At 44.7% G+C, this 57,671-nt stretch carries 42 protein-coding genes, 1 tRNA gene and 1 pseudogene (1 of these 44 running past the window's edge); 17 read left to right on the top strand and 27 right to left on the bottom strand.

The genetic code is table 11. The annotated features are described in order from the left end of the window. Positions 1 to 181: 181 nt before the first annotated feature. The 7 genes from CEX98_RS16125 to CEX98_RS16155 all read right to left on the bottom strand — a co-directional run bounded on the left by CEX98_RS16125 (position 182) and on the right by CEX98_RS16155 (position 13,736). Positions 182 to 2,236 (bottom strand): S9 family peptidase, encoded by a 2,055-nt coding sequence (locus CEX98_RS16125; protein ID WP_099643056.1) that lies wholly within the window; start codon positions 2,234 to 2,236, stop codon positions 182 to 184. Positions 2,237 to 2,427: 191 nt separating this feature from the next. Next, complete coding sequence (locus CEX98_RS16130) at positions 2,428 to 5,583, bottom strand: efflux RND transporter permease subunit (RefSeq protein ID WP_099643057.1); 3,156 nt, start codon at positions 5,581 to 5,583, stop codon at positions 2,428 to 2,430. 15 nt (positions 5,584 to 5,598) lie between these two features. Continuing rightward, on the bottom strand, positions 5,599 to 6,765 hold the full coding sequence (locus CEX98_RS16135; RefSeq protein ID WP_099643058.1) for an efflux RND transporter periplasmic adaptor subunit: 1,167 nt from the start codon (positions 6,763 to 6,765) through the stop codon (positions 5,599 to 5,601). Positions 6,766 to 6,994: 229 nt separating this feature from the next. Continuing rightward, positions 6,995 to 9,385: an ABC transporter permease gene (locus CEX98_RS16140; RefSeq protein ID WP_242441734.1), complete on the bottom strand. Its 2,391-nt coding sequence runs from the start codon at positions 9,383 to 9,385 to the stop codon at positions 6,995 to 6,997. Continuing rightward, positions 9,382 to 11,769 (bottom strand): ABC transporter permease, encoded by a 2,388-nt coding sequence (locus CEX98_RS16145; protein WP_099643060.1) that lies wholly within the window; start codon positions 11,767 to 11,769, stop codon positions 9,382 to 9,384. The genes CEX98_RS16140 and CEX98_RS16145 overlap by 4 nt, the downstream gene beginning before the upstream one ends. Before the next feature lie 7 nt (positions 11,770 to 11,776). Next, a complete protein-coding gene (locus CEX98_RS16150) occupies positions 11,777 to 12,484 on the bottom strand; it encodes an ABC transporter ATP-binding protein (RefSeq protein ID WP_099643061.1) in 708 nt (235 codons plus the stop codon). 10 nt (positions 12,485 to 12,494) lie between these two features. Further along, the gene (locus CEX98_RS16155; RefSeq protein ID WP_099643062.1) at positions 12,495 to 13,736 is read right to left on the bottom strand and encodes an efflux RND transporter periplasmic adaptor subunit; all 1,242 of its coding nucleotides are present in this window, start codon (positions 13,734 to 13,736) and stop codon (positions 12,495 to 12,497) included. A gap of 409 nt (positions 13,737 to 14,145) precedes the next feature. Between CEX98_RS16155 and CEX98_RS16160 the strand changes: the two genes are divergently transcribed. Beyond that, positions 14,146 to 16,650 carry a zinc-dependent metalloprotease gene (locus CEX98_RS16160; protein WP_099643063.1) on the top strand — a complete coding sequence of 835 codons (2,505 nt, stop codon included), beginning with the start codon at positions 14,146 to 14,148 and terminating at the stop codon, positions 16,648 to 16,650. A gap of 109 nt (positions 16,651 to 16,759) precedes the next feature. Here the strand turns inward: CEX98_RS16160 and CEX98_RS16165 are convergent, their stop codons facing one another. Continuing rightward, complete coding sequence (locus CEX98_RS16165) at positions 16,760 to 17,374, bottom strand: PQ-loop repeat-containing protein (protein ID WP_099643064.1); 615 nt, start codon at positions 17,372 to 17,374, stop codon at positions 16,760 to 16,762. A gap of 212 nt (positions 17,375 to 17,586) precedes the next feature. On the opposite strand from CEX98_RS16165, the gene CEX98_RS16170 reads away from it, so the two are divergent. Both CEX98_RS16170 and CEX98_RS16175 read left to right on the top strand, forming a co-directional pair. Continuing rightward, positions 17,587 to 18,762 (top strand): tetratricopeptide repeat protein, encoded by a 1,176-nt coding sequence (locus CEX98_RS16170; protein ID WP_099643065.1) that lies wholly within the window; start codon positions 17,587 to 17,589, stop codon positions 18,760 to 18,762. 212 nt (positions 18,763 to 18,974) lie between these two features. Then, positions 18,975 to 20,777 (top strand): PKD domain-containing protein, encoded by a 1,803-nt coding sequence (locus CEX98_RS16175; RefSeq protein ID WP_099643066.1) that lies wholly within the window; start codon positions 18,975 to 18,977, stop codon positions 20,775 to 20,777. Between the two features lie 115 nt (positions 20,778 to 20,892). Here the strand turns inward: CEX98_RS16175 and CEX98_RS16180 are convergent, their stop codons facing one another. From CEX98_RS16180 to CEX98_RS16205, 6 genes are all read right to left on the bottom strand, one after another. Continuing rightward, positions 20,893 to 23,703 (bottom strand): TolB family protein, encoded by a 2,811-nt coding sequence (locus CEX98_RS16180; protein WP_099643067.1) that lies wholly within the window; start codon positions 23,701 to 23,703, stop codon positions 20,893 to 20,895. 96 nt (positions 23,704 to 23,799) lie between these two features. Further along, complete coding sequence (locus tag CEX98_RS16185; protein WP_099643068.1) at positions 23,800 to 24,033, bottom strand: hypothetical protein; 234 nt, start codon at positions 24,031 to 24,033, stop codon at positions 23,800 to 23,802. A gap of 167 nt (positions 24,034 to 24,200) precedes the next feature. Then, positions 24,201 to 25,472, bottom strand: a complete 1,272-nt coding sequence (locus tag CEX98_RS16190) for a sensor histidine kinase (RefSeq protein ID WP_099643069.1) — start codon at positions 25,470 to 25,472, stop codon at positions 24,201 to 24,203. Then, the gene (locus CEX98_RS16195; RefSeq protein ID WP_099643070.1) at positions 25,450 to 26,799 is read right to left on the bottom strand and encodes a sigma-54-dependent transcriptional regulator; all 1,350 of its coding nucleotides are present in this window, start codon (positions 26,797 to 26,799) and stop codon (positions 25,450 to 25,452) included. Before CEX98_RS16195 ends, CEX98_RS16190 begins: the two co-directional genes overlap by 23 nt. 67 nt (positions 26,800 to 26,866) lie before the next feature. Beyond that, positions 26,867 to 27,718 carry a D-hexose-6-phosphate mutarotase gene (locus tag CEX98_RS16200; RefSeq protein ID WP_099643071.1) on the bottom strand — a complete coding sequence of 284 codons (852 nt, stop codon included), beginning with the start codon at positions 27,716 to 27,718 and terminating at the stop codon, positions 26,867 to 26,869. A gap of 345 nt (positions 27,719 to 28,063) precedes the next feature. Continuing rightward, complete coding sequence (locus CEX98_RS16205) at positions 28,064 to 30,022, bottom strand: methyl-accepting chemotaxis protein (protein ID WP_099643072.1); 1,959 nt, start codon at positions 30,020 to 30,022, stop codon at positions 28,064 to 28,066. 380 nt (positions 30,023 to 30,402) lie between these two features. Here CEX98_RS16205 and CEX98_RS16210 point away from each other — a divergent pair, with 380 nt between their 5' ends. After that, on the top strand, positions 30,403 to 31,698 hold the full coding sequence (locus CEX98_RS16210; RefSeq protein WP_099643073.1) for a porin: 1,296 nt from the start codon (positions 30,403 to 30,405) through the stop codon (positions 31,696 to 31,698). A gap of 89 nt (positions 31,699 to 31,787) precedes the next feature. On the opposite strand, the gene asnB is transcribed toward CEX98_RS16210, so the two are convergent. The 5 genes from asnB to CEX98_RS16235 all read right to left on the bottom strand — a co-directional run bounded on the left by asnB (position 31,788) and on the right by CEX98_RS16235 (position 38,231). After that, the gene (asnB, locus tag CEX98_RS16215) at positions 31,788 to 33,803 is read right to left on the bottom strand and encodes an asparagine synthase (glutamine-hydrolyzing) (protein WP_099643074.1); all 2,016 of its coding nucleotides are present in this window, start codon (positions 33,801 to 33,803) and stop codon (positions 31,788 to 31,790) included. Between the two features lie 9 nt (positions 33,804 to 33,812). Further along, on the bottom strand, positions 33,813 to 34,883 hold the full coding sequence (locus tag CEX98_RS16220; RefSeq protein ID WP_099643075.1) for an aspartate/ornithine carbamoyltransferase family protein: 1,071 nt from the start codon (positions 34,881 to 34,883) through the stop codon (positions 33,813 to 33,815). A 109-nt stretch (positions 34,884 to 34,992) separates the two neighbouring features. Beyond that, the gene (locus CEX98_RS16225) at positions 34,993 to 36,414 is read right to left on the bottom strand and encodes a sodium:solute symporter family protein (RefSeq protein ID WP_099643076.1); all 1,422 of its coding nucleotides are present in this window, start codon (positions 36,412 to 36,414) and stop codon (positions 34,993 to 34,995) included. Further along, a complete protein-coding gene (locus CEX98_RS16230; RefSeq protein ID WP_099643077.1) occupies positions 36,411 to 36,842 on the bottom strand; it encodes a hypothetical protein in 432 nt (143 codons plus the stop codon). Before CEX98_RS16230 ends, CEX98_RS16225 begins: the two co-directional genes overlap by 4 nt. 147 nt (positions 36,843 to 36,989) lie before the next feature. Next, on the bottom strand, positions 36,990 to 38,231 hold the full coding sequence (locus CEX98_RS16235; protein WP_099643078.1) for a Zn-dependent hydrolase: 1,242 nt from the start codon (positions 38,229 to 38,231) through the stop codon (positions 36,990 to 36,992). A 278-nt stretch (positions 38,232 to 38,509) separates the two neighbouring features. Between CEX98_RS16235 and CEX98_RS16240 the strand changes: the two genes are divergently transcribed. The 4 genes and pseudogenes from CEX98_RS16240 (at position 38,510) to CEX98_RS16250 (ending at position 41,244) form a co-directional block, all read left to right on the top strand. Continuing rightward, positions 38,510 to 38,917 (top strand): YbaN family protein, encoded by a 408-nt coding sequence (locus CEX98_RS16240; protein WP_099643079.1) that lies wholly within the window; start codon positions 38,510 to 38,512, stop codon positions 38,915 to 38,917. 307 nt (positions 38,918 to 39,224) lie between these two features. Next, positions 39,225 to 40,246: pseudogene (locus tag CEX98_RS23560) on the top strand (S8 family peptidase); the annotation flags it as partial. An 87-nt stretch (positions 40,247 to 40,333) separates the two neighbouring features. Next, positions 40,334 to 40,813, top strand: a complete 480-nt coding sequence (locus tag CEX98_RS23565) for a proprotein convertase P-domain-containing protein (protein ID WP_242441737.1) — start codon at positions 40,334 to 40,336, stop codon at positions 40,811 to 40,813. 11 nt (positions 40,814 to 40,824) lie between these two features. Beyond that, positions 40,825 to 41,244, top strand: a complete 420-nt coding sequence (locus CEX98_RS16250) for a hypothetical protein (protein WP_099643080.1) — start codon at positions 40,825 to 40,827, stop codon at positions 41,242 to 41,244. Between the two features lie 65 nt (positions 41,245 to 41,309). On the opposite strand, the gene CEX98_RS16255 is transcribed toward CEX98_RS16250, so the two are convergent. Then, on the bottom strand, positions 41,310 to 42,764 hold the full coding sequence (locus CEX98_RS16255; RefSeq protein WP_099643081.1) for a hypothetical protein: 1,455 nt from the start codon (positions 42,762 to 42,764) through the stop codon (positions 41,310 to 41,312). A 196-nt stretch (positions 42,765 to 42,960) separates the two neighbouring features. Here CEX98_RS16255 and CEX98_RS16260 point away from each other — a divergent pair, with 196 nt between their 5' ends. Beyond that, positions 42,961 to 43,653 (top strand): hypothetical protein, encoded by a 693-nt coding sequence (locus CEX98_RS16260; protein WP_099643082.1) that lies wholly within the window; start codon positions 42,961 to 42,963, stop codon positions 43,651 to 43,653. A 73-nt stretch (positions 43,654 to 43,726) separates the two neighbouring features. On the opposite strand, the gene CEX98_RS16265 is transcribed toward CEX98_RS16260, so the two are convergent. From CEX98_RS16265 to CEX98_RS16275, 3 genes are all read right to left on the bottom strand, one after another. Continuing rightward, positions 43,727 to 44,602 carry a retropepsin-like aspartic protease gene (locus CEX98_RS16265; protein ID WP_099643083.1) on the bottom strand — a complete coding sequence of 292 codons (876 nt, stop codon included), beginning with the start codon at positions 44,600 to 44,602 and terminating at the stop codon, positions 43,727 to 43,729. Positions 44,603 to 44,668: 66 nt separating this feature from the next. Next, complete coding sequence (locus tag CEX98_RS16270) at positions 44,669 to 46,048, bottom strand: sensor histidine kinase (protein ID WP_099643084.1); 1,380 nt, start codon at positions 46,046 to 46,048, stop codon at positions 44,669 to 44,671. Further along, positions 46,045 to 46,740 (bottom strand): response regulator transcription factor, encoded by a 696-nt coding sequence (locus tag CEX98_RS16275; protein ID WP_099643085.1) that lies wholly within the window; start codon positions 46,738 to 46,740, stop codon positions 46,045 to 46,047. The genes CEX98_RS16270 and CEX98_RS16275 overlap by 4 nt, the downstream gene beginning before the upstream one ends. A 533-nt stretch (positions 46,741 to 47,273) precedes the next feature. Here CEX98_RS16275 and CEX98_RS16280 point away from each other — a divergent pair. Then, the gene (locus CEX98_RS16280) at positions 47,274 to 47,918 is read left to right on the top strand and encodes an NUDIX hydrolase (protein ID WP_242441735.1); all 645 of its coding nucleotides are present in this window, start codon (positions 47,274 to 47,276) and stop codon (positions 47,916 to 47,918) included. A gap of 20 nt (positions 47,919 to 47,938) precedes the next feature. Here the strand turns inward: CEX98_RS16280 and CEX98_RS16285 are convergent, their stop codons facing one another. After that, the gene (locus CEX98_RS16285) at positions 47,939 to 48,796 is read right to left on the bottom strand and encodes a LysR family transcriptional regulator (RefSeq protein ID WP_099643087.1); all 858 of its coding nucleotides are present in this window, start codon (positions 48,794 to 48,796) and stop codon (positions 47,939 to 47,941) included. A gap of 89 nt (positions 48,797 to 48,885) precedes the next feature. On the opposite strand from CEX98_RS16285, the gene CEX98_RS16290 reads away from it, so the two are divergent. Together CEX98_RS16290 and CEX98_RS16295 are read left to right on the top strand one after the other, a co-directional pair. Next, the gene (locus tag CEX98_RS16290) at positions 48,886 to 49,116 is read left to right on the top strand and encodes a DUF2798 domain-containing protein (protein ID WP_099643088.1); all 231 of its coding nucleotides are present in this window, start codon (positions 48,886 to 48,888) and stop codon (positions 49,114 to 49,116) included. Then, positions 49,097 to 49,396 carry a putative quinol monooxygenase gene (locus CEX98_RS16295; protein ID WP_099643089.1) on the top strand — a complete coding sequence of 100 codons (300 nt, stop codon included), beginning with the start codon at positions 49,097 to 49,099 and terminating at the stop codon, positions 49,394 to 49,396. The genes CEX98_RS16290 and CEX98_RS16295 overlap by 20 nt, the downstream gene beginning before the upstream one ends. 56 nt (positions 49,397 to 49,452) lie before the next feature. Here CEX98_RS16295 and rtcR read toward each other — a convergent pair whose 3' ends face one another. After that, entirely contained in the window at positions 49,453 to 51,048 is a 1,596-nt protein-coding gene (gene rtcR, locus CEX98_RS16300; RefSeq protein WP_172439788.1) for an RNA repair transcriptional activator RtcR, read from the bottom strand. A gap of 255 nt (positions 51,049 to 51,303) precedes the next feature. Here rtcR and CEX98_RS16305 point away from each other — a divergent pair. The 5 genes from CEX98_RS16305 to CEX98_RS16330 all read left to right on the top strand — a co-directional run bounded on the left by CEX98_RS16305 (position 51,304) and on the right by CEX98_RS16330 (position 55,890). Further along, positions 51,304 to 51,374, top strand: a tRNA-Arg gene (locus CEX98_RS16305). Positions 51,375 to 51,617: 243 nt separating this feature from the next. Then, on the top strand, positions 51,618 to 52,772 hold the full coding sequence (locus CEX98_RS16315; protein ID WP_099643091.1) for a slipin family protein: 1,155 nt from the start codon (positions 51,618 to 51,620) through the stop codon (positions 52,770 to 52,772). A gap of 38 nt (positions 52,773 to 52,810) precedes the next feature. Beyond that, positions 52,811 to 54,037 carry an RtcB family protein gene (locus CEX98_RS16320; RefSeq protein WP_099643092.1) on the top strand — a complete coding sequence of 409 codons (1,227 nt, stop codon included), beginning with the start codon at positions 52,811 to 52,813 and terminating at the stop codon, positions 54,035 to 54,037. 9 nt (positions 54,038 to 54,046) lie between these two features. Beyond that, positions 54,047 to 55,084 (top strand): RNA 3'-terminal phosphate cyclase, encoded by a 1,038-nt coding sequence (gene rtcA, locus CEX98_RS16325; protein WP_099643093.1) that lies wholly within the window; start codon positions 54,047 to 54,049, stop codon positions 55,082 to 55,084. Continuing rightward, positions 55,084 to 55,890 carry a nucleotidyltransferase domain-containing protein gene (locus tag CEX98_RS16330; protein WP_197707204.1) on the top strand — a complete coding sequence of 269 codons (807 nt, stop codon included), beginning with the start codon at positions 55,084 to 55,086 and terminating at the stop codon, positions 55,888 to 55,890. The genes rtcA and CEX98_RS16330 overlap by 1 nt, the downstream gene beginning before the upstream one ends. Positions 55,891 to 56,106: 216 nt before the next feature. On the opposite strand, the gene prfH is transcribed toward CEX98_RS16330, so the two are convergent. Beyond that, positions 56,107 to 56,751, bottom strand: a complete 645-nt coding sequence (prfH, locus tag CEX98_RS16340) for a peptide chain release factor H (protein ID WP_099643095.1) — start codon at positions 56,749 to 56,751, stop codon at positions 56,107 to 56,109. Beyond that, positions 56,748 to 57,671: the 3' portion of an RNA ligase RtcB family protein gene (locus CEX98_RS16345; RefSeq protein WP_099643096.1), read on the bottom strand. It continues 249 nt past the right edge of the window; only the last 924 of its 1,173 coding nucleotides appear in the window; the start codon falls outside the window, past its right edge — the gene reads right to left on this strand; the stop codon is at positions 56,748 to 56,750. The genes prfH and CEX98_RS16345 overlap by 4 nt, the downstream gene beginning before the upstream one ends.

A 57,671-nucleotide genomic window follows, 5' to 3' on the forward strand; every position in this document is an offset into this window, starting at 1 on the left:
GGAGCGAGTGTACCTCGCGCTCTCTTCACGGCTCGCCGCGTAAAACGGCTGCTACCAGGGTATTCACTCTATGGGAGCGAGTTTACCTCACGACCTCTTCACGGCTCGCCGCGTAAAGCGGCTGCTACCAGAGTATTCACTCTGTGGGAGCGAGTTTACCTCGCGATCTTATAAAAGCGCCTTACTTTGCATCCAATAAGCTGATAAAGAATGCCATTTCTAGTGCCCTTTCGTGCAAGCTTTTAAAGCGACCAGATGCACCGCCATGTCCTGCTTCCATATCTGTCTTAAAAATCAACAAATTATCATCCGTTTTATATTCACGCAACTTGGCCACCCACTTCATAGGCTCCCAATACTGTACCTGAGAATCATGAAGGCCCGTTGTAACCAGAATATTTGGATATGCTTTAGCCTCGATATTGTCGTATGGAGAGTAGGCCAAAATAGTGTGATAATCAGCTTCATTATTCGGATTACCCCATTCATCATATTCATTCGTCGTCAGCGGAATAGACTCATCTAACATGGTAGTAAGCACATCTAAAAATGGCACATGACATCCTAAGCCTAGATAGCATTCAGGCGCTTGGTTTGCGATAGCTCCCATTAACAGACCACCAGCACTCCCTCCTGATGCAAATATTTTATCCTTGTGACCATAGCTGCGCTCGACCAAGGCCTTAGTTACATCAATAAAGTCGTTGAAGGTATTTTGTTTATGGGCTTTTTTACCTTGTTCATACCATTCACGACCAAGCATTTCAGAGCCTCTAATATGCGCAATTGCATACACAAAACCTCTGTCTAACAAACTCAATATTTGGCTTGAGAAGTTAGGATCAATCGTAATACCGTAGGAACCATAGCCATACTGTAGCAGTGGATTGCTCCCATCCTGATTAAACATATCTTTGCGATATACCAGCGAGACAGGCACGTTAACACCATCACGCGCGGTAATGTGCAGACGCTCTGAATGGTAATATTCAGGTTTGAAATCACCTAATACTTGCTGTTGTTTTTTAAGTACTTTCTTCCCTGTCACTAAATCACAATCGTACACCGAACTTGGCGTCGTCATACTAGAATAATGAATACGAATGTGGCTTGAACTTGGCTCAGGGTTATTACCGATAGTGGCAAAATAACACGCATCATCAAAGCCTAAGTGGTAACTTTGCCCCAGATAATCGTGAACAACAAAGCGGATCTGCCCCTGCTCCCGCTCGGTAACTACAAAATGACTGTCAAATAACTCTAAACCTTCTAACAGCACATGCTCACGGTGGGCCACTAATTCTTCCCAAAGCGCCACATTACCAACGGTATCAGAGGTTGCACGCATCAAGCGGAAGTTTTTGGCGTCTTTGTTACTAAGAATGTAATAATGATCCCCCATTTTCTCTAGGCCGTATTCATGACCTATCTCTCTTGGGATCAGTGTTTTAAATTCGCCAGTCGGGTCATTCGCATCCAGTATTAGCTGATCGCTGGTTTCTGTCGCAGCAAGATAAATAAAAATCGCACTTTCATCACGACTTTTCCCCAGTCCCATGTAAAACTGACGATCTTGCTCTTCAAACACCAAAATATCATCGCTTTGGGGCGTGCCCAACACATGGCGATAAACCTGAAACCCCAGCAGGGTTTGCTCATCTTTCTTAACGTAAAAGACCGTTTTATTGTCATTAGCCCACACTACTTGTCCTTCCGTATTGTGTAATACGTCTTGCAACAGTGTGTTTGTTTTCAGATCGAGAAATTTAATGGTGTAAATACGGCGACCATCTGTGTCTTCGCTATACGCCAGTAATTGCTCGTGAGGACTTACGGTAATATCACCGATATCGTAAAACTCATTACCTTGCGCTAACTGGTTAACGTCCAGCAGTAAAGTTTTATCCGACAAGTCTTCTTGTGACGCGCGATAGTGTTTGGCGTATTCGTCATCGCCATTTACTTCGCTGACATACCAGTAGTTGCCATCTTTAGCTGGTACGGAGCTGTCATCTTTTACAATGCGGCCTTTCATCTCCTCAAATAACTGAGTTTGCAGTGCTTTGTGGGGTGCCATTTGCGCTTCACAATACTCATTCTCAGCTTCCAAGTGTGCCAATACCTCTTGGCTTTTACGCTCATCATCACGCATCCAGTAGTAATTATCGATACGCTCATGATTATGGTGCAGCAAAGATTTCGGCTGCTTTTTGGCTAGCGGTTGTGTTTTATCCATCACCTAGTTGTCATCCTAAATTCGTTATTTTTTGCCAGTGTATCACAGCAAATTTAGGAGTTAACAATCATCTAAAGTGTCTGAGTATGTGGGGAGCTTAAGATAGACCAAAATGCTTGATACAGTAACTCCAAAACAAAAAAGCCGAGCATTACTGCTCGGCTTTTTGTTTGCATAACGATAGTGCGTATTTATTGCACTTCCGCTTCCTTTAACGGCTCGTCATCAGACTTTGGTTTGCGTCTGATTTTAGCTTTAAGGCGTGAACCTGCGGCCTGTATATCCGTTAAAATAATATATAGCGCAGGTACAAGTACGAGCGTAATCAATGTTGCGAACAACACGGCAAATCCAAGTGAGACAGCCATTGGGATCACAAATCGTGCTTGTAAGCTGGTTTCAAAGATGATTGGCATTACACCAGCAAATGTCGTAATGGAGGTCAGCGTGATAGCCCTGAAACGCGCACAACCCGCTTCAATTACAGCATCTTTAATGCGAACGCCCTGGGCACGGGCTTGGTTAATGTAATCTGTCATTACCAAGGAATCATTGATCACAACCCCGGCTGCAGCAACTAGACCAAACATCGACATGGTACTCATATCTAAACCAAATATTAAATGGCCCCAAAGCGCACCAACTAAGCTAAACGGGATCACCGACATCACAATCAGTGGTTGCGCATAACTCTTCAGTGGTACCGCTAATAAGATATAAACCATCAGCATACCCGCAGCAAAGAATAAGATCTGTTCGCTGGTTTGCGCTTGACGTTCTTCCACCGTACCACCGAGCTTAGTTTTCACGCCAGGGAATTGCTTTAACAGCTCAGGTAAGATGTTTTCTTCGATGTTCTTTACCACCTCATCTGGTTCGATAAGCTCTTCATCGATACTGCCGTATACGTATACCGTCCTAAACCCGTCTTCACGACGAATATAGTTAATACCTGGCTTTTCGGTAAACTCAACCACATCACCTAGCATTACCTCTTTGCCTTTTGGTGTCGTAATAATCGTACGCTTCAGTGAAGCTAAGGCTTTACGATCAAGCTCAGGGTAGCGCACCATCACTTTAATCTCTTCACCATCACGGATCACCCGCTGGGCTTCGCCGCCGTAGAAGCTATTTCCAACTTGGATCGCCACATCAGCGAGCTGTAAACCAAGCTCATAAGCGACTGGCTTTAACGCAATTTGCATTTCTTTGCTGGCAGGGTCAATACTCGAACTAATATCAAATAACCCTGGTTGCTGCTGTAACATCGAGATCAATTGTCTACCCGCGGCGTTAAGCGTATCAATATCAGAGCCGAGGAGACGATAACCAAACTCACCTTCACCACCGCTTTGATCACCCACACTGTCATATACAATAATGGACTTCACCGCCGTGATTTCAGGCATCGCTTCACGCCAGCGACGTGCAAGTTCAAATGCCGTAAATGGCCTTAGCTCTTCATCTACCAGAGTCGATAGCACTGACCCCTTGGTACGGCTTTGGTTCCAAGAATACACATCTTTAATCATGCCCTGACCGAACTCTTGGGTGATCTCTTTATCGATATTACGTACCATCAACTCAATAGACTGCATTGCAGCAATCGTCTGCTCATCCGATACGTTATCATTCATTGTGATTTCAATCTTCGGATAGTCTTCAGGCACTTTCGGGAACGGAATAAAGCGTACAAGATTCGACGTCACTAAGCTAAAGCTAAACACCAACATAGCAATAAAGCTCAGCAGTACAGTCCAACGCCAGTCCACACAACGCTGAATAAACCGCTTATATGGGCCATTTACAAAGGCAAAGAACTTTTTGTTAAACGCAGCTCTGCGACTATTTGGGCGCATTGGTTTGATTTTAGTATGGGCGATATGCGCCGGTAAAATCCACTTAGATTCAATTAAGCTGAATATCAAACATAGGATAATTACCCCAGAAATAGATTTAAAAAACGCGCTTTCGGGGCCTGAAGAAAACATCATAGGCGCAAATACCGCGATGGTGGTCAATACACCAAACGTGGCAGGCGTGGCTACGCGCTTGGCACCAATCACAACGTTTTTAACACTATGACCATTACGCTCTATTTCGGAATAGGCGGATTCCCCGATGACAATGGCATCATCCACCACAATCCCCAATACCATAATAAAGGCAAACAAAGAGACGATATTGATGCTGATCCCAAGAGGAGGCATAAACAAGAAAGCCCCAAGGAAACAAACGGGTAAGCCTATCATTACCCACAACGCTAACTTGAAGCGCAGGAAGATAGTCAACATGATTGCAACCAATAACGCCCCTTGTAGCATATTGCTCTTCATCATTTCCAATCGAGCATTGAGATAGTAAGTCATATCAACAATCGGCTCTAACCTTAGGCCAGAAGGTAAGGTTTGGTTCTTTTCTTCAATATACTTGTGCACCGCTTGCGCGATTGGGATCATGTTTTGTTCTTTGGTTGCTTTTACCGACAAGAAGACCGCATTTTCACCATTCAGACGGAAGTAATATTCACCTTCGGTTAAACCATCTTTAATCTCTGCGATGTCCTGCAGATAAACCTTAGCGCCGTTATCCCCTACTTTGACAGGAATGTTCCTAAACTCATTACCACGATACATTTGGTTTTCAACACGCACCGCAATAATGCCAGATTCAGTTCTAATTTGACCGGCAGAAATATTGGTCGAATAGCGCCTAATCGCACTGCTCACGTCACTAATCGTTAGGTTGTAGCGACGCAGTGCATCTGGGTCAACTTCAATACCAATTTCATAATCAGGAGTCGAACGGTCTACCAACGAAATCGTCGAAATCTCTAGCAGTTCATCTTCTATCTCTTTCGCAATGGGCTTTAGCGCACTTAACGGCAGGTTACCTGCAAGAGCAATATTAACCACATCCTGACGAAACTCTACGAGCTGTACTTGCGGCGGCTCCATAGATGCTGGAAACGTTGCAATACTATTGACTCTAGAACGGATTTTATCCTCAACTTCAGTCAAGTCTTCGTCTTTGTAGATCTCCAGTTGCGCACTACCACTGCCACGGGCTGCTCGGTACACTCCTTTTTTAATCTCTGTAACGTCTTTTAATGCTTCTTCAATCTTGATCAAAATCCCTTCCTCAATTTCCTGAGGAGAGGCGCCCGGATATACAGCCGAAACCGTCACATAGTTGATTTCGATGTTTGGAAACATTTGCCTTTGAATGGTCATATAACTGATAAGACCCATTATCAGTATAAATACCATCAATAAGTTTGCCGCTACCGTGTTATTCGCAAAATAGGCGATAATGCCGCGCTGCGGTGCTTTTTCTATATCACTCATGGTCGCTCCTTGCTGTTACAGCTTTTCCGGCTGACTACTTGGCTTTGATGACGAGTCCGTGCCTGCAACTTTCACTTCCATGCCCTTCTGTGGGTATTCAGGTGGTGTCATGACCACTTTATCGCGACTAGTAATTCCCTCACCAACCAAGAAAAACTCACCTTCTTCGCGGATCACTTGTACCTTGCGAGGCTCTAGTTGATTATCTTGGTTTAGTAACCAAACTGATTGGTTGTTGACGATATCTTGTGGCAAACGATAAATCTGCTTTAAGGTTTTGCCAGCGAAACTGACTTGAACGTAAGTGCCATACTTCACCGCAGGCTGACGCGTTGTTAGTCCATAAGGGTCTTCAATACGTACCACCAAGTTGTTCATACGTGTTTGCTGGTCAACAATACCTAAGTCGCGGTCGATTACCGCTTCGCGGCTAAATGCATTTACTCCGCGCTGATACACGGTTGCAGCAAGCCCTGAAACACGCTCAGGCAGAAATACCGAATCAAACCCGGCAATCGGAATAATCACTTCTGCAGTTTCAATGTTGTTTAACACCCCCACTGAACTGCCCATAGAAACAAACTGGCCAAGGCCCACGTCTTTTTTCACAACCAATGCATTATACGGTGCGATCACTTCACAATTTTCAAGATCTCTTTTTGCACGTTGCAGTGCTGCTTTGGCTGACTTGACAGACGCCTTTGCACTCATCACTTGTGGTTTACGTAAAAATAGGTCGGTATGCTTTTTATTTGGAAATCTTCTCGCTTCATCAGCAGCCACTTCCGCTTGTGCTTGCTCTTCGATAAGCTGTGCTTCCGCTCTGGCGAGCTCGGCTTCCGCTTGTAGTAATGCAGCTTCATAGTTATCTTGTTCGATACGCAGTAGCACTTCACCTTTTTGCACTACCCCACCCTCAATAAAGTTAGGGTGCCAATATTCCACCTCTCCAGAGACCTGAATAGAAAGCTGGGTGCTCTCAAGGGGTTTTACTTCGCCATAACTTTGGATCACTACCTGGTGATCTTGGGCGGCTAATGTTTCAACTTCAACAACAGGACGAGAATCAATTTCTTGTTTCTCAGGCTCACTTTTAGCAACTGCATTAACGACATTAAAGCCGACAACACCCACTATAAGCACGGTAAAGGGTAGAATCCATTTTAAAGTTTTAGCTTGCATGATAGTACCTATTGATAATTTCCTGACCGTATAGTAACAAGTTTAGCGCGTTCTCGGATGTGACATTTGTAAGAATCTGTTACACCTTAAACACACCATAGTGACCCGCAACTCAAGACTGGCATATTATTTAGTTATTTCAAACAATTAAAGTAAGCTTAAGTCACAATAAAACTGTCGATTTCAGTCTCACTTTCGCAAGCCCAATAACAACTTTTTAGGGTTTTTGTCACAAACTAGCGCTAGTGCTAAGTTTGATTTGCTTTGAAACATGATGAAGTTCAAGTACAAAAACAATACTGCCGATCAGTACGCTAGCAATCAGCATGTAGATCCCTAACTGTATCGTTAGAATGCCGAAGATACTGCCAACCAACAAAGATAGGGCATAAGAGAAAAGGATCACAGTGAGCAACAGATAAGCACGTGCTTTACACCGCTCTAGCAAAATATCCCTTATCTTCGCGCCAACCAGACGTTTAATGTTAAAAACAGGCGCACTGAGGATCGCTAGGTAACCGAGTAAACCGTACGTGCCAGCAACAACCTGTAATAGCATCATTAATGCTATCGCTAACCCAGCAAAAAAGCTTAGCATGGCGGTTTTATTAAGCTGCTGCATGCGCAGGTTTAAATCTACCAACCTAAGTATAGACTGACTTGGATTTTCTCGTTTATAAAGCTGCGTTAGGGTACTCAAACGTAGCGGTGAATCTGTTTTTGCACGAACGATGATATTTCCACTGATAAAGTTAAAGGGCAAATACGCTAGTGCTTGTGTTTGTAGGCCGTGACTAAAGGTATTTTCCACGATACCAACTAACTCGACCGGTCGCTGACGCCTATCATAAAGCGTAATGCCAATATCGTTGCCGTCCACTGCCAACATGTCAGCTAACTTCTCATTGATGATCACCTTTTTCCCTGCACCTGTAGCGGTCATATCAGCTTGTTCAAACCCACGCCCTGCGGTAAAGCGCTGCTTCGTCGTCGCAAAATAATCAGGGCCACTCAATTGCAAGTAAGCAGTTACTGCATCACTGCCATCATCACCGCGACTTAATGGCTCCAAAAATACAAATTCATGAGGCATTACCCCAGCAAGCGCAGCACTGTCGATATCTGGGTGCTTCTTAAGCGCTGCGAGATTAATCATTGCCTGGTTATATCTCGCTTGGTTCGCTTCACTGGTGCGGGCATAGTTACTTTGCTGAAGCTCTATAAAATAAAGGTTATCGGAATTAAAGCCGTTAGGGGTCAGTAACTGACTCGCAAAATAACTCAGCAACCAAAACGCAAAACTCATCGTGACAATCCCAACGCTCATTTGGGTAAAGAGCAGCGATTGACTAATCCAATGAGGTAATTGTTTGGTTTGCCCTTTACCAGACCCACTGAGTTGACTACGAATATCGGAAAATGAGACTTGAGATATCGCCAATGACACAAATGTCCATGCGCATAGCTGACTAAACGCAATCACACTTACTATGCTCCACCACGGTACGGATAACCAAGTCACATGTGCTAAGCTTGCTTGTGTCCACACACGGAAAAGTGTTAACCCTCCCTGAGCAATCAATGCAGCCACACAGGATGACAACAAAAATACCACAGCAATGTAACGCCACTGCGTGTGCTTTAATCGACTCCGTTTGGCACCTAATGCAATAGCTAGCGCAAATTGCGCTTGTTTTGACTTAAAATCTAATAAATACAATGAAAATACATTAACTAGGGTGATCAGTAGTAGCGCTACCCCAGCGAAGACAAGCCAATGAGTCGTTGTTTTCAGTTGACCTTTTAGCTTGTCTACTAGCGGTTGAACGGCAAATTTTAATTCTACCCGACTAGACAAAGCTTGCTGTACTTGGGCCTGCTCAAATGCCGCTTGAAAATATGTCTGCTGTAAAGCTAACTGAGCAGTTACGTTATCCTTTCTTCTTAGCCCAACGAGAAATAAATCGCCTCGAATGGCTAAGTGATCCATATCGGTAATCCCGTTGCCCATAACCAAAGAGAAAGGAAGAAAGATGTCGCTCTTTTGGTTGGATTGAAATAGCTGCGGCTCTTTATCGTCGCAGGCAACCACCCCGACCACGGTAAAATACTGTTCGTCTAGTTGTATTTTTTGATCAACTATCTTGTTATTTGATAGATGTTGCCGCGCAAAACACTCACTAACCACGACTTCATTAACGCTTTCACCCAGCGTATCCGTTTGTGTAAACCATCTCCCCTGCTTGAGTGAAATATCAAACAACGAGAAAAACTCTCTATGTACATAAGTGGTCGATACCTTGGGCTCAACCAATGCTCCTCGCAACAGGCTCTGGTTATAAAATACCGCAGAGGCCTTTTCAAACAGCTGCTGGTCTTGCGATAACTGCCATGCAATAGGTGTAGACATCGCTTGGTCCATGATAACTTGGTGCTCTTCGTCTAGCATCGCGGTGTGTAGCCACACTAATCTCTCACTGTGAGGATAGGGCAAAGGTTGATATGCATGCCATGACAAGGCAATACCCATCATCAGCGCAGCAAAAGACAAACTCAGTAACGTTATCAAAACGAGATTGAGCCTAACCCTATTGATCAATTCTTGCCAGAACCTCATCATGATTCCTTTATCGTTGCAGAACGGTTGAGCAGTACACTCAGTGGCGTACGAAAAAGTCGCTGCAGGGATATCAGCAGACACGCGCTAGACACCACAATAATTCCACTTGCGGCTACTAAAAAATCAATCATATTAAAAGGCTGCTGAAAGTACGGAGACAGTAATACCGCTCCTGCTAAAGCAAGGGTTAGTGCAATCGCCACATGTTGGGCATGTGCAAAGAGTGCCTCTGCTCTTAAGTCTCGGAACTTAGCCCCTACCACAATTTTTGTCGCGTAGTGAGCAGCTCTAAGGGACTGTCCATATCGATAAATTCCAACTAGCCCAACAACGACCAAGAGTAACGCTAATAACAAGATAAACAATGCACCGTAGGTTACTAAGGTATCGGTCAATAAATACTGTGCTCGCTGAGTAGCCAATGACTTAAAGCTAAATATTTTTAAAGCTGGGTGTACTTGCGCAAGTAAGGCTGAAAAATGCGCTTTTTCGACTGGATGTGTAGTCTGCAGTAGTATGCTGTTTCGCCCTTGTACCGCGCGGTAAACATGCGGTAGCGATGGCTTGCCTGGCTCTACAAGATCGGCAACAACACCTATAATCTCAAATGCGGCGCTGTCATCAGTAATATTAAAACTCAGGCGCTTGCCAAGTGCTTGTTCCACTCCACCAAGCTGCTCAGCAAAGGTTTGATTAATGATTAAATGTTGTTCATCTTTCCGTACAGCTTCGCTATCGAAAAACTGACCTTGCAATAGCTCAAGCGAGAAAAACTCAAGATAACGACTATCAATGACTCGGCCAACGGGGTGCACTCGCTCAAGTGTTTCAACTTCTTGAAGCGACCAAGTACCTGTGTTTAGCTCTATCGGGGAACGACTGCGGCTGACCGCGATGACCTCTGCGGAATCTGCCAACGCCTCACTGGCTTGCAGCATTACTTGACGGTATTGTGAAGCTGGCATATTGTCAGGTGCGTACAACACCATTTCATATTTATTCTCTAAATCAACAGCATAGCTTTTTTGTAGGTGACTAAACGCAGCAATTCCCACTTTTAAACAGAAGAAAATCAATAGTATTGAGATGCTGAGCTGGCTGATAGCCATAAGCCGTTGGACTCGCTCACTGACCACTACCGCAGTACCTTTACCGCTTTGTTTTAGTGTGTCTGTTAGCCGGTGATAACGAATAGCTGACATCCCTCCAAAGAGCAATAACCCACTCACAATCAAGGCAATCACACATAAAACCAGTACGCTTTGCCAAGTCAGTGCTATCAATTGCGCCTGTGGAAGTAAGCCAACCAACACCTGTTGCAACCACTGACAGAGAAAGTAACTACCACAGATAGCAATAACCACAGAGACTAAGCATAACCGTAACAACGGCAACCATTGTGCCAGCGCGATGTCTTTTACTTTTGCCCCTACAACGGCTTGAATTGCCAATGTCCGTTGAATTTGGCTGAGCCTTGCAAGATGCAAGTTACTAATATTCAGAAGCGCAATACCGAGTAAACCAAGCGATGCCACAAAGATACCAAACAGTAAAATGGGCGACTTGCCAAGCATAATGGTTTTCAATGGCACCGCTCGGATCCCGATATGCCAATCAGCAAAATATTCACTCTCACTGACCTTACTTTGCCATAAAGTGTTCATTTCGTTCGAGAGAGAGCGTGAAACCTGTTCATGCGTAACCCCAGGTGCTAACTTTGCTACTAATAGATTTAACGGGTATCGATTCCACCAATAGGGTTTTGCTTCCTCGGAGGTTAAGTTATATTGCCACGGTAACCATACACCAGTCTGATGCGATAGCTTTTTTAAGTTAGGCTCGTCAAACCCCTGCGCTGCGACCCCTACTATGGTGAAGCTGCGAGCATCGAGCTTTAGTGTTTTGTTAAGAATATTAGGATCACCATCAAAGTGAGTCTGCCAAGCCTCATAACTTAATACGGCAACGGGGTTGCTCTGCTGAGTAGGCTCTGTGAGCGTCCTACCCATCGCCAGCGGCATATCGAAAACGCTAAACCACTCTGGCGATACATAAGCCGTTTCTACCCTAGGTGCTTGAGTGTGTGAAGTCAGCAATTGCTCCGCATAATGCACCAGTGCAAACTGGTCGATTGATTCTGGGTGGTGCTCGTATAAATGCATCAATGACGGATAGTTAAATGCTTCACTACTCTCATTACCATTTTCGTCGAACATGGGGTATTCCAGCTTAACGATACGTTCTGAGTCTTGATAAGGAAGTGGCGAAAAATACAAGCTGTGTAACATCCCCATTGCAACAAGCATGACAATAAAAACACAACTCAAGGTACTCACCACACCAATGTGATAAATACTAAGCGGGTTTGAGTTAACTCGTTTCATGCTTCCCTCACTTTGCTTGCTGCAAAATAGGCCGATTACTAGCCACCGTACCAAGCAATTCGCCATCAAATAACTTAACCTGCTTTGGTGCCATATCGGCATAACGAGGGTCATGGGTCACCATGCATATGGTAGTCCCTTGCTGATGTAGCTCAGCGATAAGCTGCATGACTTGATCGCCACTTTTCGAGTCTAGGTTACCGGTCGGTTCATCAACTAACAAAATACTGGGTTCAGTCACTAATGCACGGGCAATAGCGACACGTTGCTGCTGTCCACCAGAAAGCTGATCTGGTTTGTGCTGCGCTCGATGTGATAAGCCTACTTTTTTAAGGCAAGAGTCGACCCGCTGCTTTACCTCAGATTTACTAAGTTTTTTTGCTCGATATTTCAGCGGTAGCGCCACATTATCAAACACTGATATTTCGTCGATAAGATTAAAAGACTGAAAAACAAAGCCAATATGTTCGTTTCTCAACTCTGCCGCTTGATCTAATGTTAGTGTGGTCACATCGTGCGAACCAATGGTGTATTGACCAGAAGTGGCTCGGTCTATTAGCCCCATGATTGAGAGCAACGTAGACTTACCACACCCAGATGGACCGGAGATCGATATAAAGTCTCCTTGCGCTATTTCTAGCGAAATATTTCTCAGTGCATGTGTTTGTAGTTCTTCGGTTTCGAACACTTTATTGATGTTTTTCAGCACTATCATTTTGATATTCCTAATTTAATGAAATCGTTTCATCTAGACTGGCAAGGTGTGCAAGATCAGAGATGATAAGTTGACTTCCGGCTTCCACGCCAGAATCTATAACAATATATTTCCCAGTTGAAGCGCCAAAGTGGACTGCCACAGGCTGAGCCGTATTGTCACTATTTACCTTAAACAAGGTGTGAGTTTGATTGTCTTGAATGCTGGCAGGCCTTTGTACATAAGTGGCATTCGGTATATGGTTTATGGCAATGCTCGCCGAGATACTTAGCTGCGCCCGTGCTTGCTTAGGTAAGTTACGCGGTAGACTAACCTCCACCTCTACTGTGTTATCGGTCACCACAGGGTCAATACGGATCACTTTGCCGTGCACCACATTGGTTTGCATTTTCACCGCCACGTTTTGTCCGTTTTCAACCCATCTAACCTGCGACTGTGGCACGGAGAGTACCGCGACAAGGGATTGATTAGAGCCGATCAATGCAACTTCATCGCCGACGTTTAAACGCTGACCCAACGCCAGCGGCATACGCTCAATCATACCGGATGTATTAGCACGAATAGTAAGCTGTGCTTGCTTTTCGAGTAGGTTTTGCAACTCTTGGTTGCGGATGGCTACAGCTTCATCGGCCAAAGCAAGCGCAGACACATGCAGCGCCTCCAGTTGCTGTGCGCGCTGCTGAAGCATGCCTATTTCATGTTGTAAGGTGGTTAAACTCGTCTTAGTTTGGGCAAAATCAAGTGCTGAGATAATGCCCTTTTTAGCTAGGTTTTGCTCGGCTTCATGACGCAGTACCAAGGTTTTGTGTTCACCTTGCTTTTGCATCAATTGAGTTTGCTCATTGAGTAACTCCCGTTGCTGGGTCAAGACCAACTGCTCTCGCATTGCCTTAGACTGACGCAGCGCCTGCATGGCCTGTTGCACTTGCAAGGTAAGATCTGGGCTCACTAGCTGTGCAATCACTTCTCCTTTGTTCACCACCGCCCCTGCTTTATGGCGGATCATCTTAACAATCGCTGCACTTTGAGCATTCAATAGCATTTGCTCTGCACTTCTTAACTCCCCAAAACTCTCCACGGTGAGCGTTAATGGCCCTTGCTGCACTGGTGCAACCAAAATATCAGTACGGGCGACACTAAGATGGGATGTACGCTGCTGCCACAATAGCAAACTGATGAACAGTCCAACCACAAGCGTAACAAGTAGCGTGCGCTTAGTGTTTTTTGGTTTTGTTGGTTTAACTAAATCCATTACTCCTCCTCACAGACTCAGTACTAAGAGCGAGAAGCATGCCAAAATTAAATAAACAATACTTTCAATGAGTTAACAAAGCATTTAGACTATTGCACTACGAATATTCCGATTTCGGAGGCCCTTCTTCGGAATCGAAAACGTGATACACCTCTATAAATAACCTGAACTCGGGATAATAACTACCGTTTATCTTTTGTTACATTCATTTTGACTTGGTTTTCTGACATCCAAAACGGTTTTAGGTACACTCAAATACTATCATCATTCCACCTGAGGTTTAGACAAAGAGTCGCCTATCGCTTTATGAGTATGCCTCTCTATTCAACGTCACTTTAGCCGCAGCGCTAAAACCGGCAGTTAAAGAGATATTCATGTCTACATCTCAGTTAAATTAAGGTCTAACAACATGAAAAAAACCGCATTGAGCATTGCACTCGCGCTGACATTTGCCAGCGCTCCCAGCTTTGCTAAAAAAGACAAAAAAGAAGAAGAAAAAACAATCGCATCGCTGATTGAAAATAAAACCAATATTGATGGCCTATTTCCACTTTACCAAGACAGCGAAAGTGGCGAGTACCTAATGCAACTAAGTGAGTCACAACTCGACACGCCTTTTTTATACTTTGCACATACCGTTGATGGTGTTCTTGATGCTGGCCATTACCGTGGTAGCTATCGTGAAACTAAGCTAATTGAATTCCGAAAACATTTTGACCGTATTGATATCATCAGTAAGACGCCACGATTTATTTTTGATGAACACTCAGCCATTGCCAACGCCAGTGAAGCCAATATCAGTGAGGCAGTATTAGCCAGTGTTGAAATTGAAAAAGCTGAAGATGGTAAAATCCTGATAAAAGCAGACAAGCTATTTTTAAGTGAGTCGCTCCATAAAGTGTCACCTTGGAAACGGGCAGGCGACAAGAATGCCAGCAAGCGCTTTGCATTAGGTAAATTGGACGATAAAAAATCTCGCATCATCAAGCACCGTCCTTATAACAACAACTTAGATATCATTGTTGATTATGTATTCAGTAATCCAGATCCTAAAGTCCAAGGCTCAAATGCAGTAACAGATCCGCGTTTTGTGAGCTTAAAAGTACAGCATAGCTTTATTGCTCTGCCAGACAATGATTATCAGCCACGCTATGATGACGCTCGCGTCGGTTACTTCACTAACCAGTTTGATGTGCAGACTTCTCCAGATTGGGCTCCATACAAAGATGTTATCAAGCGTTGGAACTTGGTCAAAAAAGATCCTAACGCCTCGCTTTCAGAGCCAGTAGAGCCAATCGTATGGTGGATTGAAAATACCACTCCGGTGGAATGGCGAAATACCGTACGCGACGGTGTGTTAGCTTGGAACAGTGCATTCGAGAAGATTGGCTTTAAAAATGCGATCGTCGTGAAAGTGCAACCTGATGATGCCAAGTGGGATGCCGGCGACATCAACTATAACGTATTGCGCTGGACCTCATCACCACGCCCTCCATTCGGTGGTTACGGTCCAGCTACCGCAAACCCATTAACAGGTCAAATCCTAGGCTCTGACATCATGTTAGAGTACGTATTTATGCGTAACCGTTGGATCTACGACACTTTATATTCACAAGGTCAGATGCACCATGGTGCTGATACACCAAGCGAGACGCTTAATTGCTCGCTTGGCCATGAAATGCAAAGCGAATTAATGACAGCAAGCTTATCAACGGGCGCTGATATTGAGCATAATGAGCTGTTACGCCAAGGCTTAACGCAACTTGTGTTACACGAGGTTGGGCACACACTAGGCCTTAACCATAATATGAAGTCTTCTATTCTTTGGGGGCCGAAAGAAATTCATGACAAGTCCAAAACTCAAGGGATCTTAACTGGCTCAGTAATGGACTATGCACCCGCAAACATTGCCCCTGTTGGTATGGAACAAGGTGATATCTTCCAAACTAAACCGGGCCCGTATGATGATTGGGCAATTGAATTTGGTTACAGCACGGCACTCAATGATCAAGCAAAAGAGCAGCAACGTCTTGAAACGATCTTATCTCGCTCAAACGAGCATGGTCTAGCGTTCGGTAACGATGCCGATGATATGCGTGCGCCGGGTCGCCATATTGATCCTCGCGTGATGATTGGTGACTTGTCTTCCGATCCTGTGACTTATGGTGTAGACCGCATGACACTCGTCAACAAGCTGTTCACCGAATTAAAGGATAAAGCGCGTGTTGAAGGCCAGTCTCACCAACAATTACTCACTTCAGCCAATATCTTATTCGGCCAATATCGTGGCCAAGCGCGTGTGATTTCACGTCAAATTGGTGGGGTGTATGTAGAGCGTAACGTGGTTGGCACCGAAGGTGATACAAAACCATTTATGCCAGTACCGGCTGAGCGCCAAAAAGCTGCGATGACAGCACTTAAGGAAATGGTTTTTGCACCGCAGGTGCTAGAAAGTATGCAACCACTGTACAACTATATGCAGGCACAACGCCGCGGCTTTAGTCACTATGGTAAAAACGAAGATCCTAAAGTGCATAAAATGGTACTAGGCATGCAAAAGTCAGTACTCGACCAATTGCTACACGTAAACGTATTACAGCGTATCAGCGACTCTACCTACTATGGCAATGAGTATAGCCTAAATGCGTTTATGAATGACTTAACGGGTGCTATTTTTGTTGCAGATAAAGACGCTACGACATTAAGCCAGAACCTACAAATTGAGTATGTAACTCGCCTAATCAATGTTGCGGGCCTAACTAAAGCCAGCAAATATGATAACTTGGCAAAAGCCGCTGCTTTATTCCAACTCCAAAGCATCTTGGATAAGAGCACAGCATGGGGTGCAGACCAAGCCACTAAAGCACATAAAGCGTATATTGATCGGATGATCACCAAAGCGCTTGAAGCGTAAGGTGAGCACTACTTGAATTCATCGCCATTAGGCTGAGGTGACCATGGAGAGGTTGATGCTGAGTGTTTCACTCGTATCAACTTCTCCATACTTTAATTTAGAAGTGATGTTACGCCAAGGCTGGACGAGAACGGTAATATTGGATACAACCTAGCTGAGCCGCATTCGTCAGCAGGATCATAACAAACATCAGAACGTGAGCCACACTTACATGTCCCAAACTCAATTCCGCAGCTAAACCAATACCGCCCGCTAAAAACTGCAGTGAGAAGTATCTCGCGCTCAGGTTTGAAACATCGCCACTTTTAATGGTTTTATAGGTTTGCGGCATAACCCGAATTGAACTCATCACTAGGCCCAAATACGTTAATGCATCCAGCAAGGTTGCCGCTTCAATGCCTTTAACCAACAATAACGCGAATGGTAGAGTGGAAATACCAAGTAGTAGCGCCAGTTGATTACGCTGTTTTGCGCTTGAATTGTAACGAACAAAGTAATATAAAATTAGGGCACTAAGTAACCCAGTCACGACAAAGGGTAGCACCATAAAGAAACGTTCGAAGAACACGTTGTAGGCAATAAAGTAGGTGCTTTGAGCAACACCAAAGCTCATCATAAGTAGCGATACGCCAGAAGCACTGCGATTTTTACGGATCTTCCTAATCAAAGGAATAAAGCTTAAAACCAAAACGAAAGAAGAAACGATCGGTAAATATTCGCTCAATGCTATCTCCAAATGTCTAAATTGTTGCTAAGTTAAAGTGCTGTAAAACCTTCAAGAACAAATTGTAAAACAATGATTTTTAAGGTTTTATTTTTTGAAGGCGCGCATTTTAAGAACTAGGCTTAAAAATACAAGCTAACGTGTCATATCCAGATTAAAGCGATGGCAAGGTTAAAATACAGGCGTATAAAAATGAATACAGGGGAGTAACAATGAAACTATGGTTAGTCATCTTTATTTGTACAGGATTGCTAGGCTGCAATACAACCACAGAAATAAAAAAGCACTTAAAACAAGAGGTTGATGTAACCACAATGTTTAACCACGCGCTTTTTATACCTCAACCTGTACTCTCAGAGCAAGCAATCTTTTCACTACCAGAGCATGAAGCCCAAGCTATTCAGCATTATGTCGAGCGTTACAAAAACAGCAATATGACCAAAGATGAAATACTGGGTAACTTTCTTCAAGCAAAAGTTGCGAATTTTAGCTATGACGGGGCCACCTTGATCGCTCAAGAAGCGCTAAGTCAACAAGCTGGAAATTGTATTTCTTTGGCAATACTCTCACAAGCATACGCCAATATATTAGGTGTAGAGACGCGTTACGCTAAAGTAGACAGCTTTCCCATGTATCAGAAGAATAGACACTTCGTGCTGACTTCAAGCCACTTCAAGACAAAGTTAATTACATCCACCAAAGCACAAAAAGATGACAGTATACTGTTAATGTCTGGCGGAACAGTGATCGATTACTTTCCAAATCAAGACAGTGTGTTTTCGGGCAATGCGCGCTATGAGGATTTGGTCGCCAAATTTTATGCCAACCAAGCTGTGTCAGCCTTATTGGAGGCAAACTATAATATGGCTTACTCTTTGTTATCCAGCGCACTGGAATATGCTCCCACCGATCCTGAAATTATTAATATAGCCGCCCTTTTACACAAGCATGCCGGCGACAGAGCAAGTGCAAAACGCATTTACGACTACGCCATACAACACCGGCTCACCAGTACTAACCTATTACTCAATTATTTGAGTTATATTCCTGCAGACCAAGTTGCGCTTAGAGATACGATCCAAAAGCAGTTAGAACAAAGCCCAGCGTCACCTTTTGACACCTTGAGCTTAGCGTCAAGCTATATTGAAAAGCAGCGTTATATAAAAGCGAAACAACTAATTGAACCTCTATTGCTTAATTATCACTACTTACCTGAAGTGTACGTTGAACTTGGAAAAATTGCCTACCTAGAGAAACGCTATGAGGCAGCTTCGCATTATTTTGATCAAGCGATTAAAAAATCCAGAGAAGCCTATAAAAAGGACATCTACACCGCGAAGCGCGGCATGCTCAACCAATTTATCAGCAACAGCACAGATACCGAATAAAGGATCCAAAAACAAAAATAGCATGGATAAAGTAAAATCAATGTTAAATTGATATAAACAAAACTTTACAAAATAAAATATCGTTTCTATTTTGGTGTGTGGATGTTCAAAAAAACACCATGACTTTTAGTGCTCTACAGTGTACTAAAAGTTCGGTGTAGAACCACTGCCAACTAACTAGTTGGCTCATTACACACTCAAAAGGAATAACAATGAAACGACACATTCTTGTCACAGCATTAGGTTTAGCATCGAGTTTGGCGATGGCACAAGCTCCATTAACTGAATCGCAAATGATGGAGTACACCAGTAAGGTTAGCAAAGCAACGATTGGTAAGAAGTACGAGTTAAACCTGCCACTCATTGCACAAAATAACACCGCTAATGCGTCAACATCAGCTCAAACCGTCGTGCAAACTATTTCACACCCAGGTGCAAGTTACATCAAACTGCACTTTAGTAACCTTAATCTAGCAAACGGCGGAAAGCTTATTGTACGTTCGGAAGATAACGCTGAGCGCTATGAGTACACACAAGCAAACCTACGCGCAGCCACCATTGACCCGAGCCTCGGCGATGATGGTATTAAGCAGTTTTCTGCGATGTCGGTCTCGGCAGAAAAGGTGGTAATTGAGTACACGCCAGGTCAAGATAACGCTGGAAAAATGCCAGAAGTCGATTTTTATTACCACGGCACAGAAGGGCAAGCCACTGTCGAAAGTATGAGCGATGTCACCCCCATGTCAACCTGTGGCGCAATGGAGCGTAAAGACGTACAGTGCTGGGCACAATCGCACCCTGTAGAATTTGAACGCTCACGCCCAGTGGCGCGGCTGCTCATGAACGGAAGTGGCTTATGTACTGGTTGGCGTGTTGGTGCTGATAACCGCATGTTTACCAACAATCACTGTGTTGGCTCTGCATCTGAGCTCGCGAATACCGAGGTGTGGTTTAACTATCAAAGCACTAGCTGTAACGGCAGTCAACGCGAAACCGTTGTCAAAGTAACGGGTAAAGACTTCCTAAAAACCGACTACACACTAGATTACACCCTGTTCACCATCAATGATTTTGCCAAGGCCCAACCGTTTGGTTACTTTGGATTAGATGTACGTAATCCATCGCAAGGGGAGCGAATTTATATTCCTCAACACGGCTCCGGTAACCCTAAGGAGCTATCTATTGAATCGGATCAAGACAATAATGGCCTCTGCTCGGTGAACCAAGCCACTGCCAATGGTAGAGGCACGGGCACTGATATCGGATACTACTGTGACACAATTGGCGGATCATCCGGTTCACCTGTGCTTGCGGCTTCCACGAATAATGTTGTTGCACTTCACCATTTAGGTGGCTGCACCAACAAAGGTGCCAAGATTAGTTTAATCTGGCCTCAGGTATCAAATCACTTTGGCGGTCAAATCCCAGTGGGTGATAATGGTCCAACAGATCCAACGCCGGTTGCTATGTTTACTTACAGCTGTACCGACCTAACTTGCAGCTTTGATGGATCAGCATCTAGTTCACCGGATGGTTCCATAACGCAATATAATTGGCAGTTCGGTGATGGCGCATCAGCTTCGGGCGCACAAACATCACACAGCTTTACCGACTCTGGTAGCTACAATGTAGAACTCACCATTACGGATAGTAATGGTGAAACTGCCTCTACGACACAACAAGTTGCGGTAACGCTGCCAGGTGAAGAGCAAAAGCTTTTCAAAGGAGTAGCAAAAACTGGGTTATCAGGTACTAGTGGTAGCGAAGTATTCTTTTATTACGATGCACCCGCCGGTGTTAATAATGTCACCTTTAATATCTCAGGTGGCACAGGTGATGCTGATATGTACGTGCTCAAAGATGCAGAGCCAACAACCAGCAATTGGACTTGCCGACCTTACCGCTACGGTAACACGGAGTCTTGTAGCTTGAGTGAAGGAGCTGGACGTTACTGGGTGATGATCCGAGGCTACACCGCCTATTCAGGATTACAAGTCATCGCCGATCATAATTAATCAAACAGTTAAAAGTGAGCGGGGCTTTCCCGCTCACTTATACCAATTGAATTAATTCTCTAATCAATTTGAAGGATTAAATAGCTCATTTACTTAATACATTTGGTATTAATTGCTACAGCTCATACCAAATACTAAACCAAACTCGGTTTTCATTCTCCATGTTGTGGCCCTCTACACGACCAACACCTGCACTAAACTGTAGATCGGTCAAGCCAGCCGGAGCAAAGTCGGCCGCCTTATCTAAAACCACCTTAGATAATGGTAACTGCATCTTAATGCCGTAATTTTGCCCAATCACCTCACCATCAAGCTGATGCTGTTTGTAAAAAAGCTTAGGCCTACCTTGCTGCCATGAAGTTGCGAATTCATAGCCTAAATAGCGGCTGCCGCTGGCAAATAAATGAGGCAACATCGGCTCACTGATCACATTCAGCTTATGACTCACACTAGTGCTAGTAAGTGCGCCACCACCGATTGATATAGGAACTTCACCACTGTAGCGACTATCAACCACAGCATAAAATGGCACATGCCACGCTTTTGCAAAGAGATTTAAGCGATAATCAAAGCCGTCGAGCTCACCTAGCCACTGATTTGCAACTACTTGTACTGCTGCACCGTGTTGCTGCGCGTCCCAAATCATGCGGCCATTAACACCATAACGTCCGCCATGCCACGACTCACTCCCTTGTTGCAAACGCACAACGCCTAGCTCAGGTTTCAAATAGTTGAGCATGTCACCAAAACGATAGCTAGATGAAAGCGCAAACTGCTTAAAGCGGGTCGTATCCCCCTCACTCAGTATCAAACTAGATTGCTTATCCGCTTCTAGGTTTTGATATCCCACATCCAATGTTGTTTCCCAGTTATGCTGATGATATTCGAGCTGGGCAAACCCTCCTAATAGCGCGCCATTATTGATGCTTTTTTCAAGTCCTAGCTGCCACGATAACTGCCTTAGGACATCTTGCCCTTTTAGTGCCACCCCAATATTATCAAAGGAGGCGCTGTTGAGTGCGCCGGATAAGGCAACAGAATAAGACTGGTCAAACATCGAATAATCGCTAGCAGGTTGTGCCGTTTGATCTATTTTCGCCGCTGGTAATTGATAAGGGTGATGCGCCTTTTGCTCGGCGCTATCTACTTGTTCCAATACGCTAACCGCATGCCAACTAGGCGCTACCAACTGCTCTATCTTGACGCCTTCAGGCGTGGCATAACTGATGAATAGTTTTTGCGAGTCAACCAGCACTTGTCGAAGTGGTTTAGCGCTCATCGGCAAGGTTTCAAGTAGTTTACTCGCTGGGTTATAGCGCATTACCGTTAAATGTCCCTCGATACCAGAAATAAAATAGAGTGAGCCGTCATCATAAGACCATTGTAATGCCGCTAGATACTGATGCGATTTAGGTAAGTAGACTATGTCAACCGAACCACTTACTAGATCTTTAATTGCAAGTTGCCAACGCTTATTCGGCGAAACGTGAACATAAGCCAATGTCTTCTTATTTTTTGCAAGCACCGGAAAGTCATAGACATCGCCAAGTATCGCTTCAGTGATTGGTGTTTGCTTTCCAGAGTCTAATGCTATCTTCACTAACTGTGAATAACCCTGACGCGAGACCTCAGCCACTATGGTGTTGGCATCCATAATGCTGAAGCGGCGAATGCCTGCGCTTTGTGTCAGTTGCTTTAATGTGCCTGTATCACTTTGCCAAACAAACAAATCGTTAATAAAGGTGTTGTTTGATGTTGGTGTTTTGGCCACAAAGTATATTTGCTTATCATCAAGCCATTGCGGGTAGTAGATTCCACCAAAATGGTGGGCATTCAATTGCAGAAGGCGCTTTTTTGGAAAAACATCTGGTGCAATATCCGGAATATCATTGGGATCGGCAGCTAAAACGGCTTGCTTACGCTCGTTAAATTGTTTAATTGCCTCTTCATTTGGTTTGGTTTCGTAAATATTAAGGGTGACTCGGCGTTTACGGTCCTGCTCTACGGCTAAAAACCGACTCCGATCAGGTGACAACACAATGTCTCTCGCACCATATGCAAACTGCTGCCAAAGCTCGCTTTCCACTGGAGGCAACGCCAACTCTTGCTGCATAGCTTGGTAGCTGTATTCAACAACAAAACGCCGGTATAACTGGCTGGCTGGTGCACCAAATGCACCGCTAAATGCGCTTTCAAAGCGACGAGATTGAACTGCTTGAACCCTTGTCCATACAGCATCTAGAGTCTGTGCTCCGTAGTTATCCTCAAGCCACGCTAAAAAGCGCACCCCCACCAAATAAGCCATGGAGTTAGAGAGATAAGACTTATCGCCATTATTCAGCGCGGCATAAGTAGGTAGCGCACCTTGCTGTGCATAATAACGCACAATGCTCTCACTGTAGTTATCATATAAACGTCCTCGCCCCGTTAATCTAGACTCTAGCAAGGTCGCGTATCCCTCGCTTACCCAACGGGGTAATACCGCATCGAGCAAATCAGTTATATCGTGCCAATCTCTGATCTGTTGTCGCCACTGATTACGACTAGGCTGTGAAAGGTGCACTAAATGAATATATTCGTGCAGGATCAGTAGTTGTTGCCAACTGGTATTGTTGGCAATCACAGAATCCGACTGCGGCGGCGTTGCTAAGAGTGCCATCATAGGCTTATCAGTGCTCGGTAAAGCAAACCCGTTCGCCGCATTATCTGGGTCATAGATGATCACATCCGCCCGCTCGTTAAGCGCCCGCCCTTGCTGTGCTAACACCTTCTCTCTTACTACCTCTAACTCATTCGCCGCCGAATAAGCCCAATGTTGTAAGGGTTGAGGGTAATGAACATTGAAGTTTTCCGTTTTAATGGTTTGCCATTTTGCCTGCAAACCAAAGCTCGTTAACGCGACAAAAATTATCAGCAGCGTGCGCATAACCTTTCCTAGACAATTTAATTGCGCCTAGCTTATCAAGAGATGAAAAAGAAAAGTGCGGTTTTTAGTAACAATTTCTTGCGCAAACTTTACTCGTTACTGTTGTGGTTGTGCCAACGTGATAAACAGACTCAATACCGCCAAGGAGACTGCAAAAACAACACATATCGTCGTCATACTCAACCCTGCCTGCCATTTAGCCACGGCAATGAATAGCGCACTTAATAACACAGCACATTTTGCTTTTGTTTGTGCCTGACGCTGAAAAGATTTGGAGTAGGTATAGGCGATAAAAATAAATACGCAGGCTAGCAGGTAGGTTAATACCATATCAAAGCTCCTTGCCAAAAATTAACCTAAGCTCGTAGTTATACCATTTAGCCTTAATGCTTGCCCAATTAGAGGAAGTAAACTAGAAACTAATCGGTACTACTTGGTGATCCAGAGTTTAGGTTAGTTATGAAGATACTTTAATTATATGCTAATGATAACTATTATCAAATAGAAAATATCATTTTCACTCTCCCTCCTATCTCCGTATTCTCACATAGGAGCTGTCCATCGTGTAGTTCTACGATGTTGCGGCTAAAGGTTAAACCAATACCCTGTCCTGCAGACTTGGTAGAATAAAAAGGGGTGAGAATATTGTCCAAGTTGGCAAATCCTGGGCCGTTATCCAACACTTCAATAACTGCTTGTTGTTGCTGATAATACGCCTTCAACACCAACTTAGCCGTGTCTGTATTTGCCTCAATGGCATTTTTGACAAGATTGATCAGCACCTGCTCTATCAGCGCTTTATCAAGCTCTAGACCCTTCACAGTGCAATCCACTTTAATATCAGTTGAATCAAATAAAGCCGCAACCGAAGTAAGTAATAACAAAACTGAAACCGGTTCACGGGCTAATGTCGGTGTGCGCGTAACCTTTGCATATTGACCAACAAATTGTCGTAAATGCTGACAACGTTGGCCAATAACACTCAATGCCTGTTGCTCTTTTTGCCCTTGCGCTTTTGCCAGTAAAGTTTGGGCTAAGGAGCTTATCGGGGTCAAACTATTATGAATTTCATGGCTAATCACTCTGATTAAATGCTGCCAAGCTGCCAGCTCCTTCTTACGCAGTGCCTTGGTGATATCCAGTGCAACCAACAGGTAAAATTGCTTACCTTCTTGAAAAAACTCACTGCTTTGCAATTGCCAGCGAGATTGCTGTGATGCGCTATCAAATTGCCACTGTTTATCTCGTTGTATGAGACCAAATTGGGTGGAGCTCATCCCTTTACATTCTTGCCATGGGCGATGGTAAAGCAGTTCAAATGCTCCGTTGGCGTAGGCTAGCTTGAGGTTATCGTCAAACATCAAGATTGGCGAATTTAAGCTGTCAATCAACTGATAGATAATAAATTGTTGGCTATGATAGCGACGTTTTTGGCTATGAAGTTGTACGCTTAGGGCCACCAAGCGCTGTTCAAATTCAGCGACGGCACCGCTGGTATAGTGGGGCTTAATGGTTTGCGTGAAATCATCTTGTGCAATGGCCTCTAACTGCCAATTGGCGCGCATGGCAATGCGTCTAAAGTGAGCCAAGACCTGAGCTTGAATACCGCCCAAACCCACTAATACGCTCAGTGATATCACCGCACACCATACAAGGTCCAGCTGTGATTGCAGCAATACTAAGCACACGAGTGTCGCACAACTTAGAGTCAGCAACGAACAATAGATGCCGAGTCGCCACTCGGCACTAGCTAGTACTTTTAAGGCCATACTTTTCTAAACGCCGATATAGCGAAGAAGCGGTTAAACCAAGTGCCTTTGCCGCCACAGTGACGTTGCCTTGGGCACGCAGCATCGCTTGCTCAACCATCTGCCGTTCGACTGCTTGCAGCGTTTGCCCCTCGCCGTCAGATACCAGCGTTGGCGCACTTTTAAAGCGTAACTGACAATCACTGAGAGCAATATCATTGCCTTCAGCCATCAACACCGCACGCTCTATTACATGGCTCAACTCTCGAATGTTACCTGGCCACGTATATTCTACCAGTGCAGCTTTAACAGCGTCGCTTAATGGACGCACGGGTTCACCATACTGATGACTAAACTTAGCCACAAAGAACTCAGCCAAAGGCACAATGTCACCATAGCGCTCTGCAAGGCGCGGTACATTAATTACGATGGTATTAATACGGTAGAATAGGTCTTCCCTAAATTTGCCATCAGCAACTAATTGCTCGAGCGCGCCATTAGTTGCACAGATCAGTCGACAGTCCGTCTGTTGAGTCTGGCTACTGCCAACCACCTCAAAACAGCCGTTTTCTAAAACGCGTAGCAATTTAGCCTGCAAAGCAAGCGGGATAGTTACAACTTCATCAAGAAATAGTGTTCCGCCTTGCGCCATCTTAAAACGGCCGACTCTGTGCTGCTTTGCATCCGTAAACGCCCCTTTACTGTGACCAAACATTTCGCTTTCAAATAACGACTCGGGCACGGCGCCCATATTCACTTCCACCCATGGACCATCAGCACGGTTCGAGTGTTGATGTAGCCACTTTGCAAGGTAACTTTTACCGACACCGCTAGGGCCTGTTAATAAAACTCGTGCATCCGTTTTAGCCACTTTTGCAAGTTGTTTATACAACCCCTGCATTGCAGTGGAATGCCATTGAAATTCAGTGGCAGGGGCCTGCTGCTGCGTAGCACTCGATTGCTTTGCAGTGATGGTTAATTGCTGCTGTATCGCCTCAAGTAACTGCTGATTGTCCCATGGCTTTTCAAGAAAGTCACAGGCACCAAGCTGCATAGCCGATACTGCCAATGAGACATTTCCCCACCCAGTAATGCAAATCACTGGCACTTGGTGAGACTGTGTCTGCAGCCAGTGTAAAAACGCTAACCCTTCATTACCTGAAGTAGTGTCACGGGTGAAGTTCATATCTAATAATGCCAGCGCAACCTTGTTTGATGCGATAAGTGGTTTAGCAAGCTCAGGTGTTTCGGCTTCTATTACATCAAAGCCATGCTCTTCTAAAAAGAAAGCGGCGCTCAGACGAACTTCAGAGTTATCGTCGATAACCAATATCGTAGCGTTTTCCATAGACGTGTTTTTTATTCTTCTATATTTTGATGTTGTGCGGAGCAGAGCTGCTCCGCAGCAGTTGACTCTACAACCAGCGGATCACAGTGCCAAGTGTGTGACTTTCTCCAGGCGCTAGCTGCACGGCATCATCCATTACATTCGCAGCCTCAAGACACAACATATTGTGGTATTCATCATCATTAAAGTTGCTTAATCGCTGCGACTTTTCAATCCAGGGATTCCAAAGCACACATGACGTTGAACTTTCGCGTTTCACTTCAATAATTCCTGCGGGTGTATTAATGGTTTGCACAGGGCCCGTTTGGGTATAAACCATATCGGTTTCACGTGCAAAGCCAACCACTTCATTTTGATCGAATGGGCCTTCACCAAACTCGATATATTTAGCACCTTGCAGTCCATCTACGGTGGTATTACTCACCTCAGGCGTTGGAAAATACGTATGTAGGGCTTGAGTTAACGTAAAAGATTCATCACCTGTATTAGTATTGGTGAGTCGCACTGCAAGTTGATCTGAAAGTACAAACTCCACGGCTAGGGTCGATTTATATGGCCAATACTGCTCTTCTACCAAGGTCATGGGTAAAGTGAGCTTAACGGTGATTTCATTGCTTTTTTCTTCTACGCTATCAGCACGCCAAAGTAACTTACGCGCTACACCATGGATCGGCCAATCTGCTTTGCTATGCACACCAAACCACGGCCAGCAAATTGGAATACCACCGCGAACCGGTTTCCCTTCGAGATAATCTTCTGCTTCAGATACCCAGATCAGATTACCCTTTCCTGTTGGCGTAAACTCAGTAAGCTGAGCGCCTTGTAAAAAGATTTTTGCTTGGCAAAATGCGCTGTCGACCCAAATATACTCAAGACCTGATTCGGTGCGCTCGATTGAAACTGAAGGTGATAATTCCATGATGATTCCTACGTCAACTCAATGATATCCCTACCTTACCACTTAAATAAGACGAGTAAACTGTTATCAAACCATTTTGAAACTTATTCAATTCGCGGTCATAAAAGCGGCATGGTGCAACCGACCATATGCTTTTTGATACCAATTAGCTTATTTTGAGACGAGAAAATTTTATCGATAAAGCCGCTACCGCACTCTGCTCACACCAAGATGCCGACGCTCTTGTCGGCAAGGCAAAAGATTTGCTATTTAGTTGTTATTAATAAAAAGTATTTAACGCGGTTAGGCCCAGATTTACTCCCTAAAATTGAATAAGCCTTAGGCCTAAATGATATGACCAACGCCTTACACCTTAAACTTACCAACCAACTCAGTGAGTGAACTTGAAAGTTTGTGTAATCTCACACCATTTTGGTTGGTATTAACGGCAATATCACTAACACTGTCTGCTGCATTTTTGATTTCGACAACGTTGCGATTAATATCCTCAGCAACGTGTTGTTGCTCTTCTGCTGCTGTCGCAATTTGCGTGTTTAAATCGCTAATATTGACAATAGCTTGAGTGATCTCGGTAAATTGTTGCTGGGCAGAATTAGTCAGCTCCACAGTCTTCTCAGTTCGCGTCAAACTGCGCTTCATCTCGCCCGACACCATTTCTGTCATCTTTCTGAGCTTATCAAGCTGTGATGCGATTTCTTCCGTCGATTCTGAAGTGCGCTGAGACAATGCTCGCACCTCATCGGCGACTACCGCAAAGCCTCGCCCATGCTCGCCGGCACGCGCCGCTTCGATGGCCGCATTGAGAGCCAAAAGGTTAGTTTGCTCAGCAATGCCACGGATCACACTCAAGATAGACATAATGTTTTCGCTTTCTGTGTCGAGCTGCATGATGTCTGACGTCGCTTTATTTATCACTTCGGATAAGGTTGTGACGCTCTCTACCGATTCGGTAATAACACGCTGACCAAGTTCTGACGCTTGTTGCGTTTGCCCTGCAAGCTCAGCTGCATTGGCACAGCTAGCAGCTACCTCATTTGCCGTCGCCGCCATTTCATTTATTGCCGTAGCGGCCATCTCCAACGCCTGTTGCTGTTGGCTCGTCGCCCCAGTGAGCTGATCAGACTGTGAAGCGGTTTGTTTAGAAGTTTCGTTAACCTGCTGCGCACACTCATTAATTTGCGCAACCAATTCCGCAATCAAGTTCAAAAACTGGTTAAAACTAGTGGCGAGTTTACCGGTTTCGTCTTTAGTTTTAATATCTAAGCGTTGCGTTAAATCGCCGCCACCTTGGGAGATTTCAGTAAGTCCATCACTCACCTCAACAATAGGTGCCGAAATCAATTTGGAGATATAGTTCGCTAGGACCACAAATATGGCAATTAAGACAGCGCTGAGAATGAGTATTGTCCAAGTCATGGCATTGGATGCCGCCATTACTTCGTTTTTCTCAACTAAGCCAATAAATTTCCAGCCTAATTTAGGTGATGTGTAAATATTGGCAAAATAGTCGTTACCATCAATTTCCATCTCAAATAAACCGTCACCATTTTGTGCCAGCGCTCGATAACGGCCATTGGCTATTTCGTTTAGCTTTTTAAATCTATGTTCAGCAAACTTTGCATCAACAAGCACATTGCCCGTATCTTCTACCAGCATTAGATAACCTGTTTCACCCAGTTTGATATTTCGAATAATCTTAGTTAGCCCTTTTAGCGACACGTCCATCCCTTGCACACCCACAATCTGGCCAGCGGCTTTAACCGCCTTCACTGTTGACACAATGACCATATCGTCAGGTGCCCAATAGTAGGCACTAGTACGGATCGTTTTTCCGCTGCCTCCTTGACCCGTTCGATACCAAGGTCTTTGCCTTGGATCATAGTTAGCATTCACTTCACCAAGCGGCCATTGAATATAACCTCCTTGCTGGTTTCCCATGTAAATGTACGCAATACCAGGATGCGTTTTACCAAAGTGTTCAAACAAGGTATAAGCTGCACGCTCTGTATCACTACCAGCCATTGAGTTAAGTTGGCTAGCAGAAGATGCAGCCATATAGGTTTTCACACCCTGCCGAGCATTTAATACGTCAGGATGCGAGGCTAAATAGTCCACGTTTTTTGCAATTTCATCAAAAAACATCTGAATACCGTTATCAACTTGGATCGCTTCCCTATCGCTTAACTCAGAAAAAGCTTCTATTCCCTGCTGCCGTGTTTCGTTGATGGTTAGTCCAGCTATGATGAGTAACGGCAAGGCAATTGCTGCCGCGAAGGATAATCTTAACTTTTGCGATATATTCATGAATAAACACCATTTCACTGATTATAAAAATATAGTGAGAGATATCCTATTCGGCAAGAATGACACCCAATATAGCCACTTGCCCGCCTAGTATTTCCTAAGGGCCTGCCAACTATTGCCGTCTGCTCGTCATTTTCGAAAGGCCATGCTAGCTCAACTTGTATAAACACCAATCAAACTGATGAAAAAACAAACTCAAAAGGTCAGCCGACGCTAAATATGGTTTAATAGGGTGTAACTTTGAGGTCTGGTAGGCAACAATGTTATTATAAATGTTTAATCTTTAGACCATAAATGTCATCTCCTTCTGCAAAAATGGCCTTTGTAGTCTATTATTCGTAAGAGGTTTTTGCGCTCAACCATTTAACAACGGGATAACTATGTTAAAACTTTCAACTATCTCACTTGGATTAGGCTTGGCACTTTGCTCTAATTCGGTGCTTGCCAATGACTCAGAGATTGACCTATTAAAGCGTCAATTGGCTGAACTTCAAAAGAAACTCACGCAGCTAGAGGAAAAAGAGCAGGCGCGAGCAAAACAGGAAAAACTCGCGAAAGCTAAAAAAGCTGAAGCGAAAGCTGAGACCACAACCAAAGTCGCAGCTGCAGAACCAAAGCCGAGTATCAAAGTCGGTGGTGCGATCCGAACTAACTTCAGTCACACGTCTTATGACGATGACAATAAGAATCGCGGCGGTGATTTTGACTTTGACATTTTCAGACTCAACTTCTCTGGAAATGTGGGTGGCTTCGGCTTAAATGCTGAGATCCGCTTTTTCGATTATATGACCGCGGTGAAATATGCCTACCTAGATTATGACTTTGCCGACCATTGGCAAGCACAGGTTGGTATGACCAAAGTGCCTTTTGGTAATTCACCTTACAACTCTCACAACTGGTTCTTTAACACCACTTATTACATTGGTCTTGAAGACGATCACGATATGGGTGTGGTATTTAAACGTAAAGTAGCAGATAACTGGCAACTCGATCTTGGCTTTTTCAAAAACGATGAGTTAGGTGGTGTCGATGGTTATGTAGATGACCGTAGTGATCGCTACTCATACGATGTGGTGGGCTTTCGCAAAGCTGGTGATGGCGTTTATGACAACCCAGCTCAACCAATAGGTGAGTATAATACCTTTGTTGGTCGCTATGCATATCACTTTGAACACAACGGTGGCACAACTGAAATTGGCGTCTCTGGCCTAGCCGGTGGTCTTCACGATGGGAACGATCGTGCAGGGGACTATAACGCTTGGGCACTGCATTTAAATAGCAACATCGGTCCTTGGAACCTGCAACTGCAGCACGGTGAATACAATTACGATATTGATGACGTAAACCGTATGGCCGTCGGTGCTTATGCGTTTTATGATTCGATTGCAGCAGAAGCCACGATGTCGAACTTTAACGTAGCGTACAACCTACCCGTTGAGTTTGGCCCGATCACTGACCTACAGTTTTATAATGACTTCGGTATTATTTACGATAAATCCGATAACACTGAAGATACTTGGATGAACGTCACAGGTGTTTCACTCGCCGCAGGTGCCTTCTTCACCTACGTTGATCTAGTTCACGCGAAAAACCAACCCTTTATCGGCGGTTCAATCGCAGGCGACAGTGATGAAAGCGAGCGTCGCTTCAACATTAACTTCGGTTATTACTTTTAATCTTAGGGATTAATACCAAAAAGGCGATGCGCTCAATGGTGCATCGCCTTTTTATTACCTTATTTTCTGTTATACCAATAAGACCAACGTTAGTTTGTAGCTGCCCTCCAACCTAGGCGTTCTGCTTCAGCAGCAGCAAATTGTGGTAGGTCTGCCGCGATAAATTGCTGATGCAATATTTGCACACCAAGTAAGTGGTTGATCACTGCATCGAGTTGCACTTTGAGTGAATCATCAGCATCTGGTGACTCATGTAGCTCGAATAATCTATTAACAGCTTCAAAGTCCAGCAATCCAGCAGCTTCTATCGCTTGTCTAGACAAGTATTTATCGGCCAGTACCCGCATAGCAGTCCACTTTTTCTTATCTGAGTGTGCTGGAGGCGCCATAAATGCAAACTTCTCGCGCTCGTATAACACCTCTGGTAATAGTCCTTTCATTGCTTCACGCAACACGTATTTTTCTTTACGATCTTTAATGCGGAATTGAGGGGGAATAGTAAAAGCAAACTCCGCAAGATGATGATCTAAAAATGCAGGTCTAGCTTCCATCGAGTTAGCCATGTCTACGCGGTCTCCACCCCAAGTTAATATTTGCCCTTCGAGCATGGTCTTAATCCACACATACTGGGCCTTGTCCAGAGGATGGCGGGACTCCAACATAGCCTTGTCCAAAGTTTCGGCTATTGCCTTCCCTGGGTCATACCCTGTGAGCCTCTCTCTATGCTGGTTAGCAACGAGTTGATGGGCAAAATTGCTACACGATAGCCAAGGCTGTAGACAGCTCGGTGTAAAGCCTACGACTTCATCTAATGCCGCACTGTCGTATTGTTCACGCGATAACATCGCCCCTTTAAACAACTTATTGCTGTCTTCCAGCATTGCCTGCCACTGTGCTTTTTCAGCGTCATCTAGCTCATCTAGACCATACAAAAATAGATCTTTTCTAAATGCGGGATAACCGGCAAATAGCTCATCGGAGCCCTCTCCGGTCATCACAACTTTATAATTTGATTCGTTAACTTGTTGGCTCATCAAGTATTTAGCAACACCAAGGGTATTATAAATAGTTCGTTCGGTGTGCCATAAGGTTTGCTCAAAATGGCCATATAGTTCATCACCACTTAACGACATAATATGATGATCGGCTTTGGTGGCTTGTGCCATCTGCTTTGCAATTGGTGTTTCGTCATACTCTGCACTATCAAAGCCAATGGTAAAGGCTTTAATTGGCGCCTGTGCTGCGGCCGAAGACAATCCCAAAATGGCGCATGAGTCTATACCGCCACTTAAATAGCACCCCACAGGCACGTCGGCGGTTAGCCTTAGTTGTACCGCCTCTAGCAGCTGTTTACGCACGCCATCAATATAGTAGTCTTCGTCTTTACTATTGAGGTATCCCTGTGCCGGTGGAAAGTTGACATCCCAATAGGGTTTATCTTCGATACTAAACCCCTGCTCACTTCGTGTAATACTCACGACATGCCCAGGTTTAATTTGATGTACATTCGCAAACGCCGTACTACCGGGCACCATGACTTGAATGAGTTGATGAAATAACCCTTCGCTTGAGAATTGTCGCTTTACTTTTGGATGTGCAAACAACACTTTGAGCTCGGAACCAAACACAATTTCATCTTCTGTTTGGGTGTAATACAAAGGTTTAATCCCAAAGCGATCTCGCACTAAGTGCAAAGTATCTGTGTGTTCATCGTACAAAGAAAATGCAAACTCGCCGCGCAGATTCGTCAGCATTTCCTCGAGACCAAGCTGTTGATACAGATGCATGGCAATTTCTGAATCGCTCTTACTTTGGAACCTTGCTCCTTTTGCGACTAATTCAGCTCGGATCCGAGCATAGTCATAAAATTCGCCATTGTGTGCCAGCATTAGGCGCTTATCAGAGCTGATAAAAGGTTGTCGCCCTCGTTGCTCATCAAGGTCAATTATCGACAGTCGGGCATGGCTAAATCCCACCCCTGCCATTTGTTTATAGCCAAAACCATCAGGGCCGCGATGATGTTGAATAGCAGCCATATTTACCAGTAATTGATCATCTAATTGTGTTTGCGCTTGCTTTGAAAAAATACCTGCAATTCCGCACATAATAACTCCCTAAATCACATCCATTACGGTACTGGCACGCTGTACCATACAGGTTAACAACGCTTGACGTAAAAAGACGGCACCACGTGCCTGGCTAAAGTACCAATTGTGCGGTGTTGCGTCCAAACTGGTACATAATTCCTCTCCTCGCGCCAACGGATGCAGCACGATAGCCTCGGGCTTAAAGGGAGAATCGGCGCTCAACTTAAACGACTTACCATAGGTTTCGAAGCTTTCACCAACCCACGCAATTGAGTTGATATACACAACATCGAGTTCAGGTAATACGGCATTAAGATCATGACCAATTGATACCTTAACCCCAGCTTCTTCAAGCTGTGCTAGTTGCTCACTCGACACCGCTTCCTCAACACTCTCGTCGTAGAGCAGGAATATTTCATCTACAATGCGTGGAAAGTGTGTAAACATTTTTAGCAGGCTGCGTACCGTACGCATCTGGCTTGGCACCCCAATCACGCCAATTTTTATTGGGCTAAATGCTTCACTGTCGGGCAGCAGCAACGATGGCCGCCATTTAAAAATCGTATAGAGATCAGACATCGCTTGTGTTGGGTGCTCATCAATGCCGTTACCGGCGTTGATAATTGGGATCCGTAGGCTGTGGATCATTTCTTCTATGGACTCTACCGAGGTATCCCGTAACACCACACAGTCACCATAGTTGTTGAACATTTCAGCGACATCCTGTAGCGATTCACCTTTGGCAATCCCAGTTGAGGAGCGGTCAGTGATCGACATAATATCGCCCCCCAATCTGTGCCATGCACTCTCAAACGAGAGGCGCGTGCGCGTGCTAGGTTCATAGAATGCGCTGATCAAGATTTTGCCACTTAACGGAGAGCTAAATCTTGCAGGATTACTCTCATACTTAGCGGCGAGTCTAAATAACTGGATCAGCACATCTCGGTCTAGGTGGTCGACACTAATAATATGTTTGTTTTCTAGACTGTGAAGCCTGTCACCATCTTCTTGTATCGCTCTGAGTAGCGCTTTAGGGTGTGCATCCCCATATACATCCGGCTGCGCTCGATCAAACTCTACTTGCTGCGCACTTACCATAACTGCCTCTTCTTATAATCAATAAGGAACATAACGACAAGGACAACAGGACATAAACAACTGAGCACAATGGCCAGCCAAATTAAGCCAGAAAATGCGGTCAACGAGATCATACATCCTCCACTTTGCTTTGTGCGCCCAACACTTGCCAATGGAATGATTGCTGACTAAAACGCCATGCAACCACACAAATAACCAATGACACTGCACAGGAAATTAATGCAGCGACATAAAAACCAATATAAAAATACCCCACTAAACCCGACACAGTGCCGAGCAACATTGCCCAGCCCGCGCTACTGCCCGTCATTCGCGCAAAATACAAACCGAACACGATAGGCCAAATGGTGCTCGCAACAAAAGCGCCTGCAAAATTCAACAAGGCACCCAAAGTGGCGATTTTTGGCAAACACAATAACCAAGTCACTACGCCTAAGATGACAATAATCCACTTGGCGCTTTTAAGCCGCTGGCTGTCACTCGCTTTTGGGTTAATGTATTGCAGATAAATATCTTGATTGATGAGATCAGAAGTTGCGGCAAGCAAGGAATCTAGGCTCGATGCTAACGCTGAAAACACCACGATAAACAGAATAATAGAGCCCGCATAGCCCAGCACTTGGCTTGCCACCAGCGGCCCAACCATGTCTGCACTTGCAGGGTACAAGCCGAGGCTCGGTGCCGCCAACGCGATAAATCCGGTGACAATAGGAATAGGTAACCAAAGTAATCCAGCAATAAAGTACGCCTTTTTGCCCACGCCTCCCTTAAAAGCAAATGCCCGTGACCACCACACGTTACTGTGAAAGATCTCTCCTAAACCGAAAAAGATATTGTTGAATAAAAACATCACAGCAGCTGGAAACAACAGGTCGAGCAGCTTCGGATGATCGCCACTGAGCTTCTGATGGATTGGCTCTAACCCGATATTGGTAGCAACCACAATGGCAATGCCCACCACTCCTGCCAAGATAATAATGGCTTGAAGAAAGTCGGTGGCTATGACCGCTTTTAATCCACCAAACAAGGTATAAATCACACACATCAGCAAAATAATTGACATGCCAAGGTGGTAATCCAAACCACTTAACGTATTTAATAAAATGCCGCCTGCCATGCCCAAGCTAACCAGCCAACTCATGGCATAAACAAAAGAGATCAGCAAAAACACCCACCAAGAAAAACGCCCAAAGCGCAGACGAATAAAGTCTCCACTGGTGTAGCCGTGGGGTAATAGACTTTTTATGCGTTGACTAAGCGGTGCAAATAACAGTAATCCAAATGCTGCACAGGCATAACCTATCATGCCCCATACACCAAATTGATAAGTCAGTTGAGGTGCCACCAAAGTGGTGTTACTGGTCACCCAAGTAGCCATAGCCGTAGCGCAGGCAAACGCGAGCCCTACATTTCTGCCCGCAAGCGCAAATTCATTGTGTGACTGCACACTACGACCGATCCACCAGCCAAATAGCACCCACAGTAATGCGAATGCCAAGGCCAACCCTAGCGCCAACGAAGCATCAATCATCGCGCTTCCTTAATACGGCTTTGCTTACTCCCTACCACAATCAGCACAACCAGTAGCGCAAATAAAAATAAACCCAGTGCAAACAGCGCGAGGGCAAAAGTGAGGTTGTGATGGTTTACGGTGAAAGAAACTGAAGCTGGCGCTGTATGAGCCGATGGTACGCCCAAGGTTGCGAGGTAGTCACCATCTGCTAAGCCACTAACGGTTACCGCTTGCTGAGTTGGCTTCAGCGACAATGAAACAGAGTATGGTGTGGTAAGGTGCTGAATAATGAGCTCGGTATCTTGCTCAGGTGGAGGGCCTGTCCGTTCGATATGCAGAGTAATAAAGCCAGCAGTCACGACCTCATCGCTCACCCTCAATGAGGCGGCAAGCCCATTAAAGCTCGCAGCAAGTAAAACCAAGGTGACGACTCGGGCGATCCACATCCTCATATTCCCTAGCACCAGACATCGTATTCAACATGCCCACATGCTTTGCTATCCACATTATTCTAGTAGTATCAAAGACTAGACCATGGATCAAATTTGTCTAGTCACTCAGTCTGAATTAAGATCAAGAATAAGCTTGTAGACCTATGTTTTTAATGCCTTTTCTTTAATACATCGCAATAGTAGATTGCTCCCAGCCTCAACGTCATGCCAATGACTCCACTCATCAGGTGCATGGCTGACACCATTGAGAGAGGGAATAAATATCAACCCTGTTGGGCAAATCTCAGAAAAAAACTGACTGTCATGACCCGCACCGCTGGGCATAATTTGATAGTTAAGTGATAAAGCCTCTGCCTGCTGGCTAATAAACTCCACCACCTCAGGGCTACATTTCATCGGTGATAGCCAGCTAACCTGTTCATATTCAAACATGAGGTGATGCTTACGAGCAATGGCAGAGAGTGTTTTACGACAGGCATTTTCAAGGTTTTCCATGACCGTCTCATCCATATCTCGCGCCACTATGGTAAAGTCAACCTCCCCAGCTATCGTATGGGCAAATCCTGGTTTGAGCTCAGCCTTACCTACCGTGATGCGAGTAGTATCTGTTCCATCTTCAGCAATAATCCGATCTAACTGGTAAGCAAAATCAGCTAACCCCATAAAAGCGTCACTGCGCATTTCCATCGGCGCGGTTCCTGCGTGATCGGCTTTGCCAATTAACTTAACGATCCATTTAAATACGCCAGATATCCCCTCAACAACACCAATTTGAACCCCTTTTTGGTCTAGTACTGGTCCTTGCTCTATATGTAGCTCAAAAAAGCTGTCGATTTGCTCAGGCTCGAGCCGAGCATTCAGTGCGTCCATCGGCTCTAACCCTTGAGAGCGCATTGCATCGGTCAGCATATAACCATCTGCATCATGGCTGGTTAAAAGCTGGTGTGGCGTTAACTTTCCGGTTAAGGCTTGAGCGCCAATCATACCGCCAAAACGTCCTTCTTCTTCACTCGTGCCTATCACCCACACCGGCCTATCTAACTGTGCAGCTTGCTCTTTTAATACACGTAGACATTCAAATCCAGCAATCACCCCAAGCGTGCCATCAAACATTCCACCAGCAGGTACGCTATCGAGATGCGATCCAATAATCACAGCGGGCTTCGCTGCGATATCTGGATTAGTCATTTCAATGATGACATTGCCAACACCATCCATACGGCTAACAAACCCCTCATTCTGCGCGCACTCCATTAACCACTTCCGTGCAGCAAAATCTTCATCACTAAACCCTTGGCGATAAATTCCCTTATCTTCATGGTTGTAGCCGAACTCCGCGAGCGCAAATAAGGTCGACTTTAGACGTTCTAAATTTACTTGCATACATTGCTCCTCAAGTTTCAGTCGCACGACTTCCTTGTAATACCAATAGAATGAATAACCGATCCACGTTAACGGATTTATTCAAACAATTGACGTAATCACTTTTCAATTAGACACTGACGCCCGACCGATGATCACATTGCATTAGCTTAGTTGAAAATTAGCGAATTTCAGCCCATGTGGTATGCTTTTAACATGATGCCAACCTGCTTATTTTTGCTTTTTTCTAACCAATAGCTGGCCACCCCTTGAGAGGCCTGCGCTGCAGAGAAATGAGAATGCCGATACCGAAAAATAAAGTCCCCTTATTTAATCGCTGCTTTTGGCTGCATGTTGCCGGTATCTTATTTGTTGGGTTGGGTTTTATTGGCATGGCACTGCCGGTGATGCCAACGACCATATTTTTTATTCTGGCATTGGCCTGTTTTACGCGCTCGTCTCCCAAACTAGAAAGCTGGCTGCTGACACACCCTAAATTTGGACCAAGCCTTGTTGCATGGCGGCAATATCAGGTTATTCCTGTAAAAGGTAAAATTGGCGCTGTGGTCGGCATGGCTATTGGACTGATTGCGCTTAGTTTTAGTGCCGCGCCGGTCTGGGTGGTTTATATGGTCGCCATTATTGAAGCTGCCGTATTAAGCTACATCTTTTCTCGCCCATCCTCGCCTCCTATCAGCACAAAATAAAAACAATATTTAAACAAGCAAAACCAAAAAGTTTACATAAGTACCTTTTTACGGTATATCTTTTGTTCTTGTATAAGAAACAACAACAAGTTGAGATACCATGAAAATAAAAATAACTTATCTAGCTACCTTGCTAGGCATAATGGCTGGCACCACACATGCCCAACAGGAATACCCTCTATTTCCGGGTGATCCACTCGTCGATCAACAATGGCACCTTAAAAATACAGGGCAGGATGCATTTTCTGCTCGTGGAGGTGTCGCTGGAGAAGATTTAAACCTTAGTCTAACGCATGCACTCGGCATTATGGGGACAGGTGTAACCACAGCTGTGATCGATGGCGGGGTAGAGCTAACCCACCCCGATCTCATTGATAACGTCAAACCCGGTTCATGGGATTTTCTAACCAACTCACCTGACTTAAAACCGGCCAACAGCGGCGATAGTCATGGAACCGGAGTTGCAGGCATTATCGCCGCAACCGCATTTAACGGTATTGGTGGCGAGGTGTCGCACCGCGTGCAGGTTTAGTCGGATTTAATTATCTTAAAAATGGCAATATGGAGAATTGGCTACAATCTCACGGTATGTACTCAGACGGCTTTAATAAAGCTTCTTTTGACTTTCCACGAGTATTCAATCAAAGCTATGGTCGCACTTTGTCATCACCACAAAGCTTTGATTACGAGTTATCACCTTGGCTACAAACCTATGAAGATGCGCAACAAGAAATCACCACTACAAGCCATAGCGGCCGTGGCGCAATATTTGTAAAATCGGCGGGAAATGGTTATCAAGTACAAAGCTTTAATGCCCGCGGACTTGGACCTGGTTACCTTTGGTTTGCCAATAATAACCATGGACTCCCGATGCAAAACGTGAACCTCGAGCGCATTGATACGAGCTACTGGAACCTAGTGGTGTCAGCGTACAACGCCGATGGGCAGCGCTCTTCGTATTCAACCGTAGGCTCAAGCGTGTTTGTTAGTGCGCCTGGCGGCGAATATGGCTCCACTACGCCTGCAATTATCTCAACCGATATCAGTGGCTGTGACTGGGGAAGAAACCCAGCTAACCTGCGCAATAACCTACATGGTGGACACCCACTTGACCCTAACTGTGACTATAACGCGACGATGAATGGCACCTCGTCTGCAGCACCAAACACCACAGGTGCAATTGCGCTCATTATGTCTGCAAATCCTGCATTAACTTGGCGCGATGTAAGGCACATCCTTGCTTCTACCGCTCGTAAAATTGATGCTGATAACCCTGGCGTCACCCTCAATTTCAACAACGCCGCAGGTGAAGCACAAGTGTATGATGCTATCCCAACATGGCAAACTAATGCTGCCGGTTATCACTTCCATACTTTCTATGGGTTTGGTGCCATTGACGTTGATGCAGCAGTGAATATGGCTAGATTTTATAACGCCGATCGCGGTCAATTTACGATTACTCCATGGCAACAAATTGATGCTAATGTCGCAATCCCTGATGCTAATCCAGCAGGTGTGGAAAACTCGGTACAGATTGACAACGATGTCACCATTGAAGCAGTACAAGTTCGTGTGACCGCGGATCACACCAGTACAAGAGATGTAGCAATTGAGCTTATCTCACCGTCTGGAACCCGAAGTGTGCTAATGACGCCAAGAACCGGAACTATTGGGGGCCTCAATGGCTTCAATAACATGCAGATGCTGTCACATCACTTTTACGGTGAATCAGCACAAGGCCAATGGACTATTCGCTTAATTGACACGCAAGGAGAAGATGAAGCATTTGTCTTTGATCCACGCAGCGGTGCCGAAGATATTCGTGCTGTACATAGAAACAACGAGCAAGATGGTACGCTAACATCTTGGCAAATTCGTTTTATTGGTCATAACTAAGGAGAATAACAATGAAAGCAATCGTTTTAACTGCATTACTACTTAGTGGCCAAGCACTTGCAACGGACGCATTAGTCGAGTTAACGGAAGCGCCACAAGGCGCAGAGATTAGCATTAACAACCAATCGTTTGTGTCTCTAGGTAGCGATAACACAACTTTGGTTAAAGGCCTGCAATTACAATCACCTATCACAGGTGAACGCTATACAGTCACGGGTGAGATTATTGTTGAGCACTTTGCGGTTGTAAACGCTAGCACTTTTGCAAGCGACAACCAGCTGATACTCAGCTATGTTAGAGATAACCGTGCTATCTACAGACATGCCGATGCACAAACTGATCTTAGCGCATTAAACACCTTATTGCGCGCTCAGCCTGGGGTGATCAGTACGCAAATAGGTTTACAGCTAGAAGGATTAGAAAGCGAATAACCTAATATAAAAAAGGAGAGGTCATAACCTCTCCTCACTAACTCAGTCGCAAATAATTAGGTGAATTAGTATCTATTACAGATGTACTTATTTTCACCACTGCTAAAGTCTCTATCCCAATAACAGCTTTCAATTATCTTTTCTTTACAGATATGTGCAAACTCATGTGCAAACGTATACTTTGGCGAACCGCTTGGATCCAATAACATGTATCGATAGTTTGCTGGGTCAAATTTAATTTCCCATAACAGTTCTGGATTTGTCGGCGTTCCGCGTGTCACTCTATTTTCACGAGTCACTTCCATTGTGCCATCACAATCAGGCAAGGCAACCGTTGTCGAGAACTTTCCATTGGCATCAGCACGTAAAACACTCGAGCCAATTCTTCCTGTGTGGTCAATTGCATCCAACCCTATTAAAGCGAAAGGTACAGGTTCTCCTGCATCGTTTACAGCCGTTGCAGACATACCGATTTCTTGATGGGCTTCTAACAAGCTAGCAGACAATAAATTTGTCAGCTGTTCATTATTCCATGTATGGATTGTAGAGATCTTGGTTGCAGCATTTGCATCTGCAATCGTGAATGCATATTGTGCAGCCGTTGGTGGCTGGTTTGCACTATCGCCACGTACTAGGAAGATTGCATTAGAGCCTTTCGTGGTATTAATATTAACAATATTGTTATTTGGCACTTTCGCCCAACCAGAGCCATTCCATAACTCAAGGATAAACTGCTCGCTCGCGCTAAAACTCAGGGTAATTTGCTCTTGCTCCTCACCTACTTGGTAAACAAAGTAATCAAGATCATTCTGGTTATCAATATTACCTGAAATTGTTCCATTAGCAGGTAATATAGTCGCCTGTCCAGGTTTATCGTTTGACTCTTGCTGGTCAAACTCGGTATGACTAAACCATCCCATGATGCTCTGCTCTTCGCTGAATCCTGTCACAGCTTCGGCAGCAAGAATATAAACACCAGCATCCACCTTTTGCACCACACGCTCTGATTGTGCAGTCGTAGAATTACCTAAATCCAATGCTGTGAAGCTATTGTCATCTTCCAGCTTGAAGAGGTACAAGTTATAATCAACTCCCGTGGGAATGTTATTTAAAAGTCCTTCGATTTTAGTCGGCTCGGTCACTTCTGTGCTATAGCAACGGATCTGACCTTGCTCAGTGAAATTAACATACACACCATTATCTAATGGAAGGTCTGGACACCCACTTCGTTGTGCAGGAGTTGGCTCGGATTCAGCATTAACAGTTTCTGATTGTAAAAATAGTTGTGATTTCGCTACCGAGTTAAATCCAGGTTGGCGGATCTGAAATGGAAAGTTTTTATCTAGTTTTAACTCTTCGTCAGCGCGAATGTCATGAGTATCGAAATATGTGCCAGGTAAATCATAAACTGTGACAGGCTGTTCGGCTTGAACGGAAAGTTGAGACGGAGTCGCAGCAACCGAGCAAGATAAAGAGATTGCCGTTGCCACAGCGGATAGCAGAAGTAGTTTATTTTTCATCTAATGATGTCCTTTCATGAGGTTAAATTATTGCTTAACTTTTGCAATAAAATTTATCATAATGTAAAAAACCACAACAAACAATAGTGTTTTCAAAGCAATACACTAAACTCGGACAAGTTGAAAAACACCCAATATTGGTTTAACTTTAATCAATATGATGATATCAATCTAACCAGCTAAGGAAGGAATACCTATGGTGGAGATAAACCGTTTTGCTGTAAATTCAAATGAAGGCAAGATCACCCCGAATAAGGCAGCAACAGAGCAGCTAAAAGACCATCGTGTCGTACCAGAAGCCCCCAGTGGCTATACTGACAGCAACTTAACAATAAGCCTTGCTACTTCAGATATCTCACCAGAAGCAGACGCCCGTTTAAAAAGAGAAGGAGAAGAGGCGTTTGCTAAATACACCAAAGAGTTTGAAAAAACACAGCAAGCACTCCTCACCAGTGTCGATGAGTTTGCACGCTTCAAAGAGCAACAAAAAGCAAGTAACCCGCATTTAAATATGGATTCTTTAGACCTAACACAAGCGGACGATGGTAGCTTAGCATTGGTCGGTGGTAACTTATCAGGCTCACAACGCGAAGAACTAGAAGCACAGCTCAATGAGAACCAGACTCTAAAAGATGCGTTTTCTCAAGTACATAAAGGCCTAGTTAGCGTATTGCATTACAGAACGTCAGAAAACCAATCTATTACGGAGAAAGATCTTCAAGGCGCAATACAACTCAACGACTTAACAGAGAGGTATTCCAGAAAGTTTAGCCCTGATGGTTTTGGTCAAGACTATACAACATTGGAAGAACGTATTATGTCAGATCCACTTCTATTTTTTGGCAAAATGGCTGATTTGCTTGACCCAAAAATAAATGTAATGGCTTAAGAGACCATCTAGAGATGATAGACACGGCCACTTTGAGCACCGTGTCTATCACTACTGGACTTTATTCGATATATCAAAAGTAAATTTTGTTCTCAGCGTAGTCGATAACTAGCTTGTCATCGTTAAAGTTACTTAAACCAAGGAGGATAAATGGCTCATCTTTATATCCGAGTCCCTCAAACACAGGCATATCCGATAAGTGACTTTCGGTATTGATGATTTCCTTGCCACCTAAGCTAAAACGCAGTGATTCTATGGCCACCTTTTTGTTTTCTATACCATTCAGGCCTCGGCTGATGTCTTCTTTACCAAGCGTCAAAGATAGCTTATTTGCCAAATGTGAGTTGACGTAATTAGTTGGAGCGCCGGTATCTAGTAACGCATCCACCCGTTCACCATTAAAACTTGCTGTGAGTTTGATAAAGTCGTCGTCTATCGTAAAACGCGCACTTTGTAGACCTTGTGTCACACTACTTGGGCAATCTCCTTGATACAAACTAAACGCATTATTTTTAAAATCAAACACATTACAATATTGCGACATATATCCATGCCCCAAAATGCCAGGCAGGACGCCTTCCACCTCTAAGTTATCCATATCTTTAAATACATAAGGCAGCGACTCAATTGCAAAGTGCCCCACACTCGTGTGCTCTATTTTTGTCAATTCCAGTTCTGAATTACCATTGGCCCCTTGCACCTTCATTGTACTTATTTTGTCTTCTGGCAAGGCTAATTTTGCTTTCATGTCTAAGGGCAAAATACCAACGTTCGCGGCAGTATCTAAAATCATGGGATGCGTGATCTGATGATTAAGCGCTGTCATCACATAGGCGTGGCCCTTCACGGTGTATTTCATTGGTAAGGTTAGTGACTCAGGCTCAATAGACGCAGTGCTCCCACAACCAACGGTAGTACATACTAATGCTGATAAAATAATTGCTCTCATAATCTTGCTCTCAAACTGTTGATGTTTTTGTTGAGCTAACTATGCCGAGCAATTGTCAAGCAATTATCAAGTTAGTTGAGAAAATCTGAGCGAAAAGCTCGCCCCTTGATTTTCAGTACTAGTCGCGGTCAATGTCGCACCCATCAGCTCGGCAAGTTGACGGCAAATTGGCAAGCCAAGTCCTAAGCTAGATGTATCATGGCGTGACGCCTGAACACGATAAAAGCGCTCAAACACTTGCTCTAATTGAGTGGGCGACATGCCCTGACCGCGATCAGTGACAGTGATAACCAGCTCATTGTTTTGGTAATCTAGATGCAGCGTCACAATGCCGCCATCTGCGCCGTATTTAAATGCATTGTCGAGCAAGTTCACCACTATCTGCCTGACTCTTCCGGCATCAAGTGTCACGATTACGCCCGCTTGAATCTCCGCTTCCAAAGTAACTCCCTGTTCCTCTGCCTGTGCTTGGTAACGCACCAAAAGTGATGCCAGCAACTCCGAGAGGTCCACTCGTGCCGGTGACAAAGTCAGTTGCTTTGACTCAGTTAACGACAATAAACACAGGTCGTCGATAATGCGATTGACGTTATGAAGGTCTTGAGTGATCACCGCTAACTGAGCCTTATCCATCGGGACTATGCCATCTTCCATCGCTTCCAAGCGCGAACGAATGCCATTTAGTGGTGTTCTAAGCTCATGAGATAAGTCGGAATTCATTTGTTTATATTGCTGGTGTAACCCTTGTAACCACGCAGCAAGATTATTAAAACTATTGATGATTTCACCCACTTCATCATGGCGCTTCAGCGCCAAGCGAGTGTCTAACTCGCCCGACTCTATCGCCTTAAAGCTACGTTTAAGCTGTTTAAGTGGCGACAAAAAGTACCACGAGCCCAGCCAAGCAAGTAATGCAGCTATAATCGAGAGAATAACCAAAGCAACCATAAAATCATCCAGCATCGCTTGCTGTAGCGCTTCCTTTTCAAACGATCTATCTAGCAGTACCTTAGGGAGCCAAAACAACTCTTCATTTTGCGACAGTTCATGCTGCACTTCATTAAATTGCACCACAAAGGCTGCAACACCGGGATGATGAATTGAAAATTGATGACCGGATTTGACCTGCTCGTAATCGATAGTGAGCGTTGGGTCGAGCGTTTTTTCACTCGCTGTTAAGTTGGCGTCCCGCCAAATAAATAGCTGTTCAGGAAAGGTCGATGCTAAAAACGTGAGCGTCGCTTCTGGACTTGTAAACGTGTTGCCAGCCAATGCTTCTTCCACTAAATCATCATCAAGTAATGCATGACCAAACGTCACCGCACTTTGCTTATTAAAGGCTAAAAAAGTGCGCTCGGCTGAGTTTTTAGATAGTTGATAAAAGCTCCCGAGTAGCGCAAAGGTGCAAAGCGCCACAAGTAAGGTAAATTTGGTTTTTAGTTTCATAGCGATACCTTACGCGCGATAAACTGATAGCCCTGACCGTAACGAGTAGCGATAAACTTGGGCTCTGCTTTGCTATCACCTAGCTTTTTACGCAAGTTAGCTAAATGAGTATCGACAGCTCGGTCCGTAATAGGCGCATCACCTCCCCACACCTGTTCAATTAATTGCGCTCGGCTAAATACTTGTTGAGGCTGCTTGGCCATGGTCAGTAATAACTCGAACTCCACAGCCGTTAACGCTGGTGTTTGCTGTGTTACCGTTACGGATTTGCTCTCAAGGTTGATACTTAAGCCATCAAACAACAAAGCAGTACTCTGCTGGCCGCAATAACTACGCTTACATAGAGCCTTTGCTCGTGAAATGACCTCTCTTGGACTATAAGGCTTACAAACATAATCATCCGCACCGAGATCAAATCCCGCAAGGCGGTCGGTTTCAGACACTTTGGCGGTCACCATAATGGTAGGTATATTGCGCGCAACGGTTTCTTTTAACAGATCACGGCCGTCACCACCGGGTAGCATGACATCTAAAATAGCGAGCTGAAATGTTAGATTTTGCAGCGCTCTATGAGCATCTGGGGCGTTATCGAAATGGACAACCTGCATATCCGCTTGTGCCAGATATAAGCGTAAGATCTCGGCACTGCTTGGGTCATCTTCTACATATAAAACGGTATATTGGTTAGACATTGTTGAGATTAATTTAACGAGTTAATGCTGAGATTCTTAAAGCCGCTTTATAACCACAGCACCTCCGCATGACGAGGGACATTTGTAGCCACGTTGCAGGGTGATCTTTCAGCTAATAATTTAAGTGACTTTACTATGCCACAGCCTTACTCGTTAAGGAACGTCATACTTACCTCTACCGATACCGCTTTTAACTATCGCATAATAAAACAGCATCCGCTCCCTATCCCTTCCAGCCACTATAACCATTTAAAATAAAAGGACTTTTACATTACTTGCAAACTCAAAATAGCAACCTTTGCAACTCAAAATTAATAGTGTCACAAAGACACAAATGCACAACAACACAAATTTTGATCAAAAACCAAGATAGTGTCATAGGGACAATATACTCCTCTTATTAACATTGAAACCTTTGTTTTGCTTTAACCTAAACAATCGTTTATTGTGTCCAAAAGACATTAACTAAAAAACCAATGAGCTCAGAACACAATTTAACCCAGTTTCACCCGCCTCTTTTTTCAGTAGACAGTGTGTTATTTACAATTTGGCAAGGTAGCTTAAAAGTCCTCCTCACCAAACGCCCCCATGCGCCGTTCAAAGGCCGCTGGGGATTACCTGGAGGGTTTGTTGATGTTGAGCTGGATGACAACACGGATATGAGCGCGCTGCGTAAGATCAAAGAGAAAACCAGTGTTGCCCCACAATACCTAGAACAACTTCAGGCCTTTTCTGGGATCAACCGTGATCCGCGAGGCTTTAGTGTCACCTTGGTTTATTACGCCCTGATTTCACCTCAGCAAGTAGCAACACAAATAGATTCGGTAGATGATGTGAGATGGGTGGATCTTAGCGAGATCCCAGATCTCGCCGTGGCTTTTGATCATAAGCAGATTATTGAAAAGGCCAAAACAAGGTTGCAGCAAAAAGCGTTATATTCCATGATCCCGGTTTATTGCTTACCTGATCAATTTACCATTGGACAACTCAAAACCGCCATCGAAGCCATTATCGCCAAGCCCATTCAGCGCAAGAGCTTGGTAAGACGTATTGAAGCCTCAAATATGTTTGAAGCACTAGATGAAAAGGTCAAGTCAGGGGGACGTTTAGCACAGCTCTATAAACTAAAGCCTGATGTCGATATTGTGCATTTTGAGCGAAATCTGAGTTTAGGATAAATGCGACTGTGCGGTATTCATTACAGAGCTAAAACGCCCCCTTGCAAATAATCGAGCTCCTGACACCGCATTTGCAGTAATTCAATAAAATCTCTGGTGTAAGTCGGTGGGGTTCGTTGGTTTGGCCAAAGCGCGTAGATGCTGCGAGTAAATTGGCAGTCACCGATATAGCTAAATGCGGTTTGCGATTGCGCTGCCAACGCTGCTATTTCTGTCATCGGTAATACCCCCGCACCGTTAGCCGAGCCTACCAATTTACGCACTAAGGTAATATCACCCACATAAGAGACGTGACTAAACTGCGCCAGCAGTGCTTGCCACTCATCGGTTGCGGGCAGTTGCGATGCTTTAAAGGGCAAAAACAAGGTTTGTGTAGTCGCGATCTCCTTGGCTACCACCGCTCTTACCACGATTTGACCCAGCCGTTTTTGATAGACACTTGAATCATCCAGCTCCCCAACTCGCACGGTTAAATCAAATCGCTTTTGACTGAGTAAAGCCACACTATTGGCGGGCTCCACATGCAATTGGATCTCAGGATGCTGGGCCTGAAACGATTGCAGCGCATTATACAAAGGACCAATCATTAGGTTTTGCGGGCATAATAGGTGGAAAGTGGACGCTTCTAGTGTTGATAACGCCTCACTTTGCGCTTGCAAGGCGAGCAAAGACTCCGCCATTTTATCCACCACCGCCTGACCATGATTCGTTAATGTAAGTCCTCTGGCGCTACGCAGTAAAAGCGGATAACCGAGCTTCTCTTCCAGCGCTAACATCCGCTTAGATAAGGTCGGCGCGCCTATGCCAAGGTCTTCTGCCGCCTTGGCAAAACTTCCTCGGCGGCTTACCTCAACAAAGAGTCTTAAGTCATCTAGCATGGTTATCTCCGCAATCTTAGCTTTCCATTTCTACCATTCTGATCGGCTGGCAATTCCCTACAATCATACCAACAGCTAGAGGAGGAAACATGCAAAAACTCATTTTTACATTACTGCTGTCATTGTGCCTGTCGTTTATGGTGTCTGGATGGGTCACGTACATCAACTTGGGATTAGTGATGGACTTTGCCACGCGATGGGCACATGCCTTTGCCAACGCTTGGCCGGCTTCTTTTACCGCCGCCTATGTTTTATCAGCCCCAGTTACCGCCGTCACTAAACGCATTATGGAGAAATACCATGGCCAACAACCACAATAACGTCAACTTTATCGCCCATATCACACCTAAAACCGAGCACTATCAAGATTGTATTTCCGCAATCCAAGGGATCGTACCCGCCACTCGAGCAGAAGCAGGATGTTTACGCTTTGAACTTTATGAGAGTGACAACCGTACCCAGCTCACTTTAGTTGAGCGTTTCATCGATCAAGCCGCATTCGATTTTCATCACCAGCAAGCTTACACCAAACAGGTATTTGCACTGTATCAAGAGTGGCTGGCAAAAGCGGTAGATATTATCGCCATCCAACCACTTTAGCTTGCACTGTTAAGAAGTTAAGCGCTTCTTCATAAGCAGTGAAGAAGCGCTCAGGGTTAGCCGTGTATTTGACGCCAACTAAGGCCAAATTTAGCGAGATATTTTTGCAGTCTTGTGGAGTCATTCACCTGTGACTTTTTGGTGCGGCTCACATTAAATAGCTCTCTACCTGCAGCTGCCATACTGGCGTGACGAGCACAGACAGTGAGCACAAAATTTAGCTGGTTTATATCAAACGTATCCAACTCGGCAAGTTGTGCTTTGGATAGGTACTTATCTAGATTTTCATCTCCAGAAACTTGCTCTCCTGCATACCAGTTTTGCTCAAGCCGCTGAATTTCTTCTTCTACGTCGTTCACCGCTATCCGAGAGGAGTCTGCCAAAGTACACAGGCGCGTGATAGCCGAACTTAAATCACGAAAGTTGCCTGACCACAAGGCTCGCTCCGACATTGCAAAACGTTCAAATAACATTTTTGCTTCTTTATTAAAGCGTACCCTTTCACCCATTTTTTGCGCATACAGGTCTATCTCGTAATCTATATTAGCTGGAATATCTTCCTTTCGGTCTTTTAGCGCTGGTAATCGATATGTCCATAGGTTGATCCGTGCGAGTAGGTCTTCTCGAAATCGGCCTTTACTGACCTCTTTAAACAAGTCGCGATTGGTTCCTGCAATTAACTGAAAGTCACTGGTTATGGGTTGATCGCTACCGACCGGATGAAACGACTTATTTTCTATTGCATGCAATAGCATGGCCTGCTCTTCAAGACCTAGCTCACCGATTTCATCTAAAAACAACACGCCTTGGTTAGCGGTGCGTAAATACCCGTCTCGCGCTTGTTGTGCCCCTGTGAATGCCCCCTTAGTATGACCAAACAATGCAGCCATGGCATTTTCGCCCTTGAGCGTGGCGCAGTTCACCGAAACAAATTCTCCGGCCAGCATTGCCCGTTTTTTCTTTAGTTGAAAAATACGTGTTGCCAACTGGCTTTTCCCCGCACCAGTGGGCCCAGTTAACAGCATGGGATCTTTAGCGCGTATTGCCACCTTTTCAACTTGGGTGATCAGTTGGTTGAACGCCTCATTGTTAGTTTGGATCCCCCCTTTTAAAAACGCTTTGCCCTCAAGATGTTCACTGTCGAATCGAGTAGCTAGCTGGTCGTATTTGGATAGGTCTAAATCGATAATTTGAACCTGCCCTACCGATTTGTTTTTATTGCTGTTGTCTGGAGAAGTTTGCACCAAGCGGCCTGGAAAGTGGCGGCTCTCAGTTAATAAAAAACTGCAGATCTGTACCACATGAGTACCAGTGGTGATATGAAATAAATAGTCACATTTATCGGTATCAAACACTTGGGCTTGGCACCAATCGAAAAGTTTGGCGTACACCTCCTCAAAGTCCCACGGGTTGCTGAAGTTGATGTTGTGTAATGTAACTGTCGACTCAGGCGACACACTTTCAATATCAACCGCCACATTGTTGGCTAGCCGTGTACTGTGATTGTCGTGTAATAAATGCAGCTCATCAATGACCAGATCCGGTTGGCTACAAAGGCTTACATTGGGCCGCCAACGTGCCCACCTATCCACTCGCTTGCCAACAAAGTCGAGCTGAGTACCAATCAAACTTACCGCTACTGTCTTTTTCAAAGCCATATCCATATAGATAGATTAATATCTATATAATTATATTTGGATGTTTTTAAAATCTCTATCAATTTCACAAATCACGGCTAAAAACAAAAAATAAGCAAATAAAAACAACAGGTTGAAACTTTATTTTTAATTACTTCTCGTTGTTGGCACATAGCTTGATATCTATAGGCTGTCTGGTTATGTGGAAGTGACTCAATCCTCACTCCGGTGCGCTGAACACTGTGACTGCGTATGCCTAACCACACAATAATTTAAGTAGCTCAGTCTGGTAGAGCAACGAAACACGATTTCGTCGGTCATGGGTTCAAATCCCATCTTAAACCTTGGTAGCTCAATGGTAGAGCCGTGAACATTAGTTCGCTTGTTGTGGGTTCGAATCCCACCCAAAAAACTCATAAATATACGTAAATACATATTGTTAGTAAGCCGTCATGGCCGCTGACTGATAACCGCAACATGTCGCCGGATTGGCATAGGCAGGACGCCACTTCCAGTCACTAAACATAGCGCCGTTACCGCTCAAGCTAGCGACCCTTACTAACAAACCATAAAGGAAAACAAACATGTTAAGAAAAACAATCAGTGTCGCAGAAAACGCAAGAACATTTGTATTCAAAGAGCAGCAACTCATGCAGGTATTAACGCCGGGGAAACACGCTTTTTGGGATGTGCAAAATACCCTTTCGTTTCGCACTTTTGATATCAACGCCTTATATTTTTCTGAGCCAAATGCGGAACGGTTATATCGCAATAACCCAATGCTTGAGGAACATATAAGCCACTGGAAACTAGACAGTAACGAAGTTGGCCTGCTGTACATAGATGACTTACTCCGCGGCATTGTAGCACCGAGTGAGCACCTATATTTGTGGAAAGACGCTGGTGAAATTCGGCTTGAACGGATCGCCATTGATAACCACATAGAGCTTGATGAACGCACGCTATTTTTAATCAACCGAGCGGGTGCAAACGCGGCTTCAAGATTAATAAGAAGCGATCGTACCGTTGCGATGAAGCCCATTGCCGACCTGAGCGTGGCCGCGGAGCATGTGGGATTACTCTATATTGATGGTCGTTTTGTTAGACGCTTAGCGCCTGGACAACACGCATTTTGGCAATTTAACCACAGCATCACGTTAAAATCGTTTGATACCCGAGCACAACTACTGGAAATATCTGGCCAAGAAATTTTGAGCAAAGACCGCGTGAGTTTGCGAATAAATTTAACGGCAGGGATCAAAATTGAAGATGCCGAATTGCTCGCACAAAGCGTGGAGAAAGTCGACGAATACATATATAAAACGCTGCAATTGGCCTTGCGTGAAGCGGTAGGAACCAAATCATTGGATGATATCTTATTGGATAAGTTATATATCAATGAAACCGTGAGAGAACTTGTGACTGCGTCACTGGCAGGCATTGGCGTATCTTTACAAAGCGTCGGCGTGAAAGACATTATTCTGCCTGGAGAAATTAAAGCCATTTTAAATCAAGTGGTTGAAGCGCAGAAGGCAGCTGAAGCCAATGTAATTAAAAGGCGCGAAGAAACCGCGGCGACACGGAGCCTGCATAACACCGCAAAAGTGATGGAAAACAACCCAACATTACTGCGCTTGAAGGAGCTTGAGGCATTAGAAAAGGTCGCAGACAAAATTGAAAACCTGACTGTTTACGGCGGCTTAGAAGGCCTGATGAATAACACAGTCAAAATTGTCTAACGATAAAAAGAAAAATAACGACAGCATAAGGAACAAATATGTGTAGTAACTACAACACCATCAATAATGACGGAAACGTGCCCATAAAGGCATGGACGCAAGGCGTACCTTTTGAAATAGAGGCGCAGCAACAGCTTAATAATATTGCCAGCTTGCCGTTGATCCATTCGCATATTGCGGTGATGCCCGATGTGCATATGGGCAAAGGCGCAACGATTGGTAGCGTGATCCCCTCGGTAGATGCAGTGATCCCCGCAGCGGTAGGGGTAGATATTGGCTGCGGCATGGTTGCCACCAAAACGTCACTCACAGCCAACCAGCTACCAGATAATTTGGCTAGTATTCGCCATGCATTTGAAGCGGCTGTGCCACATGGTCGTACCGGAGGAAAACGTGGAAAGCGTGACCGAGGAGCTTGGCATAACATCCCCGATATTGTTGCTTCTGAATGGCAAAAGCTAGTATTAAGATTTGAGAAAATTTGCGCCAAGCATCCCGCTATCAAAAAAAGTAATCATGTGAACCATCTTGGTACAATGGGAACAGGCAACCACTTTTTAGAGCTTTGCTTGGATGAGAATAACGCGGTGTGGATTATGCTGCACTCAGGCAGCCGAGGCGTTGGTAATCGAATTGGCACCTACTTTATAGAGCTGGCTAAGCAGGAAATGCAACGTCATCAAATTCACCTTCCAGATATGGACTTAGCCTATCTAAAAGAAGGAAGTGACTACTTTGATGATTACGTTGAAGCGGTTGAATGGGCGCAGGATTTTGCCGCTAAAAATCGTGAAATCATGATGTTTAACGCGATAAAAGCTTTAAGGTCGCAGATCTCAACGCCATTTACAACCGCAGAAATGGCCGTAAACTGCCACCATAATTATATTTCTCGCGAGCACCATTTTGGTAAAGACTGCTACGTCACGCGCAAAGGCGCAGTACGTGCACAGAAAGGCGAAATGGGGATTATTCCAGGCAGCATGGGCGCACGTTCATTTATTGTAAGAGGACTTGGCAATCCCGATAGCTTTAATAGTTGTAGCCATGGCGCAGGGCGCATCATGTCGCGTACTAAAGCCAAAAAAGTATTTAACGTGAAAGATCAAATCGCTGCAACTGAAGGGGTAGAATGCCGCAAAGATGAAGCCGTTATTGACGAAATCCCTCATGCGTATAAAGACATTGAAAAGGTCATGGCGGCACAACAAGATTTAGTAGAAGTCGTACACACGCTGAAACAGATTGTGTGCGTAAAAGGATAAGTATAGAACATGTCATATTTAGTTATAGATGGCGCACAAGGAGAAGGAGGCGGACAAGTATTACGCACCTCCTTAACCCTATCGATTTTAACCGGTCAGCCAATAGAGCTGATCAACATTAGAGCCAACCGTAATAAGCCCGGCTTACTACGCCAACACCTTACTTGTGTACTGGCCGCACAACAGATCTGTGATGCAAAAATAGAAGGGGCAGCGCTTGGCTCTGCTCGCATTCGCTTCACACCCGGTAAAATTAAAGCTGGGAACTATCACTTTGCTATAGGTACGGCTGGTAGCACTGTATTGGTTTGCCAAACCATTTTACCCGTATTGGCAATGGCTTCTGAGCAGTCTCAAATCACCTTTGAAGGCGGGACGCACAACGGCATGTCTCCTTCTTTATGCTTTTTAACGCGCTCTTATTTACCAATCTTAAAAAAGATGGGTATTGATTGCCAAATTGAGACTGAAAAGCTTGGGTTTTATCCAGCCGGTGGAGGAAAATGGACATTGACGATACACCCAACCAAGGCACTCAACGCGCTTCCAGAGCTCTCGGCGAGTAACAGCCAGATTACCGCTGAACAATGTGCAATCACTGCTTTAGTCAGTAAGTTACCTGAACATATTGGCGAGCGAGAAGTGACTAAAGCAAAAAAGGAGCTCAATTGGTTTGGCGCAAAAACCACCGTCGCAAGCGCAGTCACACCGGGACCGGGCAACTCGCTACAGCTGATGATCGACCACGGCTCGCACACGAGTTTGTTTGAGCAGCAAGGCGAATATGGCGTGTCAGCCGAACGCGTTGCCAAACGTTGCGCAGCCGAAGTGAAGCAATTTTTAAAATCAGAAGCCGCGGTGGAAGAACACTTAGCAGATCAGTTATTGCTACCTATGGCTATAGCGCACAGCGGCCAGTTCACCACCACTAAACCAAGCTTGCACACACTAACCAACATAACCGTCATTGAGCTATTTATGGACGTTAAATTTGCAGTAACTCAGCGCACAGAAACACAATGGGATATTCGCGTGGTAGGAAATTAATGATGACAAATAACAGTGAGCTAGAACCAATAGCAGCCGATATCAAAGCAGAAATACTTAAACGGATCCGTGCCGCAGAACAAGAGCATGGTGTAAAGGTATTGTATGCCGTTGAATCAGGCAGCCGCGCCTGGGGTTTTGCCAGCCCAAATAGTGATTACGACGTGCGGTTTATTTATGCGCATCCAAAAGAGTGGTATCTCACCCTTGATGTCGAAGAAAAACGTGATGTCATTGAATACCCTATTGTTGATGAGATTGATATTAATGGCTGGGATGTAAGAAAGGCATTAAAGCTTTTTAGAAAGTCAAACCCTGCTTTTATTGAGTGGTTACAATCACCTATCGTTTATGTTGATGATGGCGTATTCTCGGCAAAAGCAAAACAGTTAATGCCTCAAATTATGTCTCCAAATAGCGGTATTTATCACTATTTACATATGGCGCAAGGTAACTATCGCGAATACTTAAAGAGAGAAACCGTACCGCTAAAAAAGTACTTTTATGTTCTTAGGCCTTTGTTAGCCATTATGTGGCTAGAAAAATATGCCACACCAGCACCTATAGAATTTGAGACATTACGCCAACTAATTGCAGATAATACGGCGCTAAACGATGCAATTGCGGACCTACTTGAACGGAAAAAAGTAAGCTTAGAGAAACAAATCATTCCAGCTGTGCCTGTAATAAGCCAATTTATCGAGTCTGAACTCGACCGCCTTGCAGATTACCGAGCTAAAGAGAAACAAATGAAAACCGATTACCGCGAGCTTAATGCACTATTTAAAAGCACCATTAGCTCATAGCTGCTCAGGCTGTCAGGCATGGAGTTCAAGCTTTACCCACGCTGCCAGCCTTTTAATAGCGACAAAACGACTTATTGTGTTCTCAATTGCTTGTTCCCGATGGAATTACATTGCTCTATCCTCTTCCCTACAATCTTATTAATACCCGGACGATTTTTCCAGATACGCTCAGCGGTTGGACTGCGCCATTGGTTGCGACTACAGATGAATAACACATTAGTTGTCATGCAGAGCTCCTATATTAAATGGCACCGTTGGGCTGAACTGGTTTCCTTTAAAAGTATTTTTAGGATTACCGCGTTGTAGCGCCTGGTGCTGCTGCCACCTTGCTTTATCACGAGCCATTTCCTCAGCATCTGCCTGCGCAGCCAATTTCTGTAGCAATAACGCCTTTGCAACGCGTTTGTTTGCATGCTGACTGCGCTCACTCTCCACTCGCACACTCAACCCTGATGCAATATGCGTCGCTCGTACCGCTGAGTCTGTGGTATTCACATGCTGCCCACCAGCGCCTGACGCGCGACAAGTTTGATAGCGAATATCGGATGCCATTGCGACTTCATCTATCTCGGCCATGCTGCCGCTAAAGAACCAATTTTTCCGTCTATGTTTGGCACGAAATGGGCTCTGGCACACCCACAACTGCGGACCATGCCAATACTCGGCAAGCGCTTTTGCATCACTCGAAAGCTGTAGCAATACGGATTTCATGCAGCCTTTGTGTTCATGCATTTCTTGCGCTAGCACGGTAAACTCTGCACCTATTGCTTTAGCTTGTTGATCGACTAAGTTGAGCGCCAATGCAACGGCTTTCCCGCACTCTGCGGGGCCTTGACCGGCTGAAAGTTGCAACAAGATCATGATGAACAGCTCCCGTTGGTTTTAAATGTCAGTACCGGACGCAATATGGCGATCACTTCTATCAATCCAGCGTCAACCAAATCACTGACAATGGTTTCACACTTTTTATAGGCCTGCGGCGCTTCATCGTACAGCAACTCCTTATTGCCACAGATCACACGACTCCCCAATGCTGTGCGATAAAGATCTTCACGTTTATATTTGTGACTCAAGCGGCTTTGGCAGTCACCTCGCTTCCACTTTCGACCAGCACCATGAGCCAAAGAATATAAACTGGCCGTTAACGCAGGCGCATTGTTTATAGGCTGAACCAAATAGCTATAGTCTCCTCGTGAACCGGGGATCACGACTGCACCTTTGTCACTTGGGGTCGCACCTTTACGATGCAGCCAACCAGCGCGGCCATCTATAACTTTTGGGCACACAAGATTGTGATTAACATCTAGCGTACATTCGCCATCGCTACGAATGGCTGAGAGAAATCTTTTTGCAATCAAAAAGCGGTTTAATTCAGCCCAACGCACCGCTTCATCATGACGTGCCAAATAGCGTGAACTTTCACTCTCTTGAGCCGCTTCAGCCAGCAAGCCATCATGATTAAAACGCGCAATATGGTCGACTAAAATGGCTTGCCCAAGCCCACGCGAGCCCGAATGTACCAGCAGCTGTAAATACTTTTTGTCAAGACCAAGCGCAGTAAACGCGGTTTCATTATAAACACGTTCCACCGCTTGAAACTCGGCAAAGTGATTACCGCCGCCAATCGTACCCAGTGCACTTTCAAATAATCCAGCTGAAATATCACGATGTGTCATTTCAGCTTGAACAGTCTCTTGCCAACTGGCATCGAGCGGCTGCTCTATATCTTCTAGCCGTTTAGCAAACTTATCGACATTAACTTTGGCAACCTTTGTGGTGGT

This window comes from Pseudoalteromonas piscicida (assembly GCF_002744175.1).
GTDB classification, from domain to species: Bacteria; Pseudomonadota; Gammaproteobacteria; order Enterobacterales; family Alteromonadaceae; genus Pseudoalteromonas; species Pseudoalteromonas piscicida_B.

Excerpts from the sequence above, each read along its gene's own strand:
- CEX98_RS16125 (WP_099643056.1), bottom strand. The coding sequence starts at position 2,236 with ATGGATAAAACACAACCGCTAGCCAAAAAGCAGCCGAAATCTTTGCTG.
- CEX98_RS16130 (WP_099643057.1), bottom strand. The coding sequence starts at position 5,583 with ATGAGTGATATAGAAAAAGCACCGCAGCGCGGCATTATCGCCTATTTT.
- CEX98_RS16135 (WP_099643058.1), bottom strand. The coding sequence starts at position 6,765 with ATGCAAGCTAAAACTTTAAAATGGATTCTACCCTTTACCGTGCTTATA.
- CEX98_RS16140 (WP_242441734.1), bottom strand. The coding sequence starts at position 9,385 with ATGATGAGGTTCTGGCAAGAATTGATCAATAGGGTTAGGCTCAATCTC.
- CEX98_RS16145 (WP_099643060.1), bottom strand. The coding sequence starts at position 11,769 with ATGAAACGAGTTAACTCAAACCCGCTTAGTATTTATCACATTGGTGTG.
- CEX98_RS16150 (WP_099643061.1), bottom strand. The coding sequence starts at position 12,484 with ATGATAGTGCTGAAAAACATCAATAAAGTGTTCGAAACCGAAGAACTA.
- CEX98_RS16155 (WP_099643062.1), bottom strand. The coding sequence starts at position 13,736 with ATGGATTTAGTTAAACCAACAAAACCAAAAAACACTAAGCGCACGCTA.
- CEX98_RS16160 (WP_099643063.1), top strand. The coding sequence starts at position 14,146 with ATGAAAAAAACCGCATTGAGCATTGCACTCGCGCTGACATTTGCCAGC.
- CEX98_RS16170 (WP_099643065.1), top strand. The coding sequence starts at position 17,587 with ATGAAACTATGGTTAGTCATCTTTATTTGTACAGGATTGCTAGGCTGC.
- CEX98_RS16175 (WP_099643066.1), top strand. The coding sequence starts at position 18,975 with ATGAAACGACACATTCTTGTCACAGCATTAGGTTTAGCATCGAGTTTG.
- CEX98_RS16180 (WP_099643067.1), bottom strand. The coding sequence starts at position 23,703 with ATGCGCACGCTGCTGATAATTTTTGTCGCGTTAACGAGCTTTGGTTTG.
- CEX98_RS16185 (WP_099643068.1), bottom strand. The coding sequence starts at position 24,033 with ATGGTATTAACCTACCTGCTAGCCTGCGTATTTATTTTTATCGCCTAT.
- CEX98_RS16190 (WP_099643069.1), bottom strand. The coding sequence starts at position 25,472 with ATGGCCTTAAAAGTACTAGCTAGTGCCGAGTGGCGACTCGGCATCTAT.
- CEX98_RS16195 (WP_099643070.1), bottom strand. The coding sequence starts at position 26,799 with ATGGAAAACGCTACGATATTGGTTATCGACGATAACTCTGAAGTTCGT.
- CEX98_RS16200 (WP_099643071.1), bottom strand. The coding sequence starts at position 27,718 with ATGGAATTATCACCTTCAGTTTCAATCGAGCGCACCGAATCAGGTCTT.
- CEX98_RS16205 (WP_099643072.1), bottom strand. The coding sequence starts at position 30,022 with ATGAATATATCGCAAAAGTTAAGATTATCCTTCGCGGCAGCAATTGCC.
- CEX98_RS16210 (WP_099643073.1), top strand. The coding sequence starts at position 30,403 with ATGTTAAAACTTTCAACTATCTCACTTGGATTAGGCTTGGCACTTTGC.
- asnB (WP_099643074.1), bottom strand. The coding sequence starts at position 33,803 with ATGTGCGGAATTGCAGGTATTTTTTCAAAGCAAGCGCAAACACAATTA.
- CEX98_RS16220 (WP_099643075.1), bottom strand. The coding sequence starts at position 34,883 with ATGGTAAGTGCGCAGCAAGTAGAGTTTGATCGAGCGCAGCCGGATGTA.
- CEX98_RS16225 (WP_099643076.1), bottom strand. The coding sequence starts at position 36,414 with ATGATTGATGCTTCGTTGGCGCTAGGGTTGGCCTTGGCATTCGCATTA.
- CEX98_RS16230 (WP_099643077.1), bottom strand. The coding sequence starts at position 36,842 with ATGTGGATCGCCCGAGTCGTCACCTTGGTTTTACTTGCTGCGAGCTTT.
- CEX98_RS16235 (WP_099643078.1), bottom strand. The coding sequence starts at position 38,231 with ATGCAAGTAAATTTAGAACGTCTAAAGTCGACCTTATTTGCGCTCGCG.
- CEX98_RS16240 (WP_099643079.1), top strand. The coding sequence starts at position 38,510 with ATGCCGATACCGAAAAATAAAGTCCCCTTATTTAATCGCTGCTTTTGG.
- CEX98_RS23565 (WP_242441737.1), top strand. The coding sequence starts at position 40,334 with ATGGCTAGATTTTATAACGCCGATCGCGGTCAATTTACGATTACTCCA.
- CEX98_RS16250 (WP_099643080.1), top strand. The coding sequence starts at position 40,825 with ATGAAAGCAATCGTTTTAACTGCATTACTACTTAGTGGCCAAGCACTT.
- CEX98_RS16255 (WP_099643081.1), bottom strand. The coding sequence starts at position 42,764 with ATGAAAAATAAACTACTTCTGCTATCCGCTGTGGCAACGGCAATCTCT.
- CEX98_RS16260 (WP_099643082.1), top strand. The coding sequence starts at position 42,961 with ATGGTGGAGATAAACCGTTTTGCTGTAAATTCAAATGAAGGCAAGATC.
- CEX98_RS16265 (WP_099643083.1), bottom strand. The coding sequence starts at position 44,602 with ATGAGAGCAATTATTTTATCAGCATTAGTATGTACTACCGTTGGTTGT.
- CEX98_RS16270 (WP_099643084.1), bottom strand. The coding sequence starts at position 46,048 with ATGAAACTAAAAACCAAATTTACCTTACTTGTGGCGCTTTGCACCTTT.
- CEX98_RS16275 (WP_099643085.1), bottom strand. The coding sequence starts at position 46,740 with ATGTCTAACCAATATACCGTTTTATATGTAGAAGATGACCCAAGCAGT.
- CEX98_RS16285 (WP_099643087.1), bottom strand. The coding sequence starts at position 48,796 with ATGCTAGATGACTTAAGACTCTTTGTTGAGGTAAGCCGCCGAGGAAGT.
- CEX98_RS16290 (WP_099643088.1), top strand. The coding sequence starts at position 48,886 with ATGCAAAAACTCATTTTTACATTACTGCTGTCATTGTGCCTGTCGTTT.
- CEX98_RS16295 (WP_099643089.1), top strand. The coding sequence starts at position 49,097 with ATGGCCAACAACCACAATAACGTCAACTTTATCGCCCATATCACACCT.
- CEX98_RS16315 (WP_099643091.1), top strand. The coding sequence starts at position 51,618 with ATGTTAAGAAAAACAATCAGTGTCGCAGAAAACGCAAGAACATTTGTA.
- CEX98_RS16320 (WP_099643092.1), top strand. The coding sequence starts at position 52,811 with ATGTGTAGTAACTACAACACCATCAATAATGACGGAAACGTGCCCATA.
- rtcA (WP_099643093.1), top strand. The coding sequence starts at position 54,047 with ATGTCATATTTAGTTATAGATGGCGCACAAGGAGAAGGAGGCGGACAA.
- CEX98_RS16330 (WP_197707204.1), top strand. The coding sequence starts at position 55,084 with ATGATGACAAATAACAGTGAGCTAGAACCAATAGCAGCCGATATCAAA.
- prfH (WP_099643095.1), bottom strand. The coding sequence starts at position 56,751 with ATGATCTTGTTGCAACTTTCAGCCGGTCAAGGCCCCGCAGAGTGCGGG.